This window comes from Maribacter aestuarii (genome assembly GCF_027474845.2).
Classification (GTDB): Bacteria; Bacteroidota; Bacteroidia; order Flavobacteriales; family Flavobacteriaceae; genus Maribacter; species Maribacter aestuarii.
Genome location: NZ_CP107031.2, coordinates 3,806,174 through 3,863,844, shown reverse-complemented (window position 1 = coordinate 3,863,844; position 57,671 = coordinate 3,806,174). Strand labels below are relative to the sequence as shown.

Here is a 57,671-nt window from a genome sequence, read left to right as displayed (position 1 = left end):
TTTCTGTTCAACACCAAGTTGCCATGCATAACAAAGATGGTTAGCCGTTGGATATTGGCTGCGGATCGTTTCTAAAATTGGATTTATATCTGTTTCGCTTTCAATGGGAAAGGCATGGCCATAAAATTTACTTTTCCTCTCCTTCAGCAAGACTGCCGCCGTTGGTTTTTTGATAGTATGATAGTTATCCTCCAAAATTTTGCTATGTGATTGAGACTAATAGTATACTTAGAATGGCCAACCCAATGCCCGACCAGTTTTTTAAACTGAGCCGCTCCTTGAAAAATATAATCCCGAAAAGTGTGGAGAGCAAAACAATCGCGACATTGTTTATGGTAAAGATAGATGCGCTGTTGAGCCCATCATATTCTAGTGCCTTCACGAGAAAATAAATGGAGAAATAATTGGGAACACCCAATGCAATTCCCCCGATTACATTAATAATATTAAAGCGGACTCTTTGCTTAATCGCTTTGAAGCCCATGAAAACAAAGCCGCTAATACCCGCGGCAAAGAAAACAGTAGCTGAAAACAAAGGAAGTTCACCATCTTTCAAGTGCAGTTCTTGAAAATACTTGATAGACGTATCTATGATTCCAGAACCTAGAAAGACTAAAAAGGGTAAAAACAGAAGACTTAGTTTAAACGGTAATGCCGTCTTTTTAATGGACGATAGGTACACCGCCATAATAGCGATAAGGATTCCCAAAACTTTCAAGGGTCCCAGTTCTTCCTTATAAAGAAATATACCCACTACGGCCGGTACCACAAAAGACATTTTAGTGGCAACCGAAGCCACGGAAACGCCCAATCTTTGGGAAGTCAACGCCATTATGTTGAATATCAAAATGAACAAGACACCTAATGCCAAAGCACCCAAGAACCAACTCTTTTGTGTAATTTCCACAAAATCAAAGCTTCCCGTATAGGCCACCAACCCCACTGCACAGGCTACCACGTAATTGGTAATAATGGCATAAGGGGTTTCCACATTAAACCTTATATACAACTTAAAAATCACGAAAATGAGACTGGAGAAAAGTATGCTTAAAGCGAGATACAGCATTTAAAGTCTATTTTTTAAATCGGTTATATCTTCCACTCCCACTTGCAGGTGCCAACCATGTATACCCAATTCTCTTGCACCTTCAATATTTTCTAGAGTATCGTCTATAAAAAGGGTTTCATCAGCATTTAGCTCATTTACGTTGAGGACGAACTTGTATATTTCTGTGTTGGGCTTTCTTAAATTTATCTCATGGGATAAGTAAAACTGCTCAAAACAGGCCTTGAATCGTTCATAGTTTTTCTTACCCATGGACTCCATCACGTGGTTAATATGTATAGCGTTGGTGTTGCTAAGCAATAAGAGTCTATAGTTCGCTTCTCGATGGAATTCCTCAATAAATCGGAGTCTATACTCGGGGAAGTCTAGTAGAATGGCATTCCATGCTTCGGTAAGTTCTTGCGGAGTAGCTTTTGGAAAAATACGGTTTAAGGAATCGAGGAACGCCTTGGACCTTATTGCACCAGTCTCGTACTCCTTCGCCAGCGTTAGTAATTCCGGGGTGGGTTCGGTTAATCCAAACTTCATCATTTCCCGAAAAGTGGCTTCTTTATCCAGGTTTATAAAGATGTCTCCGAAATCGAATATGATGTTCTTAATCATTTTTCAATAGTGTTAATGAGTCCTCCCTAAGTTGTGTAGTAGTAACCAAAGTCCCTTTTATTCGGGGCGCGGCTATACCTTTCTCAAAATTTGTGGAGCCCTTAAAAATCCTTACCTCATCCCATTTGTTAGCATCTATAAAGCTTTGTAGCGTTTTTGCGCCTCCTTCAATTATAAGGCTTTGAATGTTCAACTCGTACAGTGCGGAACAAATGCCTTCGGTGGTATCGGTTTTTGGGTCGAGGACATGGTATTCTACATGCTGCTGGTATAGGCTTTTGTCCGTAACAGAAGTCATGACAATAGTACGATGGGCTCCGTTGAGTACATGCGCGCTTGCAGGAATCTTTAGATTGCTATCCAATACGATACGGATTGGCGATTTTCCCGTCCATTGCCGAACATCAAGTTTAGGATTATCATCAATAACGGTTTGTGTTCCTACAAGGATGGCCTGCTCCTCATTACGCCATTTATGCACCAACTGCCTGGATAATGTTCCGGTTATCCAATAGGGTTCGGGGTTTTTATGACGCATTTCCTTTGTAGGTGCGATGAAGCCATCGTTCGTTTCGGCCCATTTCAAGATAATATAAGGACGTTTTTTAGTGTGATAGGTCAGAAAGCGTTTGTGATGCTCTGCACATGCTTGTTCCAGCACACCTACCACTACCTCGCACCCGAAATTTTTAAGTTGTTCAATGCCCTTGCCCGCTACTTTGTCGTGAGGGTCCTTGACGCCAATAACAACCCTATTTATACCGTGTTTTATAATCAAATCCACACAAGGAGGGGTTTTTCCAAAATGGGAGCAAGGCTCTAGCGTCACGTAAAGCGTGGCCTTTGGTAATAAGGTTTTATCGATGACTGAATTAATCGCGTTCACTTCTGCATGATTACCCCCATACGGACTGGTATATCCTTCGCCAATAATCACTTTTTCATGAACAATAACGGCACCGACCATAGGATTTGGAGCTGTGGTGCCCAAACCGTTTTTGGCGATTTGAATACACCGCTGCATGAAAATTTCATCAAGGATATGGACTTTTAACGTAGGGCCGTTATTCATTGAAAATGCCAAATTTATTGTAAATCTAGTTTTACAGGTACTGTCAATTCATGTATCTTCACCCGTCAAAAATAGTACTTTAAAAGCTATTTAAATTTTAGGATGGAAAGGGCAAGAATTAGGGAAATACGTAAAGACGACAATGTCAAAGTTGCAAAAGTTGTACGCAAGGTTCTGGAGGACCTGGGCGTTCCAAAAGTAGGTACGGCATATGCGGATACGGCTTTGGATAGTATGTTCGAGAATTATGACGTTCCCAAGGCGACTTACTTCGTAGTAGAGGAGAACGGTAAAATCATTGGCTGCGCCGGGGTCGCACAGTTGGAAAATTATGAGGGGAACGTCTGTGAATTACAGAAGATGTATTTTTTGGAAGAGGCCAGGGGTAGAGGCTTGGGAAAGCAAATGATCAACACCTGTTTACAGCGCGCAAGGGAATACGGGTTTGAAAAGTGCTATTTGGAAACCATGCCCTATATGACCGATGCCCAAGAGTTGTACAAAAAAGCGGGTTTTGAATATATTGATGCCCCGATGGGAAATACCGGCCATTACTCTTGTCCCGTTTGGATGCTTAAAACCATATAACTGTGCTACTAGCCGAAATAAAGAAGATTTTCCATCATGAATTGGATGAGCTTTATGGAGCTGACGAGGTATCCAGTTTTTTTTACCTTCTCATTGAGCATTATTTAGGTCTTGAACGATTTATTTTAGCCATCCAACCCAATTTGGTCGTTTCTAAGGAAGATGAAAATCCCTTATTTGCTGCACTAAGTCAGCTTAAGCTCCAAAAGCCTATACAGCATATTATTGGTCATACTTATTTTATGGAATTGAAGTTCAACGTTGGTCCGGATGTATTAATTCCAAGACCGGAAACTGAAGATTTAGTGCGTTGGATTATGGAAGATTATCAAGAGACAAACCTGCAAAATATAAATATCCTGGACATAGGAACGGGTAGTGGTTGTATTCCAATTGTTTTGGCGAAGAACCTCGAAAACGCTCAGGTGGCCGGTTTGGACATCTCAAGTAAAGCTTTAACCATAGCACGTTCCAATGCCCTGTTGAACGGAATTGAAGTTAATTTTTTTGAGGGAGATATCTTGAAAGGGATATCCAGTTCTAGTATTAAACAAAAATATGATATAATTATTTCTAATCCTCCGTATGTCAAAGAGTTGGAAAAGGAAAAAATGAGCCTTAATGTTGTTGACTATGAACCGAACGAGGCCCTCTTTGTTCCGGATAAAGACCCCTTGGTATTTTATAAGGCAATTGCCGAATTTGCGCAGAATCGATTGACTGAGGGAGGAAGTTTATACCTGGAAATAAATCAATATTTGGGAAAAGAGATGGTAGATTTACTCGAAAATTATACTTTTAGGAATATCGAGTTGCGAAAGGATGTTTTCGGAAATGACCGGATGATAAAGGCAATTAAAGTATGACAGGAGTTGTAGTATTTTGTGGCAGTAGTGAAGGTAATGAAAGAGAGTTCTTGAAAGATGCCTACGTATTGGGAAAAACACTGGCCGAGCAAAAAATCGACCTAATTTACGGCGGAGCTAAAATAGGGGTCATGGGAAAAGTAGCCGAAGGCGCCTTAGAACATGGGGGAAAGGTTATTGGTATTATTCCGGAGTTTTTAAAGCTCAAGGAAGTATTTCATAAAGGGCTATCGGAATTGATCGTGACACCCAACATGCATGAGCGTAAATTGTTGATGCACGAAAAAAGTGACGGTATTTTAATGTTACCCGGTGGATTCGGAACCTTGGAAGAGTTTTTTGAGATGCTGACCTGGTCCCAGCTTGGGTTACATCCCTATCCCATTGCCATTTTAAATACCAATGGGTTTTATAACGAGTTGCTGACCATGTTACAGAAAATGGTGGATAAAGGCTTCGTTAGAAAGGAAAACTACCACGCTATAATCGTTGATCAAAATATTGATAGGCTTTTGGAAAAGATGAAGAACTATGTGCCGCTTCCCGTACCTAAGTGGATGAGTAAAGAACAAGTATAATGGACGTTGAAGAGAAAATAGACGCACTGCGCAAAGAACTTAGGGAACACAACTACAACTATTACGTTTTAGACAACCCTACGATTTCCGATTTCGATTTTGATATGAAATTGAAGGAACTGCAGGAATTGGAAGCTAAACATCCTGAATTCTATGACGCCAATTCGCCCACCATACGGGTAGGAGGTATGGTCACCAAGAATTTTGCTACGGTCGTGCACGAACACCGTATGTATTCTTTGGATAATTCCTATTCTCTAGAAGATTTGGTGGACTGGGAGAAACGCATTCAACGTAATCTCGGTGATGTCCCGGTGCAGTATACCTGCGAACTAAAATACGATGGGGCATCCATCAGTATTACCTATGAAGAGGGTAAATTGGTCCGTGCGGTCACCCGTGGCGACGGATTTCAAGGGGATGACGTAACCACGAATATCAGGACCATTAAATCGGTGCCGCTACAACTCAAAGGCGACTTTCCGGCAAAATTCGATATTCGCGGAGAGATCGTTCTGCCGTTTGACGGCTTTCAAAAAATGAACGAAGAGCGTATTGAAAATGGAGAGGAACCCTACATGAATCCCAGAAACACCGCTTCGGGGAGTTTAAAACTACAGGATAGTGCATTGGTCGCACAAAGGCCCTTAGAATGCTTGTTGTATGCCATTGTGGGTAATAATACGGGAATAACCTCACAGTTTGAAATGTTAGAGAAAGCACGGGAATGGGGCTTTAAAGTACCTTCTGCGGCAAAATTGTGTGAAAGTACCGATGAGGTGATGGCCTTTGTGGACTATTGGGATGTGCACCGGCATGAGCTGCCCTATGAGACCGACGGGGTGGTGGTAAAGGTGAACAGCCTGCAATACCAGGAAGAGTTGGGCTACACGGCAAAATCCCCACGCTGGGCCATGGCCTACAAGTTCAAGGCGGAACAGGTCTTCACGGTATTGAACGAAATTACCTATCAAGTAGGGCGCACGGGGGCCATCACTCCCGTGGCTAATCTGGAACCGGTCTTATTGGCGGGGACCACGGTAAAAAGGGCATCGCTCCACAATGCGGACCAAATTGAAAAACTGGATATTCGCGAAGGAGATACCGTATTTGTAGAAAAAGGCGGTGAAATCATTCCTAAGATTATCGCAGTGGACCTTTCCAAAAGACCGGCCGACTCCCAACCTACACAATATATCGACCACTGTCCGGAGTGCCATACGGCACTGGTGCGTACCGAGGGGGATGCCAAACATTACTGTCCCAATGAATACGGATGTCCACCGCAGATTACCGGTCGTATCCAACACTTTATTTCCAGAAAGGCCATGGATATCGAGGGGCTGGGTGGTGAGACTGTAGAGTTATTGTTTAAAGAGGGACTAATTGACGATTATGCCGATTTGTACGACCTCACCAAAGAACAGATACTCCCCTTGGAGCGCATGGCGGAGAAATCTGCCGATAACTTGATTAAAGGGGTGGCGGAATCCGTAAAGATTCCTTTTGAACGTGTGCTGTTCGCCTTGGGTATAAGATACGTGGGAGAAACGGTTGCCAAAAAACTGGCAAAAGCCTACAAAAACATTGATGCCCTTTCTGTTGCTACCCAAGAGGAATTGGAGGCTGTAGACGAAATAGGGGAGCGCATTGCCGAAAGCGTCGTTGATTTTTTCAGGAATGAAAGGAATCTGGATGCTATTGAACGCTTAAAGGCCAAAGGGATACAGTTTGAGTTATCCGCTGAAAAATTGGAAAACCAGACCGATATTTTAAACGGTAAAACCATCGTAGTTTCAGGGGTGTTTGAAACCGTAAGCCGTGACGAACTCAAAAAATTGATAGAAGACAATGGGGGCAAGGTAGGTTCCTCCATTTCCAGTAAGACCAGTTATTTGGTGGCTGGCGACAAAATGGGACCCAGTAAACGTACCAAAGCCGAAAACCTGGGAGTTCCCATCATAACGGAACAGGAATTTCTAGGAATGATTTAGATGAATAGAAAAATTAATATGGCGGCCTGAGCGGAGTCGAAGACCTTTTGACCTAATAATTACGGAACAGGAATTCTTGAATATGATTTAGTGGCCAAGCCATATTATAAATAATTTTTGCAAAGATGTTCAATTAGGGTAAAGCCTTTATTCAGATCGTAGTGCTATTAAAATAAAAACATGGATTACTTTATTATTGCAGCAATACTAGTGTTTATATCCGCCATATTTGGCTATATCAATGTACGCTTTTTAAAATTGCCCAACACCATTGGGCTAATGTTGATTACCATCGTGTTTACCCTGGCGGTTTTCGGGATTAGTTATTTTGATGATACGCTGTTAAATGCCGAAAGGTATATTATAAGTCAAATCGACTTTAAGACCGTGCTGCTAGATATCATGTTGAGTTTTCTCCTCTTTGCAGGAGCGCTACACACCAACTTTGAACAGTTAAAAGTACAACGTTGGCCTATTTTGGTATTCTCTACCCTTGGGGTTTTGGTATCGACCTTTCTGGTAGGGACGCTCATGTATTACCTGTTACAATTACTGCAAATGGAGGTGAATTTCATTTACTGCTTGTTGTTCGGGGCCTTAATTTCACCTACAGATCCCATTGCCGTTTTGGGAATCTTAAAACAGGCAGGCGCACCTAAGAAGCTGGAGACCAAGATTGTGGGCGAGTCCCTGTTCAACGATGGGGTTGGGGTCGTGGTGTTTTTGACCATTTTTCAATTGGCCTCCTCTGGCACCGGGGATATTGAACCCTTGGCTATTTTAGAACTTTTTGGGGTAGAGGTGATTGGTGGTATTTTTTTCGGGCTGTTCATAGGATGGGTCACCTACCGCTTAATGCGCTCGATAGACGATTATGATATTGAGGTCATCATTACCTTGGCCGCCGTGATGATGGGGACCGTGGTAGCGCAAAAATTCCACCTTTCCGCGCCTTTGGCCATGGTGACTGCAGGATTGATGGTAGGTAATGACAAAGTGCGTAATTCGGCCATGTCCAAAATCACCGAAAACTATGTGGACAAGTTTTGGGAATTGATTGATATTTTACTGAATACGCTATTGTTTGTACTGATCGGTATGGAAATGTTGGTCATTTCTTTTGAAACCGATTACGTCATCGCTGGTCTGATTACCATTCCCGTGGTGCTGGCCTGCCGTTACCTCTCACTTTTGTTGCCGATTAAGTTCTTTGAAGAAAAACTGGACTTTGTCCCCAAGACGAACTTGGTCATGACCTGGGGTGGACTACGTGGGGGTATCTCCATTGCCTTGGCCTTGGGGCTGACCCAAGAAATGCATCGCGATTTATTCCTGGTGATAACCTACGTAGTGGTGGTTTTCTCCATAGTGGGGCAGGGCTTAACCGTAGGCAAACTCGTTAAAAAAGTGACGACCCATGCTGCCTAAGAATTACACCGAATTTCAGGAGACCCTGCAACAAGTTGCACCACCGGCAGCTTGGCCGGATGCCTTAAAGGCCATGTGGTTTGATGCCAAGGGCGATTGGGAAAGCTCCCATAATATTGCCCAGGATATGCACAATGAATTGGGCAGTTGGTTACACGCTTATTTGCACCGTAAAGAAGGCGACCGCTTTAATGCCGGGTATTGGTACCGGCAGGCGGGGAGAAGCTATCCGGAAATTTCTTTAGAGGAAGAGTTACGGGAAATAGTAGATTTTCTTTTGAAGAAAAAGGAGTTGTAAGCTTGGAAGGTTCGTTATCGTTTAGATGGTGGCTATTGCGGAGGCATGGAAATCTCTTTGTTTCTGTCTTTGTATGTAGCAAAACCAATTTTATTTTGCCCTATATTTTTATGCCATAGCAAAATCGAAAAGAATTTGTGGACATGTTAAATAGGCGCTTACCTCAGAATAAAAAGCAAATTCAGCGTTCTTTATAGCTATTATTGTAAATTGTATTTAATTTTATTCTTTTTCTTTGTTTCTATGGTCAGAAAGTTTTTCCACTATTAAATCTACAATTTTGGTAGCTTGTTTGTCAAGGTCATTTGAAGGGTCAAAACTTAAACCTCCTAATTTTTGAGTTTCATCAAATAAACCTGGATAGTTATCGGAATACCAAATTGGAATAATTGAATTTGTTCCAAATCTTTCCCTGAAATTATCTGATTCAAATTTTGTCCAAATCTTTTTTGGATAATCTTGACTTAGTAAAACTACCACGAAATATGCCTCAGATTTGTATATTGGGGCTAAATATTCTTCAACATTTTCTGCTAATATTCTGGATTGTTCGTTTTTGTCGTAAAATACAGATATTTCTCTTTCAAGTAGTAAATCATTAATTTTTGAAGCCAGATTCCTGTTCTCACCCGCAAAAGATAAAGCGAAGTCATATTTATTTGAGAAAGCTAGACTAATGTAACCGACTTTTTCTGCAAATTTAGACCAAAGAACATTCCTCAAATAAAACATAAATTTGGGGTCTTCAACTGCTAAAACTCTCGAGTTTGTATCGTAATGTATCACATCCTTTAACTCCTCATTATCCCTTATAATAGCTTCAAGAAATCCTTTATCAACAATTTGCGTAATACTTAGTTTGTTTTCAGGATATTTAAGATATATGTCATCAATTTGAATTGCCCACTCGTCAGATTGTGAAAGCCAATATAAAAGATGCAAATATGGTGCTCTTCCTTCTCGTCTTAGCCTATTTCCAATCGCAAATTTTCTTGCTTTTGGATAAAATATCCTATCGAAATCAGATAGAACCTTCTCTCTAATTACTTCAATACTAGATTTTAAATCTTTTGTGTTATCGCATGTTTGTAATACTTCAGAGTTTATACAGGTTTCTTTAGATAATAGCTGTGCTATATGAAAACTGCCTTTTGCTAATATAGTAATGTCTTCTTTTGTGCTTATTTTAATATTGAGGGCCTTTTCACCTAGTTCAATTAATTCGGTGATTTTATTAGGAGGATTTTGCTCAAACTTGATGGTATCAATTCTATTATTTAAGTCACCAGCTATTTGAACCAATGAATCACCTGCCTTATTTATTCCTATTAAAATCAATTTATCATTATCTCTTTCTTCATCGGCCAAAACTTTCATGTAGTCAGCAATTGATGATTTTAAATCAAATTCTAATAAATGAAAATCATCAATAATTACAGTACCCATGCCATGAAATTCTGGTAAAAGTCTTATCATCTCAAGGTCGTCTTTTTTCCTTGCAGTTAGAGAGGTGATGTTTTTATTAAGACCTAATTCTTCAATAACTTTTATTACACAAGTAGTTTTACCAATTCCTGATGGTCCTTCAACGACTAAACACCTTCCCTTAGTTCTAAGAGAAACTAAAATTGTGTTATATTCATCTGGTCTTACGAACGTATGGGTTGGAATTCCTGAAGTTTTGAATACATCCTCTAAATATGCTTTCATAGTTGATTTTAGATGCCCTACAGCGTTTTGAATATGAATGGGCTTAATCCTAATATCCATCAATAACGAAGTTCGGGCTTTCTAAAATTTATCTGTAACCATTCTTACAAGAGTTGTAAGAAGTTTTTAACACTTAAATAAATTAGCTCCCCTCTTAAGTTTAAGAGGGGTGGTTTGGCTTGTCAAACCGGGGAGTTCTGTTTTCAATTCGTATTGTGGTAAAGTCAGAACCCTCCGGCCTTTTCGCTTACTCAAAGTCCACCTCCCTATCTCTAAAGGGAGGAGCCGTTGGCTTGTTTTACCTTGGTGATACTTTTATAAGCCCCCCTCTTAAGTTTAAGAGTTTTATTAGAATAATCACGATTGTCAGTTCGAGTGACGTCCTGAAAGAGACGTTGTATCGAGAACCCTAGGACCACGCTCGGGGCAGTGCCATTTGAAACATGATTACTTCTCGCTACAAATTTCCGTGTACCCTTCGGCTCCGCTCAGGGCAACGACTTGGAAATTCACTCGAAGTGACAGCAAACGGGGCGTAAGAATAAAGGGAGCTCTGTTTTCAACTCATGCAAAGCAAAATCAGAATCCTCCGGCCAATTACATTGGCCATCTCCGTTTGTCTAAAGGGAGGAGCCGTTGGCTTGTTTTACCTTGGTGATGCTCTGTTAGTTGCCCTTTAGAGGGTTTTTTGATTAATCACGATTGTCAGTTCGAGTGACGGCCTGAAAGAGGCGTTGTATCGAGAACCCTACAACTGCGCTCAGGGCAGTACCCTTTGGAACATGATTACTTCTCGATACAAATTTCCTCGTACCCTTCGGCTCCGCTCGCCGCAACTCTCGCAAATTCACTCGAAGTGACAGTGCGCGGAGCGCTGGAAGAAAAGGAGTTTTGTTTTCAACTGATACGTTAGCAAAATCAGAACCCTCCGGCCATTGCATCCGTGTGTAGTCAGTCTGCAAAAACAAGCCGCTTCCATCCAAGTGGAAAATCAATAGGCTGGTATAAATCAAAATTTATAATAATAAATTGTCATATTTAGAAGACTTTGGTAACTAAAATAGTGGACAGAAGCCTTAACAATGGAAAAAGAACAGGAAACTATATTTCTTGATGCACTAGAAAAAAATCAAGAAAAGCTATTTAGAATTTGCTCGATATATTCCAAAGACGAGGAGGACGCCAAAGACCTATTTCAAGAGGTGTTAGTCCATATATGGAGGTCGATGAACACATTTAAAGATAATTCGTCCATTGGAACTTGGATGTTTAGAATTGCCTTAAATGTTTGTCTTCGTTCCAAATCTAAGCAGACTAAAAATCAAAAGCGCTTCATACGATTGGATAGCATGACTATTTCCAATCTTGGTTCAGCAGAAAATAACGAAGAAGTAAATGAAAAACTGAATAGTCTAAGAAAATGTGTGAAAAAATTGGATGAAGCTGATAAGGCAATAGTTGCTCTTTACTTGGAAGAGGTTGCTTACAGGGAAATTTCAAGTATTCTAGGATTATCCGAAAACCACATAGCTGTAAAGGTCAAACGTATAAAGTCAAAATTGTTGAACTGTATAAATAAAACATTATGATAGAAGATGAACTTATTAAAATTTGGCAATCCTCAAGCGATCACGAACAGATAAAATTCAATAAATCAAAACTGATGATAGAATTAAAATCAAGTTTGGGACGGTTACATAGATGGTGGAAATATCTTGAACTCGTAGAGGTGATTTCTTTAATTATTGGTATTCTTTCCTTTGCTTACCTCATTTTTCGGGTTCCTTTTACTACTACCAAAATTGCTTGCATATTAATAATTATTTTAGGAATCACGACATTGATCAAAGTATTGGGTATAAAAAATATTAAACCTAGTGATTTGGAAGAAAATTATCTTGAATATCTCAAAAGGACTAAGATATACCTTAAAGCACAAAAGAAATTGCTTGAAACGTATTTCTATTGGGGAGTTCTTCCCATTTTCCCTATTATGTTCCTTTTTCTAGTTGGTTTTTGGGAGTTGCCCGAAAAGCGCCATATAATAATTATTAGTTATTTGGCTACCATATCCATAGGGATTTATGCATATTTTTTAAATAAAAAAAGAGTGAAAAATGAAATCGACCCAAGAATTGATAAGGTTGATGAATTAATAAGTGGACTAGAGAATTAAAAATAGCAGGGATTTTGATTTATTGAATATAACGATTTGGTTTTGAGGTTTGGCTTGTCAAACCGGGGAGTTCTGTTTTCAATTCGTATTGTGGTAAAGTCAGAACCCTCATGCCAATTAAATTGACCACCTCCCTTTAGTTAAAGGGAGGAGCCGTTGGCTTGTTTTACCTTCGTAGTACTTTAATAAGCTCCCCTCTCACATTAAATAGTTTTTTTTGAATAATCACGATTGTCAGTTCGAGTGACGTCCTGAAAGGGACGTTGTATCGAGAACACTAGACTCCGCTTAGGGCAGTGCCTTTTGGCACGAGATTGCTTCTCGATACAAATTTCCTCGTACCCTTCGGCTCCGCTCAGGGCAACGTCTGGGAAATTCACTCGAAGTGACATCCAAAGTAGATTAACCTTAGGCGAACCTTAATATCAAAACTTAATCATAACTATTACTCCGTTACTTTCGGCATTTCGGTAAAAGGCTCAATACCAAACGCAGGATAGACCTCACTAGGGTAGTAGAACGTACCACCTCGGGATACCAGGGCTATGGTTTTTATGGCCTTAATATCCTCCACGGGGTTACCGGGAATGAGGAAGAAATCCGCCAGTTTGCCGGGCGCAATGCTTCCCAGGTCCTTGTCGCCCAAATAATTCGCCATATCATAGGTCGCCAGTTTCACGAGTTCCGCAGGGGTAAAGCCCAATTGTTCGTACAGCTCCAGTTCCCTATGGTAAAAGAAAGAGCCACCCAAATCCGTGCCCGGTATGATCTGGATACCTTTATCCTTCATCATTTTTAAGGTCTCCACAATTTTTTCATAACCCTCACGATAGGCAGTGTCGTCCTCGGACGAAGCTACATCGGCCAAGGCTACCTTATATCCCCGTTGGGCGTTGGGGGGCAAATGGTCTATGACATCCTTGGTGCCGTCCCAGACTTTCCCGTTTCTCGCTTTCATCAACACCTCATGGATGGCCAAGGTGGGGTCCATAGCGGTATTGTTCTTTACGAACAAGTCCATGGTTTGCTGCACTTTGGGACTGTTCAGGTCCAAGCCCGGAAAACGTTTCAGGGCCGTAAGTCGTAGTAACGTCCGGGTATCTTCATCGGGCTCCAATACCCAACCCAACATCGTCTGGTTTATATGCGTCATTTCATCAAAACCGGCACGTAACATGGCATTAGCATTGGAGAACGCGGGCACATGTCCACAGACGAACATGCCGTAGCCATGGGCCTTTTTAACGATGACCGGGGCCCAATCCCCGTTCATGGAATTGTACAGTTTGACACCATAAAAACCTTTGTCATGATAGGTGTCCACCGCCGCCAGCGCCTCTTCCTCACTGGAAACCAAAATACCGTTATTGGCGCTGTACTCACTTTGTCCCTCAATAAAACCTAAGCGATGTACCCGAGGTCCGGCTAAAATGCCTGAATTTATTTTCTTGATGAGCTCGTCCAGGACCTCATTATCGTTCCCCATATCCCGGAAGGAAGTTACGCCCGCCAGTACATTCAGCAAGGCGCCCTCATCCCCGGTGTGGGCATGCATTTCGTACATTCCGGCCACCAAGGTGCCGCCGGCTCCGTCAATGACCACCTCATCCGCGCCACTGGCGTCTGAGGCATCGATACTTACAATACGCTCCCCGTCTACCAACACAGATGATGGTGCGGACAATTGTAAGGTATTGGGGTCAAAGATTTTTACGTTGGTGATACGCACCTTTTTCCCGTAGTTATGGGCGTATTGCTTTTGAAGGGATTCAAAACGCTCTGTGGAATATTTTTCGGCATATGCCCTGAGTTCTTTTTCTTTCGATTCAAAACCTTCCCGAACAATGACGAACGACGGACTGATAACGGCGAATAACCTTTGGTCGTTATCAGCAATGAAATAGGAGGGATTCAAATCCGCACCGGACATGGCATATGTGGTCAGGTCCACCATGGTGGAATCTACCGTTATGCTGGTTTTTTCCATTTCGGTGAGTTTCAGTTTGCCCGCCGGAAGTACATCGGCAGAAAAATCGGGAGCGTTCATAAGGCTACGTGCCGTAAGTATCTCCGAATACGGACTACCAGATTGATTCACATACCACAACGCCGTGTTGGTCGCCGTACTATCGCTACCAGTGGCATCGGTCCAGGAAGCGTTGTTTCCATTCATCCTAAACTTTTCGTCCACGCTATTGCCAAAAGTGGTGTTCCCGGAAATATCCCATTGCACCGGAAACCCGGCCGCATTTAACACGATGGTCTCTTTCATGGTAGGTCCACGACCATTGTTTTTATAATCGTAATCCACTTGTATAGTATCTCCAACGGTCAGGGTCTTCAAATGACCGACCACGGTACCGCCAAAGATGACGGAGTACGTTTCATCGCCCTGATAAGCTTCCAAAGAAGATTTTTCATCCGCTTCTTGATTACAGGAAATGAGCAGCAATAAAATAAAGGGTAAATAGAGGATTCGTAGTTTCATATCAGGTTGATTTTATTAAGGATTTAAGATAGCGATTGTTACTTACTTTCAGTTAAGGCACCATATACAATTTTCTCCAGTTTTGAATTAATATCGGCGTTATCGGGAGAGCTCAGGACTTGCCGTAATTGTATTACGATGAGATCGTTCGTAGGGTCTATCCAAAAAACGGTACTAAAAGCACCGCTCCAGCTGTAGGTGCCATTGGGTCGTAGGGGATGGCCATCCGCCACATCAAAACCAAAACCGAAACGTGCTGTCCCCCATGGATACGAAATGGTATCTATTTGATCCTGATGCATGATTTGCGCGGTTTCCGTTTTTAAAATCCGTTTACCTCCTAAGATTCCGTCGTTCAGCATGGCTTGGCAAAAGAGGAAATAATCGCGCGCCGTACCGGTCATGCCGCTACCTCCGGAATGGTAGGTTTGCGCTCCTTGCGTAGGATAGTTGGGAATATACCAGGGACCCATTGCGGAGTCCACCTGGGTAATCCCTCCTTCAGGATCGGGTACGAATACCTTTGGAAGGTCGGTCGTTAGGGAATCGTTGAAATAAAAGTCCAATTTTTCTATCCCCAACGGTTTTGTGATATGCTCACGGATGTAATTATCCAATTTTTGTCCGGAGGCAACTTCCACTACGCGTCCCAAGACATCGGTATTCAGACCATACATCCACTGGGCTCCTGGCTCGTGCATTAAAGGAAGATTTCCCAATTTGCTCATAGTTTCGGCAACGGTCATGGGCAAATAGGTGCTCAAGTCGGGAATACCATGCTTGGCCAGAATGGCACCATGTACCGGGGGATTTGTAAATGCATAGGGTACGCCGGCGGTATGGGTCAATAACTGCCGCACAGTAGGGGCTGATGCGGAGGGTGTGCTGGTCCACGTCGTATCTGCGGGATTAAAATTGGTAAGTACTTCAGTTTCGCTGAAGGTGGGAATGTATTTGCCAACGGGGTCATCCAGGTTCAATTTTCCGTTCTCCACCAATTGCATGGCCGCCACGGAGACCAGCGGTTTGGTCATGGAGGCCATACGGAATAAATGGTCCTTTCTATAGGGTATTGTTCGTGATGAATCCGACCAGCCCACCTCGGATTCATAAATAATTTTTCCGTCTTTAGCCACTAGTGTGACGGCTCCCGGGTATTTGTTGGCCTCTACAAATTCCATCACCATATCATCAATTTTGGCCAAACTATCCGCTATCATGCCCACTGCACTGGGTTCTGCAAATTGAAACTTTTCTACGGCTGCAACGGTCTTGGTTTCCGTTCTGCAGGAAGCTAGGATGGTTAAAATGAAGATTAAAAAAATAAAATGGAACGGTTTCATAGGGATGGGTGTTTGGTTAATTGTGGTCTAAGTTCGTTATTCTTACTATGATTTTTTGGGATTGGAGATTGGGTTTGTGAGAAAGTTTTTAACAGAGAAGTGCAAAGACTAAAGCTCCTTTCTAAAACAAACGCTATTCTCAACCCCTTCGTAAGGCGGATAATTGGGAATTACAGTATAATCGTTTTTTTTGTAGAGTGCGATAGCTTCGGGTTGACGTAATCCTGTTTCCAAAACACAATGGGAATAGCCCAGCTCTTTTGTCCATTTTTCCAATTCGGACAATAGGAGGGAAGCGATTCCCTTGCCACGTGCAGCAGGTTCTACGAACATCCGTTTAACCTCCATTGCGGAAGCATTGAAACGCTTTATAGCTCCGCAACCTAAAAAGGTATCATTCTCGTAATAGACCACACAATGCTTTAGTACGTCTATTCCGTTAAATTGGGCATAGAAGGCATTGTCGGGCCCATCGCGCAAGGCTAAATCGGCATCCAAGAGTGCCACTAATTTGAAAAAATCAGGATTTGAGGAGTCTGTTCTTAGGATTCGCCCCATCTGAATATAATTTATACGGCAATGGATACCCCATCCGTAGTAATTCCGTTTTCATCAAAGTAAAAATCGATACGACCTAAGTTGATGCCATAACAGCCCACCTGGTTCACTAGAATCTCCCTACCCTCGGCATTGACTACGATAGTCGGTTTGTCCAAAAAGGTATGGGTATGCCCTCCTATGATAAGGTCCGTGTGTTTGGTCTTTGAGGCCAATGTCATATCGTCTGGGCGATTTTCATCATTATAGCTATAACCCAGATGGGAAAGACATACGATTAAATCGCATTGTTCCTCCTCCTTTAATCGGCGTTCCATGTCGGTGGCGATTTCATAAGGATTCAAATACTCCGTTTCCTTATACAGCGTTTTGGTGACCAGGCCAGCTAGTTGAATGCCTAGACCATAAACCCCAATTTTAATACCATCGCGCAAATAGGTTTGATAGGGTTTCGTGAACCCGGCCAGTACCGTTTTGCTGAAATCGTAATTGGAAGAAATAAAATCGAATTTGCCGTAGGGGATTTGCGCCAGAAGACCATCGACTCCATTATCAAAATCGTGATTACCGATTGTGGCGGCATCGTAATTGAGCATGGTCATCAATTTCATTTCCAATTCGCCGCCATAAAAATTGAAATACGGGGTTCCCTGAAAAATATCACCGGCATCAAAGAGCAGCGTATTCGGATTCCCCTCTCGTATGGATTTCACCAGACCGGCTCTACGCGCCAAACCACCCAATCCCGGAAAACTGGAATGGTCTTTTGGGAAAGCATCAATATGACTGTGCACATCGTTGGTGTGCAATATGGTCAGATGACTTTTTTTATTCGTTCCACAAGAATTTAAGGATAGCCCACCCGCTCCAATAAAGGATGCCGTGGCCAGCGTATGATGTATGAATTTTCTTCTTTCCATGTGCTAGTTCAATTTATAAAAACGATCATCTACTTTGGGCGATAGGGTATCGACTTTAGAGAAATAATCGATCATCGCATTTCTAATTTTATAATCGATATCGGTTATGGTAATGGCATCTTTAAAGAATACCATATCATCGCCACCGCTTACCAAATAGTCCGAAGTAGCTATATAATAGTGTTGGTCCACGACAAATGCCTTTCCTTGTACTAGAATTTTATTGATGCTGTCATCTTTATTCAGAACCACCTGTATACCGCCCAAGGGATGCGCTCTTTTGGATTGGATGATATAATGTATCATTTCTAAAACCGATTTCCCGTTCAGTTCTACCACAGCAATATTATTTTCAAAAGGCATTACCTCGTAGGCCGTTCTGGCGGAAACGTTCCCTTGAGAGATGATGGATCGAATACCACCGTGGTTCATCAATACAAAATCGATTTCCTTTCCTGTGCGCTTTTTAAAGATGGGGTTGGCTTCGGAGAGCATAAGGTCCGCCATGAGATTTCCTGCAGTGGTGTTGTATGCCCCATCATCTTTCGTGATTTTATAGGGGGCGTAGGCCAGGGTACTGTCCAACATGGTGTTTACCCGATTATGGTAAGGGGCTATGAAATTTTTAATCTCCGGCATTTCCGCCCATGAACTGTCTATGGCTATTTGTTTTCCCTCTATTTTACTGATGGAGTTGGGTTGCCGCTGACAAGAGCTGAAAATCAGTATTGTTGTAAATATAACAAAATGTTTAATTTTTAAAATCCTAAACTGTAGTAACTTCGCCATAGAGTTGAAGGGATATTATTTACATTTGTAGAAATGTAAAAATACATGTTTTTAAAAGGAATTAAGGACAAGTTTAAGCAGAAATCCGGTCGCAAATTTATCAAGCAGGCCCTAGCAAATCCAACGGAGGAAAGTACTAGAGGAAAGGGAATACGGAAGCTGGGATGCATAGTGGATTTAGATAAGTTTCAGGATTCCGACGTTTTTTATGAGTTTCTGGAGGAGTTTAAGCTGACGCCCAATGCCGTGAAGATTATTGGTTATAGAAGCTATTACGATAAAAATTCGCCGTACTCCACACCTGTTTTTTCCGACAAGGATTTAGGTTGGAACGGGGATATTGAGAATAGCTACGCACTGGAGTTTTTAAGTAGGGAATACGATTTGTTGGTGAACTATTACGATGAGGAAAATTTGCTTTTAAACTTAATGTCCGTTAAAACCAAAGCACGTATTAAAGTAGGTTTCAAAGGTGTAGGACCGGAATACAACGATTTAATATTGGATACCCCGCTTAAGGATTTTAAGACCTTTAAAACAGAACTGAAAAAGTACCTGGGCGTATTCAAAGAGATATAGGTTATGGAACAATTGAAGGGCACTGGTGTGGCTTTGGTAACACCATTTAAGGAAGATGGGAGCTTGGATTTAAGCGCACTTAGGGCCATAGTAAACCATTGTATCGACGGCGGCATAGATTACCTCGTGGCCATGGGAACAACGGCGGAATCGGTTACCTTAACCGCTGATGAAAAGGATTCGGCGATTCAGGCCATATTGGAAGCCAATGCAGGAAGATTACCCGTAGTGCTCGGCGTGGGCGGTAATAATACCCAGCAAATAGTAACGGAATTGCGTTCAAGAGACCTTACTTCTTTCGCTGCCCTACTTTCCGTTTCTCCTTATTACAACAGGCCAACCCAAGAAGGTATCTATCAACATTTTAAGGCAATTTCAGAAGCTTCGCCCATACCGATAATCCTTTACAATGTTCCTGGCAGAACCGGCAGCAATATGTTGCCTGTTACAACGCTTCGTTTGGCAAATGATTTTGAAAATATCGTAGCCATCAAGGAAGCGTGTGGAAACCTAATCCAAATTATGGAAATCATAGAAAAAAGACCTAAAGGGTTTTTAGTGCTTTCCGGAGACGATATTAACACGTTGCCGACTCTCTTAGCCGGTGGTGAGGGTGTAATTTCTGTAATAGGTCAAGGACTTCCCGCCGAATTCACTCAAATGGTACGGCTTGGTTTAGCCGGTGATGTAAAGGCTGCCTACAATCAGCACTATGCATTGCAAGAAGGAATGCAACTTATTTTTGAGGAAGGAAACCCCGCAGGTATCAAGGCCCTTTTTGAGTTATTGGAACTTTCAAAAGCTTTTGTACGGCTTCCATTGGTGGAGGCTAGTGCCAACTTAAAGATCAAAATCAAGTCCTTTGTTACTTCCCTTACAAAGATTCCTGCTTAAAAAGTTACGTTAAATCTTACCCAAAATCAGGCGGATAACCCCGAAATCAAGTTAATTTTAGACCGCCAAAAATGTTTTTTAAATCCGTTGAGAATCACTAATTTTGCAAAATGTTTTTTAAAATGAGGCAATTCTTTTTTCTTCTTGTAGCGGTCATTGTCCTTTCCTCTTGTAGTGAGTACCAAAAGGTACTTAAAAATGAGGATGTTAAGGCGAAATACGATGCAGCCGAGAAGTATTATGAAGAAAAGGATTTTAAGCGCGCTAATAGACTTTTTGAGCAAATAGCACCAAAGTATGTAGGTAAACCTCAGGGCGAGCGTGTAATGTTCTTTCTTGCCAACACTTATTTTGAACGTGAGGATTACAACATGGCCGGCTATCAGTTCGAGCGGTTCGTAAAGTCCTATCCCAAGAGCGATAAACTGGCAGAAGCAACATTTTTGGGCGCCAAGAGTTATTATGAACTTTCACCAAAATACTCTTTGGACCAAACCGATACGGATAAGGCCTTATTGAAACTTCAGAATTTCATAAATGCTTACGCCGAGTCAGAATATTTTGCTGAAGCTAACGCCATGGCAAAGGAGTTAACTACCAAGAAAGAAAGAAAGGCCTACGAAATTTTAAAACAGTACAATAGGTTAGGAGAGTTCAACTATGATATGTTGAAATCGGCCGTAGCCGCAAGTGATAACTTTGTTTCGGATTACCCGGGTTCCGTTTATAGGGAAGATGCCCTGTTCGTTAAGTTAGAAGCAACGACCTACATGGCAATGAATAGTTTTGAAAGTTTACAAAAAGAGCGTTTGCAGAGCGCTAAAGCTGCCTACACGGTTTTAAAAAAGCAGTATCCGAATACGAAATACGAAGAAGAAGCAACAGACTTAATAAATAAAATTGAAAGTGAACTGCAAAAGTTCACCACAGAAGCAAAATAAATAGTTTTCATTATGAATATGAACGATCTTAAGAATTCTAAAGCACCCGTATCAACTGTAACTATCAATAGGAACGAGTTTGATGAAAAAACAGATAATATTTACGAGGCAATCTCCATTGCGGCCAAACGTGCCGTTCAGATCAATTCCGAAATAAAAAAGGAATTGTTGGAAAAATTGGAAGAGTTCGCAACGTATAGCGATAGCTTGGAGGAGGTATTTGAAAATAAAGAGCAGATAGAAGTTTCCAAGTTCTACGAAAAATTACCAAAACCACACGCAATGGCAGTAGAGGAGTGGTTGATGGATAAAATATACCATAGGAACACAGAGAAAGACGCATAGTTGATATGTGGAGTGGCAAGAACGTCCTTTTAGGCATTACCGGAGGAATCGCCGCCTACAAAACTACTTTCCTTGTCCGTTTATTGATAAAAGCTGGTGCTAACGTTAAAATCATTTTAACGCCTAGTGCCAGCTCTTTTGTTTCCCCTCTTACCTTAGCCACACTTTCTAAGAATCCTGTAGTAACCGATTTTGAGAAAACGGAAGCCCATACCACCGATTGGAATAATCATGTGGAACTGGGGCTATGGGCAGATTTCATGGTCATTGCTCCCGCAACCGCCAATACCATGTCCAAAATGGCCAACGGAGCCTGCGATAACTTGCTTTTGGCCACCTATTTATCCGCAAAGTGTCCCGTCTTTTTTGCTCCTGCCATGGATTTGGATATGTACAGGCATCCAAGTACAGTTGCCTCAATAGAAAAATTACAATCTTTTGGAAACGTAATGATTCCTGCCACCTCAGGAGAACTGGCTAGCGGACTGCACGGTGAGGGGAGAATGGCGGAACCGGAGGAAATCATTGCACATATTCATAAACATTTATTGGCCGGACTTCCATTAAGTGGCATAAAGGTTCTAATAACGGCTGGACCCACTTACGAAGCCATAGATCCAGTTCGGTTTATCGGAAACCATTCATCCGGACTCATGGGGTTTGAGTTAGCAAAAACGGCAGCAAATTTAGGTGCCGAGGTGTACCTTGTTTCAGGTCCAACACACCTTACCGTTGACAATAACGCCATTCATTTGATTAAAGTGGTTTCAGCTGATGAAATGTATGATAGGGTACACGACCATTTTTCAGATGCCGATATCGTTATATGTGCTGCGGCCGTTGCAGATTATAGGCCGAAAACCATGGCGGAACAAAAAATTAAAAAATCCGACGAAAACCTTGAATTGGCGCTTGTTAAAAACAAGGATATACTTCTGTCCTTGGGAGAGGCTAAAAAACAACAATATCTTGTAGGTTTTGCATTGGAAACCGAAAATGAACTAGAGAACGCCAAAGAAAAGCTTAAGCGAAAGAACCTGGATGCTATCGTGCTGAATTCATTAATGGACAAGGGAGCAGGTTTCGGTGGCGATTCTAATAAAATTACTTTTATAGATACCAATTCCAATATAGAAACGTTTGAATTAAAAACCAAGGCAGCCGTTGCCAAGGATATTTTTAATGAAATCATTAAGAGACGCTATGCGTAAGCTCCTTTTTTTATTTGTTTTGGTTGCGTTGCCTTATCCGTATGCGGACAGGAACTAAATTTTAATATAACCGTAAACTCGGATCAGTTATCACAAGGTGACTTACCTATATTTAATACGTTGGAGCGCTCCTTAAACGATTTCGTGAATAAAAATAAGTGGACGAACCGAGTATATAAGGAGAACGAACGTATCAATGGACAAATGTTCATTACGATAACCGAATACGAGTCCAACAGGTTTAAAGGTAATATTCAAATTCAATCGTCAAGGCCGGTTTACAATACCTCTTATGAAACTCCGGTTTTTAATTACAAGGACAATCAATTTAATTTTCAATATATTGAGTTTCAGCCCCTAGTCTATAATGAAAATGTATTTGAATCGAATTTAATCGCTGTGGTCTCTTACTACGTTTATATCGTTTTAGGCCTGGATGCGGATACCTTTTCTTTAGAAGGGGGAACGGATTTCTTTAGAAAGGCACAGGGAATAGTTACCCAAGCCCAGGGAACAAACTTTGCGGGTTGGAGCCAATCTACCGATCGTAGTAGGTTTGAACTGGTAGACAACCTGCTGTCAAACACCTATAGAGAATATCGTGTGGCCATGTACAATTATCATAGGAAAGGGATGGACATTATGGCCGATAATAATAGTACGGGAAAGCAAGTAGTAGCGGGAACCATGAAATTGTTCGAGACCATGATTAATAGAAGACCTAATGCATTTCTGATATCCACATTTTTTGATGCCAAGTCAGACGAAATCCAGAATATATTTTCGGATGGTCCCAAAGTGGATATCGTAAAGCTTAAGGAAACGCTTACCAAGATTGCTCCCTTATATTCCAGCACCTGGAATGATATAAAGTACTGACCCTTTTTTCAAATCAGAATATAGATTACCTTTGGTTATCTAAATTTTTGAAGTTTGTTATCCAATCTTTCTATTGATAATTATGCCCTAATTGACGCCCTAGATGTCCAATTGGATGAGGGTTTCACCGTGATTACGGGTGAAACGGGGGCGGGGAAATCCATCTTGCTGGGAGGTCTTTCCTTGGTGCTGGGGAAACGTGCGGATTTATCCCTTCTTCGCGATAAGGAAAAAAAATGTATTGTCGAGGCCGATTTTAAAATTTCGGATTATGGGCTACAACCATTTTTTGAAGACAATGATTTGGATTACGAGAAGACTACCGTTATTAGAAGGGAAATTTTACCTAGTGGAAAATCGCGCGCCTTTATAAACGATACCCCTGTTACCTTGGATATCCTTTCAGAACTTGGGGATCGATTGATCGATGTGCATTCACAGCATCAGACTTTAAAGCTTACGGAGAATGATTTTCAATTAAAACTAATCGATGCCCTGGCGGATAACAAGAATCATTTAATTAATTATTCCGAATCGCTGTCCAGATATTCCAAAGTTCAAAAGGAGCTCGAAAAGCTCATCGATTTTCAGCAAAACGCAACCAAGGAACAAGACTACACGACATTTTTGCTTAACGAACTGGAGTCCGCCCCCTTAAAAGAGGGTGTTATGGAAGAATTGGAAGAACAACAGGAACAACTGAGCAACGTAGAACTGATACTGGAGCAACTTTCCAAGGCCGACCAACTTTTTAATGACGACCAGATTGGCGTAATGGCGTTGGGTACGGAAATAAAATCAGCCATTTCAAAATTAGCTGGATTCGGTAAACAGTATGCGGAATTATTTGAAAGAATTCAATCCGCCTTTATAGAACTGGATGATGTAAATTCCCAGCTTCAAGATTTCCAGGAAGGGGTGGAAGTCAATCCGTCTATGTTAGAAGAGGTAAACGCAAAACTACAACTGTTATATAATTTACTCAAAAAGCATGGGGCTAGTGACATTTTAGAACTGATAGCTGTCAAAGAATCCCTGGCTGCAAAGGCGCTTGAAACAGCGAATGTGGAAGAAAACATTGCCTTGAAAACAAAGGAATTACAGGAGTTGACATCTATCTTGGAGGAGCAGAGTCTGGTTTTACGGGAAAGGCGCCAAGCTGTTATTCCCGACCTAAAAAAGCAATTGGAGGAGAAATTAGCCCTATTGGGAATGCCGAGTGCCGCTTTCCAAATTACTTTAAAAGTAGCAGAGGATTTTAAGGTTAACGGAATGGACGATCTTTCCTTTTTATTCACTGCGAATAAAGGAAGTGATTTTGGTTTGTTGAAAAAAGTAGCCTCTGGCGGGGAATTATCAAGAATTATGTTGGTGATTAAATCCATATTGGCCAAATACGAGAAACTGCCCACCATTATGTTCGACGAGATAGATACAGGGGTATCCGGTGAAATTTCCAACAGAATGGCAGACATTATGCGAGAGATGAGCGGAAAAATGCAAGTATTCTCCATTACCCACCTTCCGCAAGTGGCTTCCAAGGGAAACCACCATTTTAAAGTTTTTAAATCTGAAGAAGAGAACCGTACCAAAACCGATATGAAAAAGCTGTCCAGTGATGAGCGCATTGTGGAGTTGGCCCAGATGTTGGGTGGAAAAAACATATCGGATTCTGCAATGGCCCACGCGAGACAGTTATTAAACTAAATTGTGTCTTGGATTAAAATCCGTTTTAACATATTTTAAATATCTTTGATTAAATCTAATTTTTTGAACCAACTAACATGGCTTATAACTTATTAAAAGGTAAAAAAGGAATCATATTTGGAGCATTGGACGAAAACTCAATCGCTTGGAAAACTGCCAAAAGTGTGCACGATGAGGGAGGTACGTTTGTATTGACCAACGCTCCTATTGCCATGAGGATGGGACAAATTAAGGTTTTGGCAGAGGAGACGGGTTCTGAAATTATTCCAGCTGATGCCACCAGTGAAGAAGACCTAGAAAATCTAGTAACTAAATCCATGGAGATTTTAGGTGGGAAACTGGATTTTGTCCTGCATTCCATTGGGATGTCTGTAAATGTTAGAAAAGGTAGGTCATATACGGATGAAAATTATGATTTTACAGCAAAGGGCTGGGATGTTTCCGCGCTGTCTTTTCATAAAGTGATGCAGGCACTATATAAAGCTGATGCAATGAAAGAGTGGGGTAGTATTGTAGCGCTTACATACATGGCCGCTCAGCGTACTTTTCCTGACTATAATGACATGGCAGATAATAAGGCATACTTAGAGTCCGTAGCACGTAGTTTTGGGTATTTCTTTGGCAAAGAAAAGAAGGTGCGGGTAAATACTATTTCTCAATCGCCTACTGCAACCACTGCCGGGCAAGGGATAAAAGGTTTTGACGGCTTTATAAATTATGCCGAAAAAATGGCACCTTTGGGCAATGCTACCGCTCAAGACTGTGCAGATTATACTCTTACACTTTTTTCCGACCTTACTAGAAAGGTCACCATGCAAAATCTTTTTCACGACGGAGGATTTTCCAATACAGGAGTTAGTCAAGAAGTGATAGATAAATTTTAATATCGCCGAAAACCCCATCAATAAATTAATTTTTGATTTTTAAACCTGGGCTTTCAAATAAAGAAAAGTAACAATGGATTTATATTTTTCTTTTATTGTTCCGGTTTTCAATAGGCCTAATGAGATTAGAGAGCTTTTAGATAGTCTTATTGCGCAAACTTTTGGAAAGGAGTTCGAAATTGTTATTGTAGAGGACGGCTCTACCGTATCTTCCAAGGATATCATTGGGCAGTTTTCAGATCAACTCAATATCTCTTACTACGAGAAACCGAATTCAGGTCCGGGAGATTCCAGAAATTACGGGATGCGGGCGGCAAAAGGAAATTACTTTATTATCCTGGATTCTGACTGCATACTGCCGCCTGAGTACCTTTCAGAAGTAAAAAAACATCTGGAGAACGATTTTGTGCATTGTTATGGAGGGCCAGATGCGGCTCATCCCTCATTTACGCTGGTGCAAAAGGCAATAAATTATGCGATGACCTCCTATTTGACCACAGGTGGCATTAGGGGAAAGAAAAACTCGGTAGATAAGTTTCAACCGCGGAGTTTTAATATGGGAATTTCAAAGTTTGCTTTTGAAAAAGTTGGGGGATACGGAAATATTCATCCCGGGGAAGACCCAGATTTAACCATACGTATCTGGGAAGCCGGATTTGAGACGAAACTAATACCGGATGCTTTTGTTTATCATAAGCGACGAATAGACTGGAAAAAGTTTTATATCCAGGTAAAAAAATTCGGTATGGTCCGGCCAATTTTGAACAAATGGCATCCAAAGACCGCAAAGTTGACTTACTGGTTTCCGTCACTTTTTATTTTAGGGATTTTGGTGTCCGTCATGTTGCTTTTTTGGAATATATGGTGGCCCATACTGGTTTTTGCCGGCTATTTTGTTCTTTTGTTTATGGATGCGTTTCTTAAGACTAGGAGTATACCTATAGCATTAACGGCCCTGTTGGCCGTAGTTATTCAGTTTTTTGGTTACGGGTTCGGTTTTTTGAAATCTAGCCTTTACCTTAACTTTACGCAGAGAGCACCAGAGTCAATATTCCCAAATTTGTTTTTCAAAAAAAATAAGCAATAGTGGTTTTAGAATGGATACGTTCGGGTTTGAAAAAAAGAAAGGTCAAAGTTTTTCTGATAATTCTTGCTTTTTCTGCACTTGCTTGGTTTATAAATAATCTGTCATTTTCCTATAACAGTACTACCTACTTCGAACTGGATTATGTTAATACGCCCAAAGAGCTATTATTGACTAATCAGCCCAAAAATACCGTAGAGCTTAGGTTACAGGCTTTAGGGTTTCAATTTTTAGGGTTTGAATTGCGAAAAAAGAAAGTTTCCATAGATATGTCTAAATTAAAACGTAAAGATTCAATATACTACATTTCCCCGGATATATACCGTAAGCAAATTGAAGATCAATTACCAAATTCAATGACCTTGTTGGAAATAGAGGACGACACCTTATTTTTTAATTTTACTACGCTGGTAACCAAAGAGGTTCCGGTAATTCCAAGAGTGAATTTTAGTTTGGCCACTAATTTCATGTTAGAGGACTCAATTAGGGTAAGCCCGTCCAAAATTGAAATAACGGGTGCAAAAAATGAAATAGATACCATTACCGGCATACGTACGGCTTATCTGGAATTAAAAAATGTGGACAACGCTTTTGTGAAAAATGTTGGTTTGATTAAACCTAAAAGTTTGGAAACCGTAGTCTTTTCGTCTAATACCGTCGAAATTTCCGGGCAGGTATTTCGATTTTCCGAAAATATCATAGAAGTTCCCGTAACCGTTGTTAACCTTCCGGATAATGTGAAAGTGCGTACCTTTCCGGGCAGTGTTCAAGTACTTTGTCAAGGTAAATTGGAAAACATGAAGGAATTTGAAACAACTGATTTTCATGTCGTTGCTGATTATTCTAATGCTTCTGGAACGGACAATAATACTTTGCCGATTACCTTGGAAGAATATCCGAAAGACATTAAGAATGCCCGTTTATTGGTCAATGAAATAGAATTTATACTCTTAAGGGAATGATGATTGTTGGGTTAACGGGTGGTATAGGTAGTGGAAAAACCAAAGTGGGCAGTTTCTTTACCGAATTAGGAGTTCCGGTATACAACTCCGATATGTGGGCAAAAAAGTTGATGGAATCCTCCAAAAAATTAAGGAAAGGAATACGTGATTTATTTGGTGAGGAGGCATATCTCGGGGACAAATTAAATCGTCCGTACATTGCCCAATCAGTCTTCGGGGACAAAACGATGCTAAACAAACTAAATGAGCTTGTTCATCCGGCAGTTAGGAAACATTTCCTCAAATGGGTGGATAAACAGGATGCCCCCTACGTCGTCCAGGAAACGGCACTTCTTTTTGAGAACAAAGCCATGGATTTCTATGATAAAACTATATTGGTAACAGCCCCGGTAGAAGTCCGTATCAAGCGTGTAATGGATAGGGACGGTGCCGATAGAAAAGCCATAATAGCAAGGATGGATAATCAATTAGAAGATTCTAAAAAAATAGAATTGGCGGATTTTGTAATAGAAAATATCAATTTGGAAGAAACAAGGGTAAAAGTTGGGGAGTTAAACTCCGCTATCCTTGAATATTGCTAAGGCTTACCAAATTTTAACATTTTTGTTAAGGTTAGGTTAAACGTACAAGGCACTACCTACTAAATATTTAATTTTAACATAAAATGAACAAGAGGTTATTCGTGCTCTTAGTTATCCTGATGAGCTTGTCGCTTATAGGATTGATTTTTGTTCAAAGTTTTTGGATTAAAAAATCGGTCGAGGATAAGGAGGAACAGTTTTCTAACATCGTTTCAGAGGCTTTAAATAGCGTTACGCTGAAAATTGAAGAGCGGGAGAGGAAAAACTATTTTGATAGATACCTCCGGGCTAAGGATAGTGTAGGGGATTTAAAGGGAACTCAATTCACTAACTTCTTTTTTATTAATAGGGATGTCAATTCCAATGAAATACTGCTTTACGAACATGGTATTTTAGAAGAGGATTATGGCATTTCCTCTACGTTCTTTGATAATGGTGATGGTGGTGATACCACTGTCATTAAAAATTATACCAGCAAACGGACAACTTCGGTCTTTAAGGAGGACTACGATTTAGACGGTAAGAGTTATCGTTTAGACCCTATTCAGCGTATTGAGAAAATAGGAGGTCTTTCGGCCATGGAGAAAGCCGCTATGGAAGATGTTTTTGGCACATACGCAAAACGGGTGCCTATCCATAAACGTGTTTCCAAACAGGAGATAGAACTTTTGGTACAGCGAGAACTGGAAAATAGGGGAGTGGATATCGATTTTGAATATGGGGTTTATAGCAATGGACTTCCAACTAAAGTAAAATCCAGAAAGTTCAAGTATTCCGAGACTAACGTCTACAAGGCACATATGTTTACGGATATTGAGGGAAATTCCACTTTTGATCTCTTGGTCTCCTTTCCAAAGAAGAAGCGTTTTCTGGTGCAGTCAATACTGGGTCTTGCGTTGTTATCCTTATTGTTTACCTTGATTATAGTGGTGGCCTATTCCGGCGCTATCTATCAGCTTATAAGGCAAAAGCAGATTTCGGAAATCAAAACGGATTTCATCAACAATATGACACACGAGTTCAAAACACCGATAGCTACTATCAACTTGGCAGTAGAAGCTATTAAGAACCCGAAGATAATCGGTGACAAGGAAAAGGTCTCTCGTTATTTACAGATGATCCGGGACGAAAATAAACGAATGCATGCCCAAGTGGAAAATGTCTTGCGGATCTCCAAACTGGAGAAAAACCAATTGGACATAAGTAAGGATAGGGTAGACGCACACGACATCATAAAAGACGCCATTACACATGTGGAGTTAATCGTTGCTGATAAGGGTGGTTATATTAATACGCACTTAGAGGCTGAACGTTCGGAAGTATTGGCTAATGAAATGCATTTGACCAACGTTGTCGTGAACATGTTGGATAATGCCATCAAATATTCCCCTAAGGCACCAAAAATTGATGTTTTTACAGAGAAGGCCAAGAATTTTATAATTATAAAAGTAAGAGATCAAGGTGCTGGCATGAGTAAAGCGGTTCTAAAAAGGGTTTTTGAAAAATTTTATAGAGAACACACAGGAGATATTCACAACGTAAAAGGTCACGGATTAGGGTTGGCCTACGTAAAAAAAATAGTAGATGATCACCAAGGTGAAGTATATGCGGAAAGTGAAAAAGGAAAAGGAAGTACTTTTTACATTAAACTGCCTTTAATTTAACAATAATGGAAACAATAAATAAGAAGATTTTATTAGTAGAAGATGACCCAAATTTTGGCATCGTACTTAAGGATTATTTGTCCATGAACGACTTTGATGTTACCCTAGCTAAAAACGGCATGGAGGGATTTGAGAAGTTTAAAAAGGACAATTATGACATTTGTATCCTAGATGTAATGATGCCCTATAAAGATGGTTTTACCCTCGCCAAAGAAATTAGGGAGAAGAATGAGAATGTTCCAATCGTTTTTTTAACCGCCAAGACTATGAAGGAAGATGTTTTAAAAGGATACAAAGCCGGTGCGGACGATTATCTGAACAAACCGTTTGACTCTGAGGTGCTTCTAATGAAACTTAAAGCAATACTTCAAAGAAAAGCATCTAATAGTTTAGCTGATAGTAAGAAATTTGAATTTAAAATTGGTGGTTTTCACTTAAATTCAAAATTAAGGTTCTTAAAATATAAGGACGAGGAAGTCATTAAGTTGTCTCCAAAAGAAAATGAATTATTACGCTTGTTGGCCTTACATGAAAATGATTTGATGCCTAGGGAATTAGCACTCACAAAAATTTGGAGAGACGATAATTACTTCACATCAAGAAGTATGGATGTGTATATCGCCAAATTACGTAAGTATCTAAAGCGTGACGATACTGTGGAAATACTGAACATTCATGGAGAAGGTTTCCGTTTGGTCATAAAAAATGAGGACGAATGACCTTTGAGGTTCTTAAAAGTTAGAAAGCATCCTTAGTTGGATGCTTTTTACGTTTCTAACACTTTTACAACAGTATTCACGATTTTTTCGGGGGAATTGTTAATTGACACTCTAATGGCATTTTTAGGAACCTCTAGGGTTTCAAACTGTGATTTTAAAAGTGCCGGTGGCATAAAATGATCGGTTCGTTGTGCCAATCGCTGATTAATTTCATCCATGCTTCCTTCTAGATATACAAAGCGACAATTTTCGTTTAGATGCTTGGAAAGTGTCTGCCGGTACGATTCCTTCAACGCGGAACAGGCAATTACGGCACCTTTGTTTTTATGTTCAATGGACAATCGATTCAGCCGCTCCAACCAACTCTTTCTATCCGTATCATTAAGGGGTTTTCCTTGCGCCATTTTTTCTATATTGGCCTTGGGGTGAAAATCGTCTCCGTCAAAGAAGGGGTAGTCCAACCTTTCTGCCAAGAGTTTACCAATAGTAGATTTCCCACTACCAGAAACTCCCATGACAAATATGATCACATCATTATTCATTTTTAAGCTCACTTAGTTTTTCTTCAATTTGTTGAATGGCCTCCTGTTTGTTGTAATCAAAATTGAGCCATAGCATATTTTGGCTTTTTTTGAACCAAGTAACTTGTCGTTTGGCAAATCGCCGGGTATTTTTTTATTTCAGCTATCGCAAATTCCAAATCTAGGGTTCCTTCAAAATATTTGAAGAGCTCCTTGTATCCTACTGTTTGTAAGGCATTCAACTCTTTAAAAGGAAATAATTTTTTCGCTTCTTCTACCAAACCTTCCGCAATCATTACATCTACGCGGGTATTTATTCGGTCGTATACTATCTTTCTGTCCGCAGTGAGACCCACATTCAATACCATGAAGTTCCTTTTTGGTTTCTTTTTGTTTAAAAATGAAGAGTAGGGTTTTCCCGTTCCAATACATATTTCCAATGCTCGTATTAATCGGTGCGGATTATTGGAATCAACTATTTTAAAGTATTCTGGATCCAACGATGCTAGCTTTTTTTGTAGGCTAGCGATACCATTATCTTTGAGTTCCTTATTTAAATCTCTTCTTATATTTGAATCTACTACTGGGAATCTGTCCAAACCAGAAATTACGGCATCACAATACAGGCCACTGCCACCAACCATTATGACATATTCCTTGGTTTCAAATAATTGCTCCAATTTTGTAATGACATCCCGTTCAAAGTCACCCACAGAATAAGACTCCTTAATACTCAAATGCTGTACAAAATGATGTGGTGCAGCAGTAAGCTCTTCTTTGCTAGGAACGGCTGTACCTATGGTCATTTCTTTATAAAACTGTCTGGAATCGGCAGATATGATTTCCGTGTTAAAATGTTGGGCCAGTAATACGGCCAACTTGGTCTTACCAATGCCTGTTGGACCTGTTATGGAGATTAGGATATTATTCATTTAATACACTCCCGCAATTATAACAATGCGTGGCATCATCCCTATGCCCTTCTTTGCTGCAGTTGGGGCAAGCTTGAGTGTTCACATGAACATATTGCTGTACATTACCGTCGGTTTTACCCTTACCCTGTTTACCAAACTCAACTGTAACAATGCCTGTGGGTACTGCAATTATCCCATAACCCAAAAGCATAATTATCGTTGCAATCAACTGCCCCTGTGGAGTGATGGGTGCAATATCTCCGTAACCCACGGTGGTCAATGTAACGATGGTCCAATATATACTCGTAGGGATACTCGTGAAACCTGCTTCATCGCCCTCTACAATATACATAAGCGTACCAAGCATTACGGAAACTATCAATACAGCGAACAAGAAAACGGTAATCTTTGCCCTGCTTGCTTTCAGTGCCTTTTTAAGTTGTGAGGCCTCACCTAAAAATTGGACAAGCTTCAAAATTCTAAATACCCTTAACAATCGAAATGCCCTAACCGCTAAAAGAACTTGAGAACCGGCCAAGATATAAGATAGATATAATGGTATGGTGGAAAGAAAATCGATGATGCCATAAAAACTGAATATGTAGCTCGTTGGTTTTCTAATGCAGATGATCCGGGCAATATATTCTACCGTAAAAAAGATAGTTACAATCCATTCCAGTGTCAAAAGAACTCCATGGTATTCCGCATCAATTTCCTTAACACTCTCTAGCATTATCAGAATAACGCTGAAAATAATGATGATAAAGAGCAAAATGTCAAACAACTTACCCATTGGAGTATCCGCTTCATAGATTATCTCATGAAGTTTAAGCTTCCATTCTGCCTGTGGCTTTTGCTTGCTCACTTCAGGTCAATTAAGTTGAATAGTTTTCAAAATCCTTTTTTTCCTTAAGTATGATTCTAGGATAAAATTGGCATTTTCGGTGCCGTCCATTGGTGTAATAAGGCTTTCTAAGATATGAATATTATTTATTTGATGGTTCAAATCGTAATAGCCGGTACCTACTAAGGATCCTTTTTTTACGAGGATTGCGCTATATTCTCCAATCTCTCGCCCTTTGTCCACTAAGAGTACATTCTTATCCCTCAAGCTATATTTTGCAACGGCCTCATGTACGCGCTGGTTATAATTGCTTACATCCTCTTTTCGAATACAAGCGCCGAAACATTCTCCCTTTTCGTATTTGGAACAGTTCTTCTTCGCTTTGCTAATACCATTGAGCTTGTCACAAAGCTTAAACTCTTCAGTAATTTTGTATAAATGGTTTTTAGCACTGAATACACCATTGAATACCCCCAGCCTATCCTTACATTCGCGATTAGGTAGCACTCTCAGTTCTCTATACCCATTTTCGTTCTTAGAACTGCACAACACATGGGAGAACATTCGCTTTTTGGGAATGATATTGTATTTGGGTCTGTTCCTTATAAGTTCTTGATGTTCCTTTAATAATGCCACGAGTTCACTTCCCGTTTGCTCAAAGGTCACCTTTTTGGTTTCCTTTATCAATTTTCGGAATTTTGTACTACTTCTTGTGAATAACTGATTGACCCTTTTTTTAATGTTCGTGCTCTTGCTCAAATAGATAACTTCACCATCTTTATTATGTGCATAAAACACTCCCGTTTCATTGGGCATACTCCGAACGATATCCAGTTGTTTTTCCGAAAGTTCGCCTTGAGTTTCTTTACGAATAACTTCCTTTATGATTGTTTTCTCGGAATCTTTGTTCAGTAATAGCTTAAACAGTTTAATGGTTGCCAACGCGTCCCCATTGGCCCTGTGACGGTCACTTACTGGAATCCCCAGGGAACGTACCAATTTGCCAAGGCTGTAAGATTCAGCATCTGGTAATAATGCCTTGGATAAATCTACTGTGCATAGGGTTTTGCGCTCAAAATTGTAGCCGAGCCGTCTAAATTCGGTTCTTAGGATGCGGTAGTCAAATTGCGCATTGTGGGCAACGATTACGGTGTCCTGGGTAATTTCCACTATTCTCTTGGCAACCTCATGAAATTTCGGGGCGGTCCTAAGCATCTTATTGTTGATGCCAGTAAGGTTCACCACAAAGGGTTGAATGTCTTTTTCTGGGTTTACCAAACTAATAAACTTATCCACCACTTTTTGCCCATCAAACCTGTGTATAGCGATTTCGGTTATCCCTTCTTCGTTATATTTCCCCCCAGTTGTTTCAATATCCAGTATCGAATACATGTATACTTTTCAAAAATTTAGAATCTATTCCTTGATTTTACTTTCTAGCACCAAAGATACTACTTCCAATACGCACCATGGTACTTCCCTCTTCAATGGCCACCTGGTAGTCCCCACTCATGCCCATGGACAGGATTTCCAAGTTCTTAAAGTTCGATTTCAGTGACTCAAAGAGGGTTTTAAGCGATTTAAATTCCCTCCTCACTTGTTTCATATCATCCGTTAACGTTGCCATACCCATTAATCCTTTTATGGTTACGTTTGTAAGTCCCAAAAATTCTGAATTGTCTACCAGCTCCTTCAACTCTTTTTCATCGAAACCAAATTTGGTATCCTCCTCGGCAATGTGAACTTGCAAAAGACAGGGTATTTTACGATTATACTTCTTACCCTGCTTATTAATTTCTTTTAATAGTTTTAGACTGTCTACACCATGCACGAGCGCGACATATTCCGCCATGTACTTGACTTTGTTTCGTTGCACATGACCAATCATGTGCCACTCAATGTCCTTGGGTAAAATCTCCCATTTCTCCGTCATTTCCTGAATTCTGTTTTCCCCAAAAACACGTTGCCCTGCATCGTAGGCTTCTTTAAGATCACTAACAGGCTTGGTTTTGGAAACGGCAACTAAAGTTACGTGCTCCGGCAGTGTTGCCAGAATGGTTTTTATGTTTTCGGTTATCGACATTCTTTATTCTCTAAATTTTTAAATCTCATAGATAGCGAGCCCACTTCTTAATTTTGGTTCTATATACGTGCTTTTTGGAGGCATGACCAAACCTGCATCTGCAATCTCCTTAATTTCCTTTATGGTAACTGGAAGCATACTGAACCCCACTTCAAAATTACCGGAATCTATCTCATTTTTCATATGTATGCTGTTATGTTTTCCACAACCATATGCTATACGTTTATCATTTCTCAAATCTGATATTCCTAAAATAGGCTGTAATATCGTCGTATATAGGATTTGAGTGTCCAGCCTACTTAAAGCATCCGTAAAATTATAGACTTTCTTCCTTAAGTATAGCGCATAGAACTCTCCATCCAAATACATACTGAAATGATTTTTTCTAGATGGTCTGTAAAGCATGGCACCTTTATTCTCTATTCTATAATAAGCATCTAAACGGATTAGAAATTCTTCCTTGTCAAGTCCATTCAAATCTTTAATCATTCGGTTGAATTCATAAATCTTTATTTCGGATTCAGGGATTAGATAGCTCATAAAAAAGCTGGAGGCTTTTTCTGTATTGACATTTTTATTGTCCAACAAATTGCACAGCAGATCTGAGGACGCGCTTCTATGATGACCATCGGCTATATATAATTTTTTTACTTTCTTGAATTCTTCCTCTATTTGCTTGCATGTTTCGATCTCGGAAATTACCCAGAGCTTATGTGTAACCTTATCGGTTGTTGTAAAGTGATAGTCTGGGCTCTTACTCTTTTGGGATTCCATAAGATTTTTGGTGCTTAAATTTTCTTCATAGGTCATTAACACGGGCTCTGTGTTAAATCTTACGGTTTTCAAATAGTTGGCGAACAATTCCTCTCGTCTTTTTATAGTATCCTCGTGTTTTTTTATGATACCGTTCCTATAATCCGCAACTGAAGTAGCACAGAAAAGCCCGTAAGACTTAAAATCTGAGTTATTAATCTCGTACAAATAATATCCTGGTGATTTGTCTTTTTTGAAAATACCCTCCTCCAAAAATTCCAAGTACCGATTACGTACTAAAGCAAACCTTTTGCTACCAGTAACTTTCTTATCGAACTTAAATCCGGGATTAATTATATGTAAGAATGTAAATGGGTTGAATTTAAGGCTGGCTTTAAGTTCATTTTGTGAATACTCCTGATAAGATTTTGAAACGACAAAGGCTACCTTGTCCTTAGTAGGCCTTATAGCCCTAAAAGGTTTTACGTCTGCCATTTATCTTTTTGAAAATTGATTTGATACCGTTTCCGCTTTTTTGCTTTGAGAATAATCGTAGAATCCTTCCGCTGATTTGACACCTAATTTGCCTGCAGTGACCATATTTACCAATAGGGGAGATGGTGCATATTTCGGGTTTTTAAATCCCTCGTACATTACATTAAGAATGGAAAGGCATACATCCAGCCCTATAAAATCAGCCAATTGTAAAGGTCCCATAGGATGTGCCATTCCCAGTTTCATAACTGTGTCTATCTCCGAAACTCCTGCCACGCCGTGATGCAAGGTTTCAATAGCCTCATTTATCATGGGCATTAAAATACGATTTGCCACAAATCCGGGATAGTCGTTCACCTCGGTGGGTGTTTTTTCCAATTTTAGAGATAAGTCCATAATAGTTTTGGTGGTTTCATCGGAAGTACTAAAACCTCTAATAATCTCAACCAATTTCATTATCGGAACTGGATTCATAAAATGCATGCCAATTACTTTTTCGGGTCTATTCGTAACGGCGGCAATTTGGGTAATGGATATGGAAGAAGTATTGGTTGCTAATATGGTGTCTGTGCCACATACTGCATCTAACTCCTTAAAAATATTGAGTTTAACATCAATGTTTTCACTGGCTGCTTCAATCACTAAATCAGCGTTCTTGACCCCGCTTTTTAAATCAGTAGTTGTTTTTATATGATTTAAGGTACTTGATTTTTGAGATTCGGTGATGTGCTCTTTGGTAATCATTCTATCCAAATTTCTGGTAATGGTAGCGATACCTTTTTCCAGTGCCTCTTTGGATATATCGACCAAGTTTACGGCATAGCCATTTTGAGCAAATACATGGGCAATTCCATTACCCATGGTACCTGAGCCAATTACTGTAATATTTTTCATAATTGTTTGGTTTTAAAAGAGTCGATTATCGCTAGCGCAACCTTTAAGGCTTCTGTTCCCTGTGCTAAGGTGACCACTGGTGTGGAGTCGGCATTAATGGCGTCAGCAAACGATTCCAATTCGTCTAAAATAGCATTATTGGTATCAATAGATGGATTCTCAAAATAAATCTGTTTTTTAACCCCTTCGGCATTTTGGAGTATCATGTCAAAATCTCCAGGGTTTTCGGGGGCATCCTTCATTTTAACAACTTCTACCTTTTTCTCCAAGAAGTCTATCGAAATATAAGCGTCCTTCTGAAAGAACCTGGATTTACGCATATTTTTTAATGATATCCGACTGGCGGTAAGATTTGCTACACAACCGTTCTCAAATTCCAACCTTGCGTTCGCAATATCCGGTGATTGGCTTATTACCGAAACTCCGCTCGCATTGATTTGGGTGACTTTTGAATTTACGACACTTAAAATGGCATCAATATCGTGTATCATTAAATCGAGCACCACAGGAACATCAGTTCCCCTTGGGTTGAATTCCGCCAAGCGATGCGTTTCTATAAACATTGGCTTATTTATCAACTCCTTTACGGCCGTAAATGCAGGATTAAACCGTTCTACGTGGCCTACTTGACCTTTAACACCGTATTCCTGTGCTAACTTTAAGAGTTCTTGAGCCTCTTTAAGCGTGCTAGTTATAGGTTTTTCTATAAAGACATGTTTACCTTTTTCTATCGCCTTTTTTGCACTATCAAAATGATAAACGGTAGGGGTTACAATATCGATAACGTCTACGGCATTTAACAAATCATTTATTTTTTCAAAGTATTTATAGCCAAATTCATCGGCAACTTTCTTTCCGGTGGCCACATCGGGGTCATAGAAACCAATCAATTGGTATTTCTGGGACTCTTTCAGTAATCGCAAATGTATTTTTCCAAGATGTCCAGCCCCTAAAACCCCTACTTTCAACATAGTTTTCATTTTTCCCAAAAATAAGCATAGTTTATAAGTTTAGGGGAATCACTTTTCATATTTGGCATCGCTATAACTTTTTATTGGGATGTTCTTTTGTAATTATATGTTTCCTAACTTTGAGTTTCAAACCAACTACCATTGAAAGATACCTTTAAGCATAAGGGAATGCGCAATAAATTGGCGCAAGTATTAATTGAGAAGGGAATAACGGATAAAACTGTTCTGGACGCTGTACGAGCAGTGCCTAGACACATGTTCATGGACAGTAGTTTTGAAGGGCACGCCTATCAGGACAAAGCTTTTCCTATTGCCGCGAACCAAACTATCTCACAACCGTATACCGTAGCTTTTCAGACGGAACTTTTAGATTTAAAACCAAATCAGACCGTTCTCGAAATAGGGACGGGGAGTGGCTATCAGACGGCGGTCTTATTAAAATGTAAGGCTAAGGTCTATACCATAGAAAGGCAACTGGAACTCTTTAAAAAAACCAGTCTGTTTTTTAAGAAAATGGGCTACCGGCCTAAGAAATTTATTTTTGGCGATGGATATAAAGGTCTTCCTGAAAATGCTCCTTATGATGGTATCATTGTTACCGCAGGCGCACCAGAGGTGCCAAGGGCACTACTTTCTCAATTAAAAGTAGGTGGGAGATTGGTGATTCCCGTAGGTATTGAGGACCAAATCATGACAGTGTACACACGTAGTTCAGAAAAGGAATTTGAAAAGACGGAGTATGGACCTTTCCGTTTCGTACCACTTTTAGAAGATAAAAACTAAGCGACAACTACTTCGGTGTTAGCCCACAATCCATTCGGAAGGAAATAATTTTAAATTTTCGTAGTAAGCCTTGGGTCATTTAAATCTAGATTATCGAGTTAATTATTAAAATCCTTCTTGATGCGAGCAAGGTTTCGTTTGTTGTCCCTGTCCTTAATGGTTTCCCTCTTGTCATAAAGTTTCTTACCCTTGGCCAATGCAATTTGTAATTTGGCCAGTCCCCTTTCATTAATGAATAGTCTTAGGGGAACTATGGTAAGCCCCGAAGTTTTAACTTCTTTCGCCAATTTTTTTAATTCTCTTTTATTGAGTAATAGTTTTCTTTCCGCTTTTGGTTTGTGGTTAAAATGGGAGGCATGGGAATATTCATCTATCTGCATGTTGATGACAAATAGCTCGTCCTTATCGTTAAATTCGCAAAAACTCTCTGTAATGGATGCTTTTCCGTAGCGTATGGATTTAATTTCGGTCCCGGCCAGAACAATCCCTGCTGTAAATTTGTCTAACAATTCGTACTCAAAACGGGCTTTTTTATTCTTTATGTTGATGTTGTTCTGCATGCTCAACAAAAATAAGGACAATTAAATAATCCTATGGATTTTTAAAAGGAAATAAAACCTTTCTTTTGTAATGAAAGCTTCATTTTCACGAACCATAGAGAAAAACATCAATGAAAAAAATAATTGGAATATTTCTGATTTTAATCTTGTTTTCATGCAAACAGCATGAAGACTTGCCCACTGCGCAGGCTATTGTTGATAGTAGCATTGAGGTCAGTGGTGGGGAACGCTATGATAAAAGTCAGATTTCATTTGATTTTAGGGATAGACAGTACAGCTCAGAACCTATAGGAAAGCAGAAAATTTTAAAACGTAGAATCAAAAATGATACGCTTGACTTATTGGACGTTAAATCTCCAATAAAATTTGAGCGCTATTCCAACGGTAGTCTGGTTATTCTTCCTGATAGTACCGCGAATACCCTTGCCAATGCGGTAAACTCCGTCCATTATTTTGCGTATTTACCCTATGGTTTAAACGATGCAGCGGTGAACAAAGAACATTTGGGAAAAGTCACAATTAAGGAAGAGGAATATTATAAGGTAATGGTCACTTTTGACCAAGAAGGTGGTGGGGATGATTTCGATGACGTTTATATATATTGGTTTAATGCACGATCCTATAAACCAGATTATTTGGCCTACGAATTTCATGTTAATGGTGGGGGACAACGATTCAGGGAAGCTTTCAACGAAAGGTTAGTAGGCGGGATTCGTTTTGTTGATTATAAAAACTATAAGTCCAATGATTTAGACGTCCCTATTTATAAAATTGATAGTTTGTTCGAAGCAAATGAACTGGAGCTACTTTCCGAAATAAGGCTGGAGAACATTGCCGTTAGTCAGGGCAATTACAATTAAAGATAAGTTTAGTGTCGGTGGCTACTCCATTAACTATTTGCACAATAAATAAGCTTCCGTTTTCACTATCGTCTATTTGGCTATATTTTTCTTCCCCAATTAGTTTGTTCACAAAATCTGGAGTGGTATTGCTATGCCCAACAACCAGCACTTTTTTGTTCAGGTTATCTGTTTTAAACTGCTCAAAGTCAATGGTTCTAGGGTCATAATATTGCACATCAACATTCTTTTTTACCGAAGTAGGTGCAGCCGTCATGGACGTCCTGTTGAAATCCGTAGAGTAGATAGCATCCAAATCCACATCGTTTAAGATTTCGGCCCAATGCATTGCTCTTCCAAGTCCTTCTTGATTTAATTCCGGGTCTACATCGTCAGTATCTGTTCTATCCTTTTCTGCATGTCTTATTAAATAAATAGTAGAAATAGCTGTGTCTTCATTATTGTTTTCTAGAGGTTTATCCTCTTTGCAAGACACGGAAAATAAAAAGACGCTTAAAACGATTAGAGTGACAGCTTTCATCTGTATTATGGATTAATGTAATTAACAAACTAAAATTAATGGAAATTAATACGAAACATAGTCTATTTTTTGTTTTTTTGCATATGAAATTTTTATGTGGGACACTTCTTATTGTTTTTGTAATTTTTGGTGTAAAAGCACAAGAACCTGTCCTGCCTGCTGATTTTCGGCAGCACAATCTAACTGAGTATAATTCCAGCTTATTAAATCCCGCCTACGTCTTCGATCGAAACAATGCCTCATCCGTAGCCTTTTGGGCAAGATGGCAGTGGCAAATTCTGGATGCTGATCCTACGTCCCTTTTTTTAAGTTATTCTAGGGATATCAATGAATCTTCAGCCGCTAGCATTGGTTTTTTTCAACATAATACAGGTATTTTCATTAACACCGGCGGAGCATTGAATTATGGTTATGAATTTGAATTGATGCCTTTGGTGCGTCTTGGCGTAGGCATAAATGTATTTGGCTACCAACAAAAGTTGGCGGATCAGCGTTTTTTTCAACCAAACCCAATCCAGACATCCATTACGAACGATTTTGTTTTACAGGTGGCCCCAGGGATTAATCTGAAGATTGATAAGTTTAGTCTAGGTCTTGCCTCCGAGAACTTAATTGACTATAACTTCAGCACGAATGAGCGTAACACGAGTATATCCGGAACCTCTTTGTTTGCACTTGCTAGTTATGACTTTCCTGTACGCATAGGTAATTTAGAGGGAAATTCAGTTTTTAGACCTGCTGTTTACATTAGGACCATACCTGGTTTGGATACGCAAGCCGGCTTAAACGCGTTATTGTCCACCAGTAAATTTTGGGCACAAGGGGGGTACAACAATTTTTATGGGATTTCTGCGGGTTTCGGTGGACGATTTTTCAAACGAGTATCTATCGGGGCCTTGGTTGAATTTGGGATAAGTTCCGAACTTGATGGTCAAGACCCTTCATTTGAACTTGTGACAGCCTATAAGCTTGGCAGCCCGGAAGTTTCAAAAGAAGAAGAGCAAGAACAGTTGATAGCAGAAGAAAAGAGCAGGGAAGAAGAAAAATTAAAAGAGGAATTGGCAAAGACTGAAGAAGTGGCCAACAAGGAAATCTCCAAAGAGAACGAACGTTTGGCAAAAGAGAATGCAAAACGAATCAAAGACTCCATTCAGGAGGTTAATAAAGCTTCTGAAATTGCTGTAAAGGAAAGCAGAAGGGATTTAAGAAGAAAAGCGGACTCTATTCAAAAAGTACAGGAGCAAGAAGCTTTGGCAGAAGCAAGAGCTCTAGACCAAAAAAGAATACAAGATTCCTTAGCCCTGGCAGCAAAGGCAAAAGAAGAAGCAATTGCCATGGAACAAAAACGTGTTCAAGATTCAATTACCTCAGCGCAATTGGCTCAAGAAGAAATTGCCAAAAAGAAGGCTGAGTTAGAGAGGTTGGCGCAACAGAATGAAGTTGTGAAACCACAGGCAGGAGAAAAATATGAAGAGGTAGCCAAAGAAGGGGTCTTGGAGCCAGGTTATTACTTGATAGCCAATGTTTTTGGTACCAAACGTTATTTTGATGCATTTATGACCGACCTCCGTAAGAAGGGACTTGAACCGAAATCATTTTTTAGGGATTCGAACAAGTATAATTATGTGTATTTGGAAAGATATAATTCCATTCAAGAAGCACGAAAAGCACGAGATTCTAACTTTGGAGGAAAGTATCCGGAAAAGACGTGGATATTCAGGGTAGTTGGAAAATAATTGTGGAGATTAGCAGCAAGTGAATACAGCAAGTATTCAGTGCGTTTGAAGGAACTAAACTACTTTTTGAGCTCAATTTTAATTAATACCTCCAAATAAGCTATCGTATTAAACAAATATTTTCTATCCTTGGTCAGCGTGGCCATAGTGATGGCTCCCTGTATCATGGTAAACAGTTGTTTGGCAAATTGAAGCGGGGTTACTGGAAGTCTTATCTCTTCCTTGTTTACGCCAGTTTCCAAGGCCAAGGCAATCTTGCCTTCAATCTCTTTGATGGTTTCCTTCACAGCGGCCGCCAACAAACTATTGTTGTGCTGTGCGTCTACACCTACGTTTAAAATAGGGCAGCCTCCCATGTCCAAAGTAAAAATGTCGTATTTCTTGTAAAACTCGGTAAGGTTAAAAATTTTATCCAAAGCAGAACCAGGAATAGCAAGCCTTTCTTCTATTCCATTCAAGAGCGTCTTTCTGTTATGTTCAAAAGCAGAAAGTGCTAATGCCTCCTTATTTTCAAAATTACCGTATAATGCACCTTTGGTAAGACCGGTAGCTTCCGTGAGGTCGCTCATGCTGGTGCCAATATATCCATGTTTATTAAAAACAGGCGCAACGGTCTCTATGATATAGGCGGTAGTTCTTTCAGCTTTGGTAGACATGCATGGCGGTTTTATGCGAAGATAAAAAATCTATACTGTATGGTATAAATTGTTCATAAAAAAAGCTCCCAAATATTTTGGGAGCTTTTACCTTTTAAAGATGATTGCTTATACCACCAAGTCATTTTGGTTTCTAAAGACCAAGGTGTTGTCAAAAGAATCCAATAGCACAACACTATCCGCTTTAATTTCCCCACTTAACAGCGCTTTGGACATATTATTAAGCACTTCCTTTTGTAGCGTTCTTTTTACTGGCCTTGCACCATATTGTGGGTCGTAGCCCTTGTTCGCCAAGAAGTCTATGGCCTCATCGGTTGCGTCTAAAACAATTTGTTGTTTACTCAACATCTTTTTCAATAGCTCCAATTGTAGTTTTACAATTTTTCTAATGTCTTCCTTGCTCAATGGAGTGAACATGATAATATCATCGATCCTATTCAGGAATTCAGGCCGTATCATTTTCTTTAACAAGCCTAGAACCTCGACCCTTGCAGCTTCGGCCGCACTAAAGTTATCTTTTGAATTTTCAAATTTCTCCTGAATGATTTCACTTCCCATGTTACTGGTCATGATAATAATTGTATTCTTGAAATCCGCAACTCTTCCCTTATTGTCGGTCAATCGACCTTCATCCAATACCTGTAAAAGTATATTAAAGGTATCCGGATGCGCTTTCTCTATCTCGTCCAACAGCACCACTGAATAGGGTCTTCTTCGAACAGCTTCTGTCAACTGACCACCCTCATCATAACCAACATATCCTGGGGGAGCTCCTACCAATCTACTTACGGAGTGCCTCTCTTGGTATTCGCTCATGTCAATTCTAGTCATGGCACTCTCATCATCGAACAAATAAGATGCCAAGGTTTTGGCAAGCTCGGTTTTACCAACACCTGTGGTACCTAAGAAAAGGAACGAACCAATAGGTTTTTTCTGGTCTTGAAGGCCTGCGCGACTTCTTCTAATCGCATCAGAGACGGCGTTAATGGCTTCCTCCTGTCCCACGACCCTTTCATGTAGCACATCTTCCAATTTCAACAGTTTTTCACGCTCACTTTGAAGCATTTTAGTAACTGGTATTCCGGTCCATTTGGCAACGACTTCTGCAATGTCATCATTAGTTACCTCCTCTTTAATTAAAGTCCCTCCTTCTTGCTGAGCTGCTAGTTCCTCTTGTAATGTGGTCAAATTCTCTTGGGCTTCCTTTATTTTCCCGTATCTAATCTCCGCTACTAGGCCATAATCACCATTGCGTTCGGCTCTCTCGGCATCGGCCTTGAAGTTTTCAATATCCTGTTTTGTTTTTTGAATATTGTCCACTACAGATTTTTCGCTTTCCCATTGCGTGAAAATTTCGTTCCTATCTTCTTTGACATTGGCCAACTCCATATTCAACACTTTCAGCTTTTCTTTATCATTTTCTCGCTTAATGGCCTCAATTTCAATTTCCAACTGCATTATTTTTCTGTCTAGTACATCAAGCTCTTCGGGCTTTGAGTTGATTTCCATCCGTAATTTGGAAGCTGCCTCGTCCATTAAATCAATAGCCTTATCCGGTAAGAAACGATTTGTAATGTACCGTTGGGATAGTTCCACTGCCGCTATTACTGCTTCGTCCTTTATACGGACTTTATGATGGGCCTCGTATTTCTCCTTTATTCCCCTTAAAATGGATATTGCACTTTCGGTATCTGGTTGGTCTACAACGACTTTTTGAAATCTTCGTTCTAGTGCCTTGTCTTTTTCAAAGTATTTCTGATATTCATCCAATGTGGTTGCCCCAATGGCTCTAAGTTCACCTCTAGCCAAAGCAGGTTTAAGGATATTGGCGGCATCCATAGCACCTTGCCCGCCACCGGCTCCTACCAATGTATGTATCTCGTCAATAAAAAGGATAATATCTCCTTGGGCATCTGTGACCTCTTTTATCACGGCCTTTAAACGTTCTTCGAATTCTCCTTTATATTTTGCCCCGGCAATCAAAGCTCCCATATCTAAGGCATAAAGAACTTTGTCCTTTAAGTTTTCCGGAATGTCTCCTTGAATAATACGGTGGGCCAGACCTTCTGCAATTGCGGTCTTACCCACTCCGGGTTCACCCACTAAAATTGGATTGTTCTTGGTCCTTCGAGATAAAATTTGAAGTACCCTACGGATTTCTTCGTCCCGACCTATGACCGGATCCAACTTACCACTGTCCGCAAGTTTATTTAAGTTTTTTGCATACTTCTCCAAAGAATTATAAGTTTCCTCTGCACTTTGTGAAGTAACGTTGCTTCCCTTCCGCAATTCGGCTATGACCGCTTGTAAATCCTTTTCATTGGCTCCTTGGTCCTTTAGGATTTGAGCAATTTTGCTTTTTGATTTAAAAATCGCCAAGAATAGATGTTCAATGGAAACAAATTCATCTCCCATTTTTTTGGCAAGTATCGTGGCTTCGTTCACCGTTTTACCGGCTTCTCGGGAAAGCACAATATCTCCACCCTCTACTTTAGGAAAAGTCTGCATTTCCTTATCCAGAATTTGCTGTAGCATACCAAAATTGATACCTAATTTTTTAAGGATAAAGGGAACTACATTTTCTTCAACCTCTGTAATTGCTTTAAAAATATGCTCGTTCTCTATTTGTTGATGCCCCATTTCTTGGGCTAAGAGCTGTGCCCGTTGAATGGCCTCCTGGGATTTTATAGTAAAATTATTAAAGTTCATTTTATATATGTTTTAATTAAGTGTCTTAATTTTGAGGATTGGATTGCAACAATCCTACCAAGTAAAATCACACGACATAATGTCGGTAAAACACTTGATGTAGAGGACAATAAGTCAGTATGTAAGGTTAGTAATTAAGGGAGACCTAATCAAAAAAAATGACATGGGAATATTAGGAGGTTTGTTTGGGAATAAAGAAGACAACAAAAGAGAAGAACTGCCAAAAGTTCCTTGGGTGCCGTTGGAATCGATGGAGCAGCTAGATGAAATAAAGACGAACTCTAAAGGTGTGCCCCAAGTAATCTTTAAACATTCTACGACCTGTGGAATTAGTAGAATGGTGCTGAATATGTTTACGTCCTCTTATAATTTGGAACCCGGTCAAATGGACTTTTATTTTTTAGATTTACACGCTTTCAGGGGAATATCGAATAAAATAGCGGAAAGGTTTCAGGTCATGCATCAATCACCTCAACTTCTGGTTATTAAAAATGGTGTAGTGGTGGCACACGATTCACATGGAGCGATATCGGAAATTGATTTGGAGCAATATATATGAAAAAGCCCCGGATTGCCGGAGCTTTTTATTAGTTGAATGTTTGTCTGTTCAGGATGGTTTTTAAATTCCCTTTTAAGTCCTCTCCCGCATCATATACCATTTGCTCGTTTGTTGGAAATGGAACTCTTGCTAATTGTAGTAAAGATACTAGTTCATTGTCCAATGCACGCTTATCTCCATCATAATTGGCGTATACATGCTCAAATACGAACTCACTTGCCAAGGGGTATTGATTAATTTGCTGCTTTTTCTTTAAGTCCGTGAAATTAACAACACCGGTTACTTGAGCACTTTTGAATTGTGTAAATTGATAGAAATCGCACCTCACAGTTTTAAAGTTATCAATCTTAATTCTATTTCCAAGACTATCTCTAACCACGTTACCTTCCTTGTCCAAGGCATATTTATAACCATCCTTTATTTGTCTTTCCTTGCTTATTTGTTTTTCACTTATTTGTTCCGGAGAAATAAGAATGTCTTGGAAAGAAACTTGCATCTTGTAATCATAGTTCAAATTGGACATTCTGTTCGTGTGATACTCCGTCCAAAGATTGTTAAGCCCGTAAGTATTAAGATTCAGTAACTCATCCTCTAATCTTTTTGGGATAACCTTGTCCGTATTATTGACCATTTCCACAACCACATAGTCCAAACCTTGTTGATAGGCCTCTTCCATAAGTTGTTTGCTATCCTTGTAATTTGGATTTATGTCCTCCAGATATTTTAAGTCATTATATGCTTGTCTGTAGTCCATCTTATTTATGGCTTGATTCAGTAAGGTTACTGCCCTGCTGTACAAGTAATCAGATAATTTTGTTTTTGAGCTTAAGATAGCATCATCATAGTTGTTAAAATTGAACCTAGCGTTTCTACCTTCCTCTACAATTTGTAGTGGCAATAAAGGTCTTATTCTTTGCTGAATGGACTTTAATCTGCTGTAGGCTTCAAATATTTCTTCGTAGTTCGCTGGATTGCCATCTTTTTTGAGAAATTTTATTTGCTGAAGCTCTCGTTCTGTATTTTTCTTGAATCCTTCTTCCAACAATGCGATATAAGGCTGATTACTTTTTTTGTTCTTGTTTTCGGCAATGTTTATAATGGCCTTATTAATGGCCGCTTCGTAATTACCTGAATTTAGGGCTTCCTGTGTCTTCTTAACTCCACTACAAGAGCATAAGACGATTAATACACTATAAAGAAGAAATTTTCTCATGATTTGATTTTTATGGTTTGTAGGTATACTTTTCAATTGCCGTGCCATAAATTGTTTTGATGATAACGTTAAAGGTTCAAGAATAGTGTAAATCGGTTGCGAAACGATTATCAAAAATTATTTTGGATTTAGTATTACCGCTGTTTAAATGAAGTATTTGTTAACTTTTCTTTGATAAAAAGTTACCCCACATTAAAATTTTTTTAGTTGGAATTGAAGGCTATTCGTATTTTTACAACTTATATAAAATACAATACAAAATGGAAAGGGATTCTAGGGTTTTTGAACTAATTGAAGAAGAAAGGCAACGGCAAATAAATGGAATCGAATTAATTGCGTCGGAGAATTTCACTAGTCCACAAGTTATGGAGGCTGCCGGTTCCGTTTTGACCAATAAATATGCAGAAGGATATCCTGGAAAGAGATATTATGGGGGTTGCGAGGTTGTGGATAAAATTGAGCAACTAGCAATTGATAGGGCTAAAGAGTTATTTGGCGCTGAGTATGCCAATGTGCAACCACATTCGGGTTCTCAGGCCAATGCATCGGTCTACCATGCCTGTCTACAGCCTGGGGATACTATACTCGGTTTTGATTTGGCACATGGAGGTCACTTAACCCATGGGTCTCCCGTCAATTTTTCGGGTAGATTATATAATCCTGTGTTCTATGGAGTTGACGAAAATACCGGTAGACTTGATTATGATAAAATACAAGAAATAGCAACTAAGGAAAAACCGAAGCTTCTTATTGCTGGAGCTTCCGCCTATTCACGGGATATGGACTTTAAGAAATTTAGAGCTATAGCTGATAGTGTAGGAGCACTGTTACTTGCGGATATTTCGCATCCTTCTGGTCTCATCGCTAAAGGGCTTTTAAACGATCCTATTCCTCATTGCCATATCGTAACCACCACTACGCATAAAACCTTGCGTGGTCCAAGGGGAGGACTTATACTAATGGGTAAGGATTTTGATAACCCGTTTGGTATCAAGTTGAAAAACGGAAATTTGAGAAAAATGTCCGCCTTGTTAGATTTAGCGGTTTTCCCAGGAAATCAAGGGGGTCCCCTAGAGCACATCATAGCCGCCAAGGCGATAGCCTTTGGTGAAGCACTTACGGAAGAGTTTGGCCAATACATGCATCAAGTAAAGAAAAATGCGTATGCCATGGCTGAAGCTTTTGTAGCTCGGGATTATAAGATAATTTCTGGTGGCACGGATAATCATATGATGTTAATTGATCTTAGAAACAAGAATATTTCTGGGAAGGATGCCGAAAAAGTATTGGTTTTGGCAGATATTACCGCTAATAAAAATATGGTGCCCTTTGATGACAAATCACCTTTTGTAACCTCTGGAATACGATTTGGCACCGCTGCCATTACCACGAGAGGCCTCGTAGAAAGTGATATGGAAACAATCGTTTCACTGGTGGATAAGGTTTTGCTTCATCCAGAGGATAGTGCTATTATTTCCGAAGTGAAGACAACCGTGAATAAAATGATGGGAGGTAGACCTATTTTTAATCCTATGTTGGTAAAAGCCTAGTCTTCCAACATATACAAATCAAGATCGGCCGGAATGAAAGAATTTTTCCGGAGGTCATAAATCAATGCCTCATCCTCTGAATCCAAATAAACACCCCAATATTCAAAGTATGTTTGAGGGGATAGTTGTGTGATTGGTTTTTTATGCGATTCACTATGTAACGTATCTTCAAAAACTGGAACAAAAATCTCGTAAGGTCTTTCCGTTAAGCCTTTTGTAAAAAATACGTAGTGCCTTGCAATCTCAGTAATTATATTATCCAATTGCTCCGGAATACTGCGATCGTAAAGCCGCTTTACAACAATGCTGGTATCTTTAAAGAATAGGGTTAACTCTTCAATATCAAAGCTATTGGATGAATTTTGTTGACATAAAGTTTTGAAACTTTCTTGAAGCACAGAATTTCCTTTAGAATCTTGGCCCCATCTGCCTTTATTGTAATGCCCTAAAATCTCCAAAAGGCTTACGGGACAAATTATATCCAAGGCCATATTCGTTGAGTTTTCAACTGAACTGTATTTTCTTATATGTATATTAGAATAGTAATCCCGTTCGAGAGATTTTAGAAATTCATCCAGTCCCAGAATTCCTGATGACGAATCCAATTTGGTTAAATCTGTAAGCTTGTAACCGCCTAAATCTAATCGCATAAATGAATAAATTTTATCATTTAACGATTAAAGATAACTTTATACTCTAATTTGTGAGCCTAGGAAAACCTTAGAAATTCGGAGGATATTATTATAAAATATCAATAAAAATCATAACTTATTGATAATCAATTATTTATAATAAATAATATATTATTAAGAAAACTACTACAAAAAACCTCTCTTTTTGGCCTGTTCAATCAGGGCCATATCATTACCATTCTTAACACCGAAGATTGATTTTAATTGTCTTTTACGTGTCTCAACTGTGGTATTGGTAGATGCTATTAATGGAGCTATGTCTCTGGTATTAATTCCTTTATAGAGGTGATATAATATTTTTTCGTCTTGTTTATCGAGTATGATATCATTGGACATTCTTCGTCTAATTGCCGCCAGCGCTCCTGCGGTGTAGTAGGGAGGTTGCCTTACAACGGTTTCTACCATGGCCTTTAAGGACAATTCATCAATCTCGGATTTAACCATGTAACCTTCCGGGTCAACAGTCTGAAAAATATTGTTGATTCGGTAGTTATCACTAAAAGAGGACATGAATACAATTTTGGATTTAGGAACGACTTCTCTAGCCAGTAATCCTAAATCTACACCGCTTCTTGGGTCCTTAGATTCGGATGGAAATAATTGAATATCTAAAAGTATAATATCATAGCGCAGCGATTTGGCAGAAAATTCAATTTTCTCTTTACCCTGATCAAAACTCTTGGCAATATCTACTTTAACAGTTATATCGCTAAATTCCTGATCTTCCAAAATATATTTGTACCCCAACGTGGTCATTTCATGATCATCTACCGCCAAAATCCTAACCGTCTTCATCAACTAATATTTATGTACTCTTTTAAACGCTTTCTAAATGTCCTTTATTACTTTCTTCTACGGAGGGATTACTGGTAATAGGTATTTTAATTGAAATCAGAGTTCCTTTTCCGGGTGCTGTATCCAAAGTCCATGTACCATTTAATTTTGATACTCTGGAAGTTATGTTCCGTATGCCTATACCTTTCTTTTCCTTATTGGATTTAAATCCTTTTCCGTCATCCCGTATTATTAAATTAAAAAAATCTTCGTCACGCTCAAAATTAATAAAGAAATTTTCACAATTTGAATGTTTGATCGAATTTTGAAGCGTTTCTTGAATGATTCGATAAACGTTAATTTTGATATCTCCCTTTAGGCTATCCCAATCCTCGTCCTCTTCGTAGCTAAAACTGGTATTTAAATCTACATTTTCTTTTGCAGTGGTGAGTAACGTTTCAATGGAACTTACAAAATTGCTTAACTTTTGATAAGCCGTATGACTGAGTTCGTGAGAGATGGAACGGACTTCGTTTTCTACATTCTTTAGGGCGTTTATAGCCTCGGAACGCTCTTTTATAGCATCGGCATCGGATTTTTTGTTGAGCCCTGTCAGGACCATGCGGGCTCCCAGCATTTTTCCTAGAACACCGTCGTGTAGTTCTTCTGAGATTCGCTTCTGTTCCATCCGCTTAACCTCATCTACCTTTTGCTTTTGGGCCAGCATTAAATTGAATATTTCTTGGTTGTTGGCCTGCTGTTGCTGCTGGAAAACTAATTTTTGATTTTTGACGCGTTGGTTTATGATCACATATACCGATAAACCTAATAGGAAAAACCCGACGGCAATGCCCGTCCACATTCTTTTTTCTTTGGACAACAATTCTTTTTGTTCCGCCAACACCTCGTTTTCTGCAATGAATTCATCTGTTTCAAAACGGATTCGTGCAAATTTATTTCTTGCCTGTCGCTCTTCCTGTTGTAAACTGTCGTTAAGTCTTATATAGTGCTGTGCATAGCTGGAAGCTTTTTTTGCATCTATTTGAGCTAAAAAGGCCAAGGTTTCTAAGAGACGATCATTGTTACTGCTTTCTTTGGATAATGCGACCGCTTTTTTCGCATTGGAGATGCTATTAATGGTATCGCTTTGCATTAATCGATATTCCGCTAGGGTAAAATAAGAACTGGCCAAACTGCTTATATTGCCAATACTATCTTTAAGTTTTATAGAGTTATTGATAAGCTGTAATACTCCTGAGGTATCATTCACCCTTATTTTGCAAAGTGCTAAATTGTTCAGGGCCTTGGCATAAAGTATGGCATCTTTTTGCTTAAGACTATCGGTAGAAAGCACTTCTTTAAACTTCTCAATCGCTTCTTGGTAATTGCCGTTGTCCCTGTTGACGATTCCGACATTATTAGTATTGCTGGTAATCAACAGTTTGGGCTTCCCCATTTTTTCGAGATAAAAACGTGCCTCTTTATAATATTTTAAAGCTCTTTCCTGTTCACCCAAGGCATTGGCCACGATGCCCAACCCATCATAACTTTTATACAATTGTTTGTATTTATTCAGTGGTTTGAGTCGTTCTATAGCCGCTATATAAGCCGTTTCACTGCCAATATAATCTCGCACATCACTTTGGTGCTGTCCCATGTTATAGAACATCCTACCTGAGGAGAATAAATCTTTTTTAGCTTCAAAAATTTTTTGGGCTTCGGAATAACTATAATAGGCACTATCTTTAATACTAGACTTATTAAAAAAGGTAGCTAAATCCCAATAGGCCTCTGCTAAAATGATTGAATCTCCATTTTTTTTGGCAAGTTCAAGGGTTTTGTTGTTGGTCTGACGGAATAGGATTGAATCTCCCCTTTTTAGGGTAGCAAGGGATAATTTTGATAAAAATCTCAATTTCAAGGAATCTTGGACTTCATCTTGTGCTATTAGCGATGCTTCTTTAAGAGCATCTAGCCGTTCGCTTTTAGAGAGAGATTGTTCTTTACTTTTTTCCAGTAGTAGTTCAAAACGGTCCACCTTGTATTGCCCGTTACTTTGCAAAGAAAATAATAGGACTAATAGTATAATTCCTTTTTGAAAAGTTGTTATTCCAATCATGGTGGTTTGGTCAAGCATTAATCACAAGATATAAAAAAAGCCTTGAACCAAAGGTTCAAGGCTATCTATAAAATAATTATTATGGATGTTTAACTTAACGTGTCTTTCTCTTCTCTATCCTCAGACTTTTGATCACAATCATCACATGCGAGCATGCTGCTCAAATCTTGCATAAAATCAAACTCGTTTGCACTGTTTTCAACTACAAAAGTGGTTAGACCTAAAGTCATCAATGCTACTGCGAAAATACTTACTGCTTTTTTCATAATTTATTTATTTTTAGTTAGAGGAATTCTTTATTACTCTACCAAAGTAATAAGCTTTTGCAGGTGTAGGAAGTAATTGCGCTCACACTTAGTGAATTACTTAAATGTATGAGTAAATGAGTGGTTTCTGCGAGAATCTGTTAATTTAGGCTGGAAACAGTGCTCTTGGAGAGGATTTTTTTTAAATTGTCCATATTCTCACGGTACGATTTTGAAAAGGGAAGTGTTTCTTGCGCATCTTTTAAGGCACAAATGGATTTACCAAAGTTTATCCGAGAAACGTAATCCGTATTGACGATATAGCTCTGGTGGATTCTAATAAAGTTTTTAGGAAGTCGGGTCTCGAACGTTTTTAAAGTCTTGTAGGCATTGGTGACCGTACCGTCTTTCATTATAAATTCTGTGGTGTTATTATCCGCTTTTAGATATAGAATATCCCTTGTGTTTAAGTAATGGAAATCTTTGTAAGATTGAAGGCAGATAGTCTCCGGTGCTTTTTCTTTAGGCGCTTTACGTTTTAGTTTTAAGAGGGACTTGCGAATGTCAAACTCGTTATAAGGCTGTAGCCAATAATCAAAGAAGTTATTCTTGATGGCTTCGTAGGCGTGCTCTTTTGATTTTGAAATACCAATGATAATGGGAAGTTGATTCACATACTGGTGCAACTCCATGACCATTTGAAAAAGACTGGCGGCATGTTCGTTAAGATTTATGAAAACTATATCAGGAGAATACTTTAGAATCGTATTGATACCATCCGACGCGGACTTTGTGAGGCTAACGCACTCAAAGTCGCCATACTCTTCCAAAAATGCACGCAATTGCAAATTGGAAACAGCATCCGAGTCAATGATGGTGTAAGAATATTCCAAAATAATAGTGTTCCACAGCAAGTTACAAATAGGTATTAAAAACTTAAGCTAGGAAATCCTTAGAAAAATGGAGGTTTTTGTTATAAAATGCAGTAAATCAGACTATTTGAAAGAAAAATCTTTCAATCTATTTAATAATTTGATGACATTATTCTTTGGATGCTGCTTGATAAGCTCCTAAATCGGCATTCGAGCTCCTTTCTTTCCCCAAAATGTCCAAGGGTAGGGTGGAGGCCACATTGCTATCACCTGCATTTACAACGTCAGAATCAAGACCAATCCTGAAATCATCTAAATAAGGATTGAAAAAGTCCGTTTGACCATTTAAAATTAGATTGCTGTAGTTGTTACTGGATTCAAAATCAAATAATGGATTGGTAAGCTGTCCTTCTGTGCTTGAGAATTTGAGAAAACAATTCATGAAGTTGAACTCAAATGCATTTTGATTATCTGTAAGTAGGGAAAGTTCAAAATCGTTTATTCCGTCAATAATACAATTTTTAAAATCTGCCTTTATTAAGTCACTGGCTTCATTCGGATTTAAAAGATTATAATTAGAAATTACTATGGTGGACGTATTTCTAAAACCTTTGTTCCAATAATTAGCAATCGTACTATGAACAAAGGTATAATTTCCACCCAATTGGCAGTGTAGCGAAGATATCCCAGCACTTCCAATAACTACGTTTTCGGCCGCAATGGAAGCACCATTTGCAAATAGGTTATATGTAGCACTATTGTAGAATTGGCTATTCTTAATATATAGGGTGGGCGAATCAAGCACATCATCACCCTCTACGAATAGACCAATATTTGCATTTCTCAAAGTCAAATGGTTTATGGTGTTTCCTTGGCTTCCTTTGGCAATCCATAATGAACCCCACTGTCCAGGTATATCGGAAAATTGAGGTTCTAAGCGGTCTCCCTCAAAGATTACCTCACCATTCAAAAGTTCTTCATCTTCACTTAGCACCCCGTTTATGCTGATTACACCACCGTCTTGGATTAGGATTCCAGAGTTTTGGTGAAAGTGAACCCGTACCCCTGCATTTATTACCAACACTTTACCTTCTGGCACCACGGCATAGCCATATATAACGTAGGGTTTGTCATTTAAAAAATTGAGGTGATCGTCATCAAGGACAAAGCCTTGCACCTTAATCTCGTTTCCGTTCGCATCCGTGCTTAGGGTAATCGTTTCTTTGGTGCCATCGGTATTGGTTCCCGGATAAAGAAAAGTTGCGTCCTTTACTAGGGTTACTAATGGAATGTTCTGTTGATTACTTCCACTGTCAAACTGAATGACATCCGTATATAAAAGTGAATTTTCGGAGTTATTCTCAATATCAATAGTGATTTCTATATATATGTATAGACTATCCCGAGCAAAGAGGGGCACATTGGTAAAGGATTTGCCTGCTGAACCATCAACATTTAATCGGTAGTTGCTTTTATTTCCTTTCTCTAAACGAATGGAAGGAATAATTACGTCCTCTTTGGAACGGTTATACACTGTTAAAGAATAAGTACTACTGCCTATGTTGCTAAAAATGGTATCCAGATATACGGTATCCTTAGAAAAGGTTAAATCGCCTTGGCTGGAGCTATAGTCAAAATCCTTGCGGCAAGACATGCTCAAAATGAGAAATCCCGCCAGAAAAACCAGAACTATAGCCTTATTTAACACCTTAATTCTCTTTAGATTTGGACTTGTTCAGGAAAACAAAATCGTAATTTCCTCCGATATCCGTATTGGTTTTTGACTGTATTTATTTACTAGGCACCACTCTGTAGTTGAACGTAAGATGAGCTTATTTGTTATGCTGTGAAACATCTCTACTATTCTTGTTGACCTAGCCCCTTTGCTTTCTTTGATATGGGTTTTTACAAGTATTGTCTCACCTTTGAGTGCCGAAGATTTATATTCGATGTAATGCGACATTACAACCCAGACCACTTCTTCTTGAACTTCCGGGGGAGCAACTTTTTGCCAATGTTCTTTTGAAATATCCTGAATCCATTGAACGTAGCGTACATTATTCACATGTTCAAGATCGTCCAAATCATTTTCCGATACTAGAATTTCCTTTGAATGGCTGGACATTATTTTTTTTGTATGGTTACTTCGAACAGTTTATCCCATTCCTTTCCGGTTACAAAAAAAGTTTTTCTTTCGGGATGGTATGCAATGCCATTTAGGACATTATTAGCATCCCAATCTGCGCCTTTGGTGATCCTGTCGCTCAGGCCGCTAAAGTTAACCACGCCCTCAATAGCACCGGATTTGCTGTCAATTATCATAACACTGGGTTTTTGATAGACATTGGCATAAATCTTCCCATCAACATATTCCAGCTCGTTGGCCTTATTGAAAATAGAGGAATTTGTAACCGTTTCAATATAACTTTCTTCGATAAGCGTCTCTGGGTCCAAAATCCAAATTTTCTCAGTTCCATCGCTTTTATAAATTTTTTCACCATCATTGGTCAATCCCCAACCTTCTCTACTTTTTCCGTATTGGAAATTATCCAACTTGGCCATATTTTTTTGATCGTAAATAAAACCAATACCACTTTGCCAAGTCAATTGATAAATTTTATCGTTTAGAATGGTAATCCCCTCCCCAAAATAAGCCTTGTCCAAATCTACTTGGGCCCAAACCTTTCCGGTCTGGTAATCTAATTTCCTTAAAAAGGACCTTCCTTTTTGTCCCGTACTTTCGTATAAGGTGTCTTTATAAAACTCCAAGCCTTGAGTATAGGCATTATTATCATGGGGGTATTCATTCAGAATGGTATAGGTATAAATCTCGGGTGCTTCTTTTGCCAGTACCTTTAGTTTTTTGGTTACTTCTACCGTATCATTTTCATAAACGATTGTTGCTTTCAAAATCCTATTTCCGAGTTTGGAAATAGCGAAGTTTAATTTGTTTCCCCGCAATGCAAGTTCAGTACCATCTATACTATAGGTGACCTTTTCAATTTTCTTGTCTTTCAAATTTTTAATGGCTACCCCTAATATGTCATTTTGGTTGATACTTCTTGGATTACCTTCCAAATCTATTGCGAAAAGTGAGGATGCTTTTTGATTACCACTTCCGCAGGAAACTAAAAAAAAGAGGATGAATATTAAATTAAGTTGCTTGAAACTATTCATTAACAAGTAATTATCAATTGGGTATTTTATATGACTAGGCTATTGTTTCCTTGAATGTCTTATGTGTTGCATAGGCAAGTTAAATCATAAAATTTAGAAAGTAAAAAGGATTGGCAAAGATTTAAAAGATTGTATATTTGTGCCGGGCAAGTCCTACACGACCAGCTCCTGTAGAATCCCCCAGGGCGGGAACGCAGCAAGGGTATACGGTTGTAGCGGTGCGATGTAGGTAGCTTGCCTTTTT

Annotated in this window: 56 protein-coding genes, 1 other RNA gene and 1 pseudogene (1 of these 58 cut by a window edge); 27 read left to right on the top strand and 31 right to left on the bottom strand. The window is 39.5% G+C overall.

Annotation, left to right across the window (positions count from 1 at the left end; translation table 11 throughout):
• The 4 genes in view from N8A89_RS17655 to ribD are tightly spaced (at most 7 nt apart) and all read right to left on the bottom strand, a layout consistent with a single transcriptional unit that may run on beyond the window.
• Window positions 1-195, bottom strand: the beginning of a protein-coding gene (locus tag N8A89_RS17655; protein WP_347343941.1) for an IMPACT family protein. The gene continues 408 nt to the left of window position 1, outside the view; 195 of the gene's 603 nt are visible here — the first part of the coding sequence; it begins with the start codon at window positions 193-195; the stop codon falls past the left edge of the window.
• Between the two features lie 7 nt (window positions 196-202).
• Window positions 203-1,066: a DMT family transporter gene (locus N8A89_RS17650; RefSeq protein WP_281540391.1), complete on the bottom strand. Its 864-nt coding sequence runs from the start codon at window positions 1,064-1,066 to the stop codon at window positions 203-205.
• A complete protein-coding gene (locus N8A89_RS17645; RefSeq protein WP_281540390.1) occupies window positions 1,067-1,669 on the bottom strand; it encodes an HAD family hydrolase in 603 nt (200 codons plus the stop codon).
• Entirely contained in the window at window positions 1,662-2,741 is a 1,080-nt protein-coding gene (gene ribD, locus N8A89_RS17640; protein ID WP_281540389.1) for a bifunctional diaminohydroxyphosphoribosylaminopyrimidine deaminase/5-amino-6-(5-phosphoribosylamino)uracil reductase RibD, read from the bottom strand. Before ribD ends, N8A89_RS17645 begins: the two co-directional genes overlap by 8 nt.
• A 102-nt stretch (window positions 2,742-2,843) precedes the next feature.
• Here ribD and N8A89_RS17635 point away from each other — a divergent pair, with 102 nt between their 5' ends.
• The 6 genes from N8A89_RS17635 (at window position 2,844) to N8A89_RS17610 (ending at window position 8,493) form a co-directional block, all read left to right on the top strand.
• Window positions 2,844-3,329, top strand: coding sequence for a GNAT family N-acetyltransferase (locus N8A89_RS17635; protein ID WP_281540388.1), 486 nt, complete (start codon window positions 2,844-2,846; stop codon window positions 3,327-3,329).
• 2 nt (window positions 3,330-3,331) lie between these two features.
• On the top strand, window positions 3,332-4,195 hold the full coding sequence (prmC, locus tag N8A89_RS17630) for a peptide chain release factor N(5)-glutamine methyltransferase (protein ID WP_289644689.1): 864 nt from the start codon (window positions 3,332-3,334) through the stop codon (window positions 4,193-4,195).
• Window positions 4,192-4,773, top strand: coding sequence for an LOG family protein (locus N8A89_RS17625; protein WP_281540387.1), 582 nt, complete (start codon window positions 4,192-4,194; stop codon window positions 4,771-4,773). Before prmC ends, N8A89_RS17625 begins: the two co-directional genes overlap by 4 nt.
• Entirely contained in the window at window positions 4,773-6,767 is a 1,995-nt protein-coding gene (gene ligA, locus N8A89_RS17620; protein WP_281540386.1) for an NAD-dependent DNA ligase LigA, read from the top strand. The genes N8A89_RS17625 and ligA overlap by 1 nt, the downstream gene beginning before the upstream one ends.
• 180 nt (window positions 6,768-6,947) lie before the next feature.
• On the top strand, window positions 6,948-8,195 hold the full coding sequence (locus N8A89_RS17615) for a cation:proton antiporter (protein ID WP_281540385.1): 1,248 nt from the start codon (window positions 6,948-6,950) through the stop codon (window positions 8,193-8,195).
• Window positions 8,185-8,493, top strand: coding sequence for a hypothetical protein (locus N8A89_RS17610; protein ID WP_281540384.1), 309 nt, complete (start codon window positions 8,185-8,187; stop codon window positions 8,491-8,493). Before N8A89_RS17615 ends, N8A89_RS17610 begins: the two co-directional genes overlap by 11 nt.
• A gap of 222 nt (window positions 8,494-8,715) precedes the next feature.
• Here the strand turns inward: N8A89_RS17610 and N8A89_RS17605 are convergent, their stop codons facing one another.
• On the bottom strand, window positions 8,716-10,203 hold the full coding sequence (locus tag N8A89_RS17605) for a TIR domain-containing protein (RefSeq protein WP_281540383.1): 1,488 nt from the start codon (window positions 10,201-10,203) through the stop codon (window positions 8,716-8,718).
• Window positions 10,204-11,285: 1,082 nt separating this feature from the next.
• On the opposite strand from N8A89_RS17605, the gene N8A89_RS17600 reads away from it, so the two are divergent.
• Both N8A89_RS17600 and N8A89_RS17595 read left to right on the top strand, forming a co-directional pair.
• Window positions 11,286-11,792, top strand: coding sequence for an RNA polymerase sigma factor (locus N8A89_RS17600; RefSeq protein ID WP_281540382.1), 507 nt, complete (start codon window positions 11,286-11,288; stop codon window positions 11,790-11,792).
• Window positions 11,789-12,379, top strand: a complete 591-nt coding sequence (locus N8A89_RS17595) for a hypothetical protein (protein WP_281540381.1) — start codon at window positions 11,789-11,791, stop codon at window positions 12,377-12,379. Before N8A89_RS17600 ends, N8A89_RS17595 begins: the two co-directional genes overlap by 4 nt.
• Window positions 12,380-12,824: 445 nt before the next feature.
• Here the strand turns inward: N8A89_RS17595 and N8A89_RS17590 are convergent, their stop codons facing one another.
• The 5 genes from N8A89_RS17590 to N8A89_RS17570 form a co-directional block, all read right to left on the bottom strand.
• Window positions 12,825-14,867: an amidohydrolase family protein gene (locus tag N8A89_RS17590; RefSeq protein WP_281540379.1), complete on the bottom strand. Its 2,043-nt coding sequence runs from the start codon at window positions 14,865-14,867 to the stop codon at window positions 12,825-12,827.
• A 38-nt stretch (window positions 14,868-14,905) separates the two neighbouring features.
• On the bottom strand, window positions 14,906-16,210 hold the full coding sequence (locus N8A89_RS17585) for a serine hydrolase domain-containing protein (protein WP_281540378.1): 1,305 nt from the start codon (window positions 16,208-16,210) through the stop codon (window positions 14,906-14,908).
• A gap of 108 nt (window positions 16,211-16,318) precedes the next feature.
• The gene (locus N8A89_RS17580) at window positions 16,319-16,768 is read right to left on the bottom strand and encodes a GNAT family N-acetyltransferase (RefSeq protein ID WP_281540377.1); all 450 of its coding nucleotides are present in this window, start codon (window positions 16,766-16,768) and stop codon (window positions 16,319-16,321) included.
• Window positions 16,769-16,779: 11 nt separating this feature from the next.
• Window positions 16,780-17,688 (bottom strand): bifunctional metallophosphatase/5'-nucleotidase, encoded by a 909-nt coding sequence (locus tag N8A89_RS17575; protein WP_281540376.1) that lies wholly within the window; start codon window positions 17,686-17,688, stop codon window positions 16,780-16,782.
• A 3-nt stretch (window positions 17,689-17,691) separates the two neighbouring features.
• Window positions 17,692-18,477, bottom strand: coding sequence for a 5'-nucleotidase C-terminal domain-containing protein (locus N8A89_RS17570; RefSeq protein ID WP_281540375.1), 786 nt, complete (start codon window positions 18,475-18,477; stop codon window positions 17,692-17,694).
• Between the two features lie 45 nt (window positions 18,478-18,522).
• Between N8A89_RS17570 and N8A89_RS17565 the strand changes: the two genes are divergently transcribed.
• The 13 genes from N8A89_RS17565 to N8A89_RS17505 all read left to right on the top strand — a co-directional run bounded on the left by N8A89_RS17565 (window position 18,523) and on the right by N8A89_RS17505 (window position 30,927).
• On the top strand, window positions 18,523-19,056 hold the full coding sequence (locus N8A89_RS17565; RefSeq protein WP_281540374.1) for a DUF6913 domain-containing protein: 534 nt from the start codon (window positions 18,523-18,525) through the stop codon (window positions 19,054-19,056).
• A gap of 3 nt (window positions 19,057-19,059) precedes the next feature.
• Window positions 19,060-19,950 carry a 4-hydroxy-tetrahydrodipicolinate synthase gene (dapA, locus tag N8A89_RS17560; RefSeq protein ID WP_281540373.1) on the top strand — a complete coding sequence of 297 codons (891 nt, stop codon included), beginning with the start codon at window positions 19,060-19,062 and terminating at the stop codon, window positions 19,948-19,950.
• Between the two features lie 110 nt (window positions 19,951-20,060).
• Window positions 20,061-20,891, top strand: a complete 831-nt coding sequence (locus N8A89_RS17555) for an outer membrane protein assembly factor BamD (RefSeq protein WP_430682043.1) — start codon at window positions 20,061-20,063, stop codon at window positions 20,889-20,891.
• Between the two features lie 12 nt (window positions 20,892-20,903).
• Entirely contained in the window at window positions 20,904-21,236 is a 333-nt protein-coding gene (locus N8A89_RS17550; protein ID WP_281540371.1) for a DNA-directed RNA polymerase subunit omega, read from the top strand.
• A 5-nt stretch (window positions 21,237-21,241) separates the two neighbouring features.
• Window positions 21,242-22,447, top strand: coding sequence for a bifunctional phosphopantothenoylcysteine decarboxylase/phosphopantothenate--cysteine ligase CoaBC (gene coaBC / locus N8A89_RS17545; RefSeq protein ID WP_281540370.1), 1,206 nt, complete (start codon window positions 21,242-21,244; stop codon window positions 22,445-22,447).
• A 12-nt stretch (window positions 22,448-22,459) separates the two neighbouring features.
• Window positions 22,460-23,326 (top strand): type IX secretion system protein PorD, encoded by an 867-nt coding sequence (gene porD, locus N8A89_RS17540; RefSeq protein WP_281543312.1) that lies wholly within the window; start codon window positions 22,460-22,462, stop codon window positions 23,324-23,326.
• Window positions 23,327-23,380: 54 nt separating this feature from the next.
• Window positions 23,381-25,033 carry a DNA repair protein RecN gene (gene recN, locus N8A89_RS17535; RefSeq protein WP_289644687.1) on the top strand — a complete coding sequence of 551 codons (1,653 nt, stop codon included), beginning with the start codon at window positions 23,381-23,383 and terminating at the stop codon, window positions 25,031-25,033.
• 77 nt (window positions 25,034-25,110) lie between these two features.
• Window positions 25,111-25,917, top strand: coding sequence for an enoyl-ACP reductase FabI (locus tag N8A89_RS17530; protein ID WP_281540369.1), 807 nt, complete (start codon window positions 25,111-25,113; stop codon window positions 25,915-25,917).
• A 73-nt stretch (window positions 25,918-25,990) separates the two neighbouring features.
• Window positions 25,991-27,004, top strand: coding sequence for a glycosyltransferase family 2 protein (locus tag N8A89_RS17525; RefSeq protein ID WP_289644686.1), 1,014 nt, complete (start codon window positions 25,991-25,993; stop codon window positions 27,002-27,004).
• Between the two features lie 26 nt (window positions 27,005-27,030).
• On the top strand, window positions 27,031-27,963 hold the full coding sequence (locus N8A89_RS17520; RefSeq protein WP_281540368.1) for a CdaR family protein: 933 nt from the start codon (window positions 27,031-27,033) through the stop codon (window positions 27,961-27,963).
• On the top strand, window positions 27,960-28,544 hold the full coding sequence (gene coaE, locus N8A89_RS17515; protein ID WP_281540367.1) for a dephospho-CoA kinase: 585 nt from the start codon (window positions 27,960-27,962) through the stop codon (window positions 28,542-28,544). Before N8A89_RS17520 ends, coaE begins: the two co-directional genes overlap by 4 nt.
• Before the next feature lie 83 nt (window positions 28,545-28,627).
• Entirely contained in the window at window positions 28,628-30,208 is a 1,581-nt protein-coding gene (locus N8A89_RS17510) for a sensor histidine kinase (RefSeq protein ID WP_281540366.1), read from the top strand.
• A gap of 5 nt (window positions 30,209-30,213) precedes the next feature.
• Window positions 30,214-30,927, top strand: a complete 714-nt coding sequence (locus N8A89_RS17505) for a response regulator transcription factor (protein ID WP_281540365.1) — start codon at window positions 30,214-30,216, stop codon at window positions 30,925-30,927.
• A 47-nt stretch (window positions 30,928-30,974) separates the two neighbouring features.
• Here the strand turns inward: N8A89_RS17505 and N8A89_RS17500 are convergent, their stop codons facing one another.
• The 8 genes and pseudogenes from N8A89_RS17500 to N8A89_RS17465 form a co-directional block, all read right to left on the bottom strand.
• The gene (locus tag N8A89_RS17500) at window positions 30,975-31,469 is read right to left on the bottom strand and encodes a gluconokinase (protein WP_281540364.1); all 495 of its coding nucleotides are present in this window, start codon (window positions 31,467-31,469) and stop codon (window positions 30,975-30,977) included.
• A pseudogene (miaA, locus tag N8A89_RS17495) lies at window positions 31,462-32,380 on the bottom strand (tRNA (adenosine(37)-N6)-dimethylallyltransferase MiaA). The gene N8A89_RS17500 and the pseudogene miaA overlap by 8 nt, the downstream one beginning before the upstream one ends.
• On the bottom strand, window positions 32,373-33,227 hold the full coding sequence (locus N8A89_RS17490) for an ion transporter (protein WP_281540363.1): 855 nt from the start codon (window positions 33,225-33,227) through the stop codon (window positions 32,373-32,375). The pseudogene miaA and the gene N8A89_RS17490 overlap by 8 nt, the downstream one beginning before the upstream one ends.
• A gap of 6 nt (window positions 33,228-33,233) precedes the next feature.
• Window positions 33,234-34,598 carry an exonuclease domain-containing protein gene (locus N8A89_RS17485; protein WP_289644685.1) on the bottom strand — a complete coding sequence of 455 codons (1,365 nt, stop codon included), beginning with the start codon at window positions 34,596-34,598 and terminating at the stop codon, window positions 33,234-33,236.
• Between the two features lie 37 nt (window positions 34,599-34,635).
• A complete protein-coding gene (locus N8A89_RS17480) occupies window positions 34,636-35,289 on the bottom strand; it encodes a YggS family pyridoxal phosphate-dependent enzyme (RefSeq protein ID WP_281540362.1) in 654 nt (217 codons plus the stop codon).
• A gap of 18 nt (window positions 35,290-35,307) precedes the next feature.
• Window positions 35,308-36,537, bottom strand: a complete 1,230-nt coding sequence (locus N8A89_RS17475) for a DUF1015 domain-containing protein (protein ID WP_281540361.1) — start codon at window positions 36,535-36,537, stop codon at window positions 35,308-35,310.
• Window positions 36,538-37,431, bottom strand: coding sequence for a 3-hydroxybutyryl-CoA dehydrogenase (locus N8A89_RS17470; RefSeq protein WP_281540360.1), 894 nt, complete (start codon window positions 37,429-37,431; stop codon window positions 36,538-36,540).
• Window positions 37,428-38,402 (bottom strand): Gfo/Idh/MocA family protein, encoded by a 975-nt coding sequence (locus tag N8A89_RS17465; protein WP_281543311.1) that lies wholly within the window; start codon window positions 38,400-38,402, stop codon window positions 37,428-37,430. The genes N8A89_RS17470 and N8A89_RS17465 overlap by 4 nt, the downstream gene beginning before the upstream one ends.
• A gap of 141 nt (window positions 38,403-38,543) precedes the next feature.
• On the opposite strand from N8A89_RS17465, the gene N8A89_RS17460 reads away from it, so the two are divergent.
• Window positions 38,544-39,185 carry a protein-L-isoaspartate(D-aspartate) O-methyltransferase gene (locus N8A89_RS17460; protein WP_281540359.1) on the top strand — a complete coding sequence of 214 codons (642 nt, stop codon included), beginning with the start codon at window positions 38,544-38,546 and terminating at the stop codon, window positions 39,183-39,185.
• Between the two features lie 98 nt (window positions 39,186-39,283).
• On the opposite strand, the gene smpB is transcribed toward N8A89_RS17460, so the two are convergent.
• The gene (smpB, locus tag N8A89_RS17455; RefSeq protein WP_281540358.1) at window positions 39,284-39,745 is read right to left on the bottom strand and encodes an SsrA-binding protein SmpB; all 462 of its coding nucleotides are present in this window, start codon (window positions 39,743-39,745) and stop codon (window positions 39,284-39,286) included.
• 110 nt (window positions 39,746-39,855) lie between these two features.
• Here smpB and N8A89_RS17450 point away from each other — a divergent pair, with 110 nt between their 5' ends.
• The gene (locus N8A89_RS17450) at window positions 39,856-40,605 is read left to right on the top strand and encodes a DUF6503 family protein (RefSeq protein WP_281540357.1); all 750 of its coding nucleotides are present in this window, start codon (window positions 39,856-39,858) and stop codon (window positions 40,603-40,605) included.
• Here the strand turns inward: N8A89_RS17450 and N8A89_RS17445 are convergent.
• Window positions 40,583-41,125, bottom strand: a complete 543-nt coding sequence (locus N8A89_RS17445) for a SixA phosphatase family protein (protein WP_281540356.1) — start codon at window positions 41,123-41,125, stop codon at window positions 40,583-40,585. The genes N8A89_RS17450 and N8A89_RS17445 overlap by 23 nt on opposite strands.
• 83 nt (window positions 41,126-41,208) lie before the next feature.
• Here N8A89_RS17445 and N8A89_RS17440 point away from each other — a divergent pair, with 83 nt between their 5' ends.
• Complete coding sequence (locus N8A89_RS17440) at window positions 41,209-42,861, top strand: PorP/SprF family type IX secretion system membrane protein (protein WP_289644684.1); 1,653 nt, start codon at window positions 41,209-41,211, stop codon at window positions 42,859-42,861.
• Between the two features lie 59 nt (window positions 42,862-42,920).
• On the opposite strand, the gene N8A89_RS17435 is transcribed toward N8A89_RS17440, so the two are convergent.
• Both N8A89_RS17435 and clpB read right to left on the bottom strand, forming a co-directional pair.
• On the bottom strand, window positions 42,921-43,517 hold the full coding sequence (locus N8A89_RS17435; protein ID WP_281540353.1) for a TetR/AcrR family transcriptional regulator: 597 nt from the start codon (window positions 43,515-43,517) through the stop codon (window positions 42,921-42,923).
• A 108-nt stretch (window positions 43,518-43,625) separates the two neighbouring features.
• Entirely contained in the window at window positions 43,626-46,226 is a 2,601-nt protein-coding gene (clpB, locus tag N8A89_RS17430; RefSeq protein WP_281540352.1) for an ATP-dependent chaperone ClpB, read from the bottom strand.
• Window positions 46,227-46,389: 163 nt separating this feature from the next.
• Between clpB and ytxJ the strand changes: the two genes are divergently transcribed.
• Complete coding sequence (ytxJ, locus tag N8A89_RS17425) at window positions 46,390-46,785, top strand: bacillithiol system redox-active protein YtxJ (RefSeq protein WP_281540351.1); 396 nt, start codon at window positions 46,390-46,392, stop codon at window positions 46,783-46,785.
• 28 nt (window positions 46,786-46,813) lie between these two features.
• Here ytxJ and N8A89_RS17420 read toward each other — a convergent pair whose 3' ends face one another.
• The gene (locus N8A89_RS17420) at window positions 46,814-47,998 is read right to left on the bottom strand and encodes a hypothetical protein (protein WP_281540350.1); all 1,185 of its coding nucleotides are present in this window, start codon (window positions 47,996-47,998) and stop codon (window positions 46,814-46,816) included.
• Between the two features lie 260 nt (window positions 47,999-48,258).
• Between N8A89_RS17420 and glyA the strand changes: the two genes are divergently transcribed.
• A complete protein-coding gene (gene glyA, locus N8A89_RS17415) occupies window positions 48,259-49,548 on the top strand; it encodes a serine hydroxymethyltransferase (RefSeq protein ID WP_281540349.1) in 1,290 nt (429 codons plus the stop codon).
• Here the strand turns inward: glyA and N8A89_RS17410 are convergent.
• The 8 genes from N8A89_RS17410 to N8A89_RS17375 all read right to left on the bottom strand — a co-directional run bounded on the left by N8A89_RS17410 (window position 49,545) and on the right by N8A89_RS17375 (window position 57,427).
• Window positions 49,545-50,198, bottom strand: coding sequence for a hypothetical protein (locus tag N8A89_RS17410; RefSeq protein WP_281540348.1), 654 nt, complete (start codon window positions 50,196-50,198; stop codon window positions 49,545-49,547). The two genes, glyA and N8A89_RS17410, sit on opposite strands and share 4 nt — an antisense overlap.
• Before the next feature lie 168 nt (window positions 50,199-50,366).
• A complete protein-coding gene (locus tag N8A89_RS17405; RefSeq protein ID WP_281540347.1) occupies window positions 50,367-51,035 on the bottom strand; it encodes a response regulator in 669 nt (222 codons plus the stop codon).
• A 22-nt stretch (window positions 51,036-51,057) separates the two neighbouring features.
• The gene (locus N8A89_RS17400; RefSeq protein WP_289644678.1) at window positions 51,058-53,133 is read right to left on the bottom strand and encodes a tetratricopeptide repeat-containing sensor histidine kinase; all 2,076 of its coding nucleotides are present in this window, start codon (window positions 53,131-53,133) and stop codon (window positions 51,058-51,060) included.
• Window positions 53,134-53,222: 89 nt separating this feature from the next.
• On the bottom strand, window positions 53,223-53,399 hold the full coding sequence (locus N8A89_RS17395) for a hypothetical protein (RefSeq protein WP_281540343.1): 177 nt from the start codon (window positions 53,397-53,399) through the stop codon (window positions 53,223-53,225).
• Window positions 53,400-53,539: 140 nt separating this feature from the next.
• Entirely contained in the window at window positions 53,540-54,271 is a 732-nt protein-coding gene (locus tag N8A89_RS17390; protein ID WP_289644675.1) for a LytR/AlgR family response regulator transcription factor, read from the bottom strand.
• Window positions 54,272-54,419: 148 nt separating this feature from the next.
• Window positions 54,420-55,958 (bottom strand): hypothetical protein, encoded by a 1,539-nt coding sequence (locus N8A89_RS17385; RefSeq protein ID WP_281540341.1) that lies wholly within the window; start codon window positions 55,956-55,958, stop codon window positions 54,420-54,422.
• Between the two features lie 27 nt (window positions 55,959-55,985).
• Window positions 55,986-56,375, bottom strand: a complete 390-nt coding sequence (locus tag N8A89_RS17380) for an acyl-CoA thioesterase (protein WP_281540340.1) — start codon at window positions 56,373-56,375, stop codon at window positions 55,986-55,988.
• Window positions 56,375-57,427 carry a glutaminyl-peptide cyclotransferase gene (locus N8A89_RS17375; RefSeq protein ID WP_289644674.1) on the bottom strand — a complete coding sequence of 351 codons (1,053 nt, stop codon included), beginning with the start codon at window positions 57,425-57,427 and terminating at the stop codon, window positions 56,375-56,377. The genes N8A89_RS17380 and N8A89_RS17375 overlap by 1 nt, the downstream gene beginning before the upstream one ends.
• Window positions 57,428-57,571: 144 nt before the next feature.
• On the opposite strand from N8A89_RS17375, the gene ffs reads away from it, so the two are divergent.
• Window positions 57,572-57,670: signal recognition particle sRNA small type (gene ffs, locus N8A89_RS17370), an RNA gene on the top strand.
• The last annotated feature ends 1 nt before the right edge of the window (window position 57,671 follow it).

Coding starts and splice junctions, on each gene's coding strand:
- N8A89_RS17465 (WP_281543311.1), bottom strand. CDS start 38,402: ATGTTGAAAGTAGGGGTTTTAGGGGCTGGACATCTTGGAAAAATACAT.
- N8A89_RS17450 (WP_281540357.1), top strand. CDS start 39,856: ATGAAAAAAATAATTGGAATATTTCTGATTTTAATCTTGTTTTCATGC.
- N8A89_RS17565 (WP_281540374.1), top strand. CDS start 18,523: ATGTTTTTAAAAGGAATTAAGGACAAGTTTAAGCAGAAATCCGGTCGC.
- N8A89_RS17550 (WP_281540371.1), top strand. CDS start 20,904: ATGAATATGAACGATCTTAAGAATTCTAAAGCACCCGTATCAACTGTA.
- N8A89_RS17435 (WP_281540353.1), bottom strand. CDS start 43,517: ATGTCTACCAAAGCTGAAAGAACTACCGCCTATATCATAGAGACCGTT.
- N8A89_RS17600 (WP_281540382.1), top strand. CDS start 11,286: ATGGAAAAAGAACAGGAAACTATATTTCTTGATGCACTAGAAAAAAAT.
- N8A89_RS17555 (WP_430682043.1), top strand. CDS start 20,061: ATGTTTTTTAAAATGAGGCAATTCTTTTTTCTTCTTGTAGCGGTCATT.
- N8A89_RS17505 (WP_281540365.1), top strand. CDS start 30,214: ATGGAAACAATAAATAAGAAGATTTTATTAGTAGAAGATGACCCAAAT.
- N8A89_RS17625 (WP_281540387.1), top strand. CDS start 4,192: ATGACAGGAGTTGTAGTATTTTGTGGCAGTAGTGAAGGTAATGAAAGA.
- N8A89_RS17400 (WP_289644678.1), bottom strand. CDS start 53,133: ATGATTGGAATAACAACTTTTCAAAAAGGAATTATACTATTAGTCCTA.
- dapA (WP_281540373.1), top strand. CDS start 19,060: ATGGAACAATTGAAGGGCACTGGTGTGGCTTTGGTAACACCATTTAAG.
- N8A89_RS17475 (WP_281540361.1), bottom strand. CDS start 36,537: ATGGCAGACGTAAAACCTTTTAGGGCTATAAGGCCTACTAAGGACAAG.
- ytxJ (WP_281540351.1), top strand. CDS start 46,390: ATGGGAATATTAGGAGGTTTGTTTGGGAATAAAGAAGACAACAAAAGA.
- N8A89_RS17615 (WP_281540385.1), top strand. CDS start 6,948: ATGGATTACTTTATTATTGCAGCAATACTAGTGTTTATATCCGCCATA.
- N8A89_RS17590 (WP_281540379.1), bottom strand. CDS start 14,867: ATGAAACTACGAATCCTCTATTTACCCTTTATTTTATTGCTGCTCATT.
- ribD (WP_281540389.1), bottom strand. CDS start 2,741: ATGAATAACGGCCCTACGTTAAAAGTCCATATCCTTGATGAAATTTTC.
- N8A89_RS17470 (WP_281540360.1), bottom strand. CDS start 37,431: ATGAAAAATATTACAGTAATTGGCTCAGGTACCATGGGTAATGGAATT.
- N8A89_RS17530 (WP_281540369.1), top strand. CDS start 25,111: ATGGCTTATAACTTATTAAAAGGTAAAAAAGGAATCATATTTGGAGCA.
- N8A89_RS17500 (WP_281540364.1), bottom strand. CDS start 31,469: ATGAATAATGATGTGATCATATTTGTCATGGGAGTTTCTGGTAGTGGG.
- coaBC (WP_281540370.1), top strand. CDS start 21,242: ATGTGGAGTGGCAAGAACGTCCTTTTAGGCATTACCGGAGGAATCGCC.
- N8A89_RS17485 (WP_289644685.1), bottom strand. CDS start 34,598: ATGTATTCGATACTGGATATTGAAACAACTGGGGGGAAATATAACGAA.
- N8A89_RS17595 (WP_281540381.1), top strand. CDS start 11,789: ATGATAGAAGATGAACTTATTAAAATTTGGCAATCCTCAAGCGATCAC.
- N8A89_RS17585 (WP_281540378.1), bottom strand. CDS start 16,210: ATGAAACCGTTCCATTTTATTTTTTTAATCTTCATTTTAACCATCCTA.
- glyA (WP_281540349.1), top strand. CDS start 48,259: ATGGAAAGGGATTCTAGGGTTTTTGAACTAATTGAAGAAGAAAGGCAA.
- N8A89_RS17440 (WP_289644684.1), top strand. CDS start 41,209: ATGAAATTTTTATGTGGGACACTTCTTATTGTTTTTGTAATTTTTGGT.
- N8A89_RS17445 (WP_281540356.1), bottom strand. CDS start 41,125: ATGAAAGCTGTCACTCTAATCGTTTTAAGCGTCTTTTTATTTTCCGTG.
- N8A89_RS17380 (WP_281540340.1), bottom strand. CDS start 56,375: ATGTCCAGCCATTCAAAGGAAATTCTAGTATCGGAAAATGATTTGGAC.
- N8A89_RS17510 (WP_281540366.1), top strand. CDS start 28,628: ATGAACAAGAGGTTATTCGTGCTCTTAGTTATCCTGATGAGCTTGTCG.
- N8A89_RS17480 (WP_281540362.1), bottom strand. CDS start 35,289: ATGTCGATAACCGAAAACATAAAAACCATTCTGGCAACACTGCCGGAG.
- N8A89_RS17645 (WP_281540390.1), bottom strand. CDS start 1,669: ATGATTAAGAACATCATATTCGATTTCGGAGACATCTTTATAAACCTG.
- ligA (WP_281540386.1), top strand. CDS start 4,773: ATGGACGTTGAAGAGAAAATAGACGCACTGCGCAAAGAACTTAGGGAA.
- N8A89_RS17650 (WP_281540391.1), bottom strand. CDS start 1,066: ATGCTGTATCTCGCTTTAAGCATACTTTTCTCCAGTCTCATTTTCGTG.
- N8A89_RS17525 (WP_289644686.1), top strand. CDS start 25,991: ATGGATTTATATTTTTCTTTTATTGTTCCGGTTTTCAATAGGCCTAAT.
- N8A89_RS17410 (WP_281540348.1), bottom strand. CDS start 50,198: ATGCGATTAGATTTAGGCGGTTACAAGCTTACAGATTTAACCAAATTG.
- coaE (WP_281540367.1), top strand. CDS start 27,960: ATGATGATTGTTGGGTTAACGGGTGGTATAGGTAGTGGAAAAACCAAA.
- smpB (WP_281540358.1), bottom strand. CDS start 39,745: ATGCAGAACAACATCAACATAAAGAATAAAAAAGCCCGTTTTGAGTAC.
- N8A89_RS17420 (WP_281540350.1), bottom strand. CDS start 47,998: ATGAGAAAATTTCTTCTTTATAGTGTATTAATCGTCTTATGCTCTTGT.
- N8A89_RS17395 (WP_281540343.1), bottom strand. CDS start 53,399: ATGAAAAAAGCAGTAAGTATTTTCGCAGTAGCATTGATGACTTTAGGT.
- N8A89_RS17405 (WP_281540347.1), bottom strand. CDS start 51,035: ATGAAGACGGTTAGGATTTTGGCGGTAGATGATCATGAAATGACCACG.
- N8A89_RS17575 (WP_281540376.1), bottom strand. CDS start 17,688: ATGGAAAGAAGAAAATTCATACATCATACGCTGGCCACGGCATCCTTT.
- clpB (WP_281540352.1), bottom strand. CDS start 46,226: ATGAACTTTAATAATTTTACTATAAAATCCCAGGAGGCCATTCAACGG.
- N8A89_RS17635 (WP_281540388.1), top strand. CDS start 2,844: ATGGAAAGGGCAAGAATTAGGGAAATACGTAAAGACGACAATGTCAAA.
- N8A89_RS17570 (WP_281540375.1), bottom strand. CDS start 18,477: ATGGCGAAGTTACTACAGTTTAGGATTTTAAAAATTAAACATTTTGTT.
- N8A89_RS17605 (WP_281540383.1), bottom strand. CDS start 10,203: ATGAAAGCATATTTAGAGGATGTATTCAAAACTTCAGGAATTCCAACC.
- N8A89_RS17375 (WP_289644674.1), bottom strand. CDS start 57,427: ATGAATAGTTTCAAGCAACTTAATTTAATATTCATCCTCTTTTTTTTA.
- N8A89_RS17610 (WP_281540384.1), top strand. CDS start 8,185: ATGCTGCCTAAGAATTACACCGAATTTCAGGAGACCCTGCAACAAGTT.
- N8A89_RS17580 (WP_281540377.1), bottom strand. CDS start 16,768: ATGGGGCGAATCCTAAGAACAGACTCCTCAAATCCTGATTTTTTCAAA.